Below are 56115 nucleotides of genomic sequence, written 5' to 3'. Positions count from 1 at the left end.
ACGGCGCGCACCGTGACCCGCCGCCGGGCCCCGCCGTCCGGCGCGGCGGGAGTTGGCTCTGGCAGCGCTCGGACCTGTCGATCGGCGGCAGTCGGTACCAGCACGGCCTGAGCGTCTACGCCCCGTCCGCGGTGACCGTCGACCTGAACCGGACCTGCACCACCTTCCGGGCGAAGGCCGGGGTGGACGACTTCGGGATCCGGGTCGGCACCGTCAGGTTCAGCGTCGAGGGCGGCGACGGCCGGGTGCTCTGGAGTTCGGACCGGGTCGGCCCCGGGGACGCCGCCGTCCCGGTCCGGGCCGACCTGACCGGCCAGCGCTCGATCCGACTGGTCGTCACCTCGAGCGCCGACGGCTGGGGCCTGATCAACCTGGCCGACTGGGCGGACGCCCGGCTCAGCTGCCTCTGACGTGACGGTGCCCCGGGCCGCTGGGCGGTCCGGGGCACCGTGACGGTCGGTCAGACGGCGCAGGCGCCGTCCGCGCAGCTGTCCCCGTGCGGGGCGTCGGGCTCGGCCGCGGTCTCGGCCGCCACCTGCTCCAGCACCCGGAGGAAGGTGTCCGCCTCCTGGCCGCCCTGGACCGCCCACTTGCCCTCGAAGACGAAGGTGGGGACGGCGGTGATGCCGATCTCCCGGCCCTCGGCGAGCTGCGCCCGGACGGCGTCCGCACCCTCGTCACCGGCCAGGTAGCCGGTCACCCGGTCCCGGTCCAGCCCGGCGGCCACCGCGATCTCGGTGAGCTGCCCACGGTCGCCGACGTCCACACCCCGGCTGAAGTGCGCGGTCAGCAGCGCCTCCTTGAGCACGCCCTGGACTGCCGCGCCGTACTCGCTCTCGGCCAGGTGCAGCAGCCGGTGGCCGAGGAAGGTGTTGGCGTGCAGCGCGGTGTCGAAGTCGAAGTCGATGCCCTCGCCCTTGCCGAGCTCGGTCACCCGGGCGTCCATCGCCACCGACTGCGGTCCGTACCGGTCGGCCAGCCAGGCCCGGTGCGGGGTGGCGGTCTCGGGCGCGTCCGGCACCAGCTGGTAGGGGCGGTAGACCACCTCGACACCGTCCTTGCCGGCGAACCGGTCGAGGGCCTGCTCGAAGCGGCGCTTGCCGACGAAGCACCAGGGGCATGCGACGTCCGACCAGATCTCGACCTTCATGACGGTGACTCTCCTGCTCTCGGGATGACTGCCCCTGAGAACCCCGCATCCCCGGACCTGATTCCCGGCCGTCGGCGGCTGTGACCGCGAACACCCAGGTCAGTGCGCCGGCGGGGCCGGCACGACCAGGACCGGGCAGGCCGCGTGGTGCACGGCAGCGGTGCTGACCGAGCCGAGCAGCAGGCGGCTGAAGCCGCCGTTGCCCCGGGTGCCGACCACCAGGGTGTGCTGGCCCCGGGTGCAGCGCAGCAGGACCTCGATCACGTTGCCGAGCACCACGTGCAGCGCCAGTTCGCCCTGGTACGGGCGGCCCCTGGCCTGCTGGACGGTGGCCACCGCCCGGCGCAGCCCGTCCGCCATGCTGGCCGACAGGCGTTCGATGCTCTCCTGGACCAGCTCGATCATCCCCGGCGGGTAGCCGGTCGGGGACGGGTTGACCACCGCGAGGACGTACAGCGGCAGGCCGAACAGCTCGGCCTCGGCCATCGCCCGGTCGAGCGCCCAGAGCGACCCGTCCGAACCGTCGCAGGCCGCCAGCACTCCCGGCGGATCGGCGCTCGGCGACTCCCCGAGCACCGGCAGCACCTCGGGCACCGGCGTCTCCGGCCCGGCGACCTTCTCTGAGCTCGACACCCTGCCATGATGGCCCGTCAGCCGCCGGTGGCCGGTGCAGGCGCGCGCGGCGGCCGCCCCGCTCAGGCCGGACGGGCCAGGGCCGGCCGCTCCGGGGCGGGCAGCCCGGTCCAGCAGGAGCCGTGCCGACGGGCCAGGATGCGGCGGAGCCAGAGCTCGGTGGAGACCAGCTCGGCCAGGCCGGCCAGGGTGCCGGGCGGGGGCGCGGCAGCCGGGTCGGTGGCCTCGGCCAGGGCGGCCCGGACGGCGGGCAGGTCGATCAGCCCGGCCTCGGCCAGCAGGGGCGCGCGGAACAGCTCGGCCAGGCCGTCGGCGGCGAGCCGCAGCCCGTCCCGGTCCGGGCCCTGACGGTCCGGCCGGGCCGCCCGGCCCCAGTCCGGCGGCAGGTCGGTGCGGGCGGCGCCGGTCAGCACGGCCCGCAGCAGCGCGTGCCGGGCGCCGGGCTGGAGCCGGGTCTCGATCGGGAGCATCCGGGCGGCGCGCACCACCTGGTTGTCCAGGAACGGCGCGTGCAGCCGCTGCCCGCGCTGCTCGGCGGCGTGCAGCAGGGTGCGGTACTCGGCCGCGTGCCGGTGCAGCGCGCACCTGGCCCGGCGGGCACCGGGCGGTTCGGCCGGCACCGGGCCGCGGGCCGCCAGCCGGAGCCGGAGCGCGACGGCGGACAGCGCGTCGTCGGACAGCCAGCGGGCGGCGGGGCCCGGCACGCACCAGGCGAGCTCGGCCGCCGAGACCTCGCCGAGGCTGCGCCCGGCCGGGGTGTGCCGGACCGTCAGCCGGACGGCCGCGTCGTCCAGGGCCTCCGCGTACCGGGCGCGGGCCAGCCGGTGGGCGGCGCGCCAGACCGTCAGGGGCGTGCGCAGGGTGTCCAGTACGCCGGTGGCCGCCGCCCGTTCGGCCCCGGTCAGCGCGGCCACCGGAGCGGCCAGCCGCCGGGCCCGGCCGGCCCGGACCAGATCGGCCAGCCGGGCCGGGTGGCCGTCCAGCACCTGACGGGCGCCGTAGCCGGTGAGGTGGTCCGCACCGCCCGCGCTCAGCCGGCTGCCGATCCGGGCCGCCGCCACCAGCGCCGTCCCCGGCTCGTCGGTGAGCGGGCCGGCCGGCAGCCCCGCGCCGGGGTCGGCCAGCTCGGCGTACGGAAGGGTGGACGGCAGCACCAGGTGCCGCAGCCTGGGCAGTTCGGCCACGGTGCCGGCCGGGCTCTCCGCCGCGTCCCGGAGGGTCACGGCGGTCAGCGCCTCGGGCCCGGCGGGGGCCGGTCCGGCCGGACGGGCCCAGGAGCCCTTGACCGCACCGGTCCGGGGAGCCGACGGGTGGTCAGCCGATGGACCGCCAGCCGATGTGTGGTCGACGCTCGGTGCGGCCGGGGCGATCGGTACGGCGGCGGCGAGCAGCGCGACGGTGGCGGAGGCCGTTCCGTACGAGAGGTCGACGCCGAGCCGGGGCCGGTCGGTGCCGCCGCCGGAGGCGCGCACCCGGCAGCGGACCGACTCCAGCAGCGCGCGGGTCAGCTCGCGCACCGCGGGCGCCTCCTCGCGCTCGAAGGGTGCGCCGCCGCGCTCCGGCTCGTAGGCGGAGACGTGGGCGCGCCCGTTCCGCAGCCCGAGCAGATGTCCGGGGGCCACCCGCTGCACCCCCAGGTACGGCGAGCCCGAACCGACCGCCTCGGGCGACTCCGGGCAGGCCAGCCGGGCGGCCAGGTGCCCGGTGTCCAGCGGGGCCCCGACCAGGTCGGCGAGCGGGAGGGCGGCGGTCGCGTACGCCGTGCCGCCCGCCCACGGCGTGTGGAAGACCGGCAGCACCCCGGCCAGGTCGGTGAGCAGCACCGTGCTGCGAGGTCCCGTGCGGAGCACCACCGTGTAGCTGCCGGGCCAGGTGGTGAGGTGGCGCACCGCACCGCCCCTGGCGGTGGCCAGGCCGGCCGCGAGCTCCGGGTCCGACGCCCCGCAGCGGCCGAGCACGGCCAGTCGTACGGTGCCCGGCTGATCCGACGCCTCGTCGGCCACGTCCGACGGTGGCCCGGTGGTCACCTCGGCCGGCGCTCCGGGGCGCAGCGTCACCAGCCGGATCTCGTCCGGCCGCCAGTCCCCCACCGCCCACAGCGGGCTCGGCCCCGGCCACAGCGTCATGGCGGCCAGTGGGCGGACCGCCCCGACACCCGGCAGGGGTGCACCTGGGCACCAGCCCGTGAGCCACCGCATCGTGCCTCCGCTCCACCGCGACACCTGCCGTACGGAGGCCATCGTGCCACCGAACACCGGCAGTTGGGCAGAACCTCCGGAAGCCAGGGGCTCCGCTCCGGGCACATGGTCCGGGAGACAGGGGCTCGGGGCTGTGCCGATGTGCGGCTCCGCCGCAGGGGCGACGCCGCCGGCACACGGTCCGGAAGACAGGGGCTCGGGGCTGTGCTGATGTGCGGCTCCGCCGCAGGGGCGACGCCGGTGGCACACGGTCCGGAAGACAGGGGCTCGGGGCTGTGCCGATGTGCGGCTCCGCCGCAGGGGCGACGCCGATCACGGGGCGGGTTCAAGGTGCGGGTGTGGTCAACCCCGGGCGTGGCTGAGGGCAGCGGTACGTGCCGGTCCAAGCGAAAGTGCCTGGCCCTTCACGCGGCGATCACGCACCAGAGGCCCGCGTCGCAGTTCCCCGAGCCCCTGGCTGCCGAACCATGTGCCGAGCGGGGCCGGCGGGCCGGGCCTCCCCCTCCGTGGCCCGGGCCGCCGTGGGGGGAATGGGGTTCGGTCGGCATGGACATCGCCGGATGGCCGAAACTCATCGCACAGCCCGGGAGGGCATCCGCATGCCCTCCCGGACCCCACCACCGCCCGCGGGGATGTAGGCAGCGGTGTCCCCCGGCCCGCCGGGTCCTCGACGACGGGCCGACCCACAGCCTCCAGCGAATCGCCGACCTGCCGATCGGGCCAGGGAGCACAGCCGGGCGCACATCTGCACCGGACCGGAGCACACCGGTCCGCCGCGCTCCCGGTGGCCCGGACCCGCCCGCGCGCCACCCCGCGCGGGATTCGTTGAGCGGCACGCGATCCCGCCATCCGGAATCCGGACTCTTAACCCTCGGAACCCGGACGACTACGCTAGGTGCAGCAGTGGCGAACGCCGGGGCCCGGTAGCGGGCCCGCCACCCCGTCCGCCACCGCGGTCGGCCGCCGTACCGATCACGATCAAGCCAACTGCCCGGACGCACCGGCCACGGGCCGGACCGACCCGCCCACGCCCGAGAACCGCCGGACATCGCCAGGGGGTGCCGCAGCAACCATGACCGTCAGCTCACGAGGGCCGAACGAACGGCTCGGCACGCTTCTCGGCCTGGCCCAGATCAGCAACGCGGGCCTGGCCAGGCGGGTCAACGACCTGGGCGCCCAACGCGGCCTGACGCTGCGTTACGACAAGACCTCGGTGGCCCGCTGGGTCGGCAAGGGCATGATCCCGCAGGGCCCGGTACCGCACCTGATCGCGACCGCGATCGGCAGCAAGCTGGGCCGCCCCGTGCCGCTGGACGAGATCGGGCTCGGCGACACCGACCCGGCGCCCGAACTCGGTCTGGCCTTCCCCCGGGAGGTGCCGGCCGCGGTCCGGTCGGCCACCGACCTCTGGCGGGTCGACCTGGAGCTGCGCCGGGGCCCCGGCGGCGGTCGGTGGAGCGACAGTCTGGCGGGCACCTTCTCGGTCGCCGCGTACGCGACGCCGGTCTCCCGTTGGCTGATCACCCCGGCCGACGGCTCGGTGGCCCGGGGCGAGCCCGCACCCGACCTGAGCGGCTACCGGGTCGGCCACTCGGACGCCGCCAAACTCCGCGAGGCGGCCCAGGAGGCCCGCCGCTGGGACTCCAAGTACGGCGGCGGGGACTGGCGTTCGTCGATGGTGCCGGAGTGCCTCCGGGTCGAGGCGGCCCCGCTGCTGCTCGGCTCGTACAGCGACGCGGTGGGCCGGGCGCTGTTCGGCGCGACGGCCGAACTCACGCGGCTGGCCGGGTGGATGGCCTTCGACACCGGCCAGCACGAGGCGGCCCAGCGCTACTACATCCAGGCCCTCCGGCTGGCCCGGGCGGCGGCCGACGTGCCGCTCGGCGGCTACGTGCTCGCCTCGATGAGCCTGCAGGCCTGCTACCGGGGCTTCGCCGAGGAGGCGGTCGACCTCGCCCAGGCCGCGCTGGAGCGGAACCGGGGCCTGGCGACCACCCGGACGATGAGCTTCTTCCACCTGGTCGAGGCCCGGGCCCACGCCAGGAACGGCAACGCCCCGGCCTGCGCGACCGCGCTCTCCGCCGCGGAGAGCGCGTTGGAGCGGGCCCGCGCCGGTGACTCCGACCCGCCCTGGATCGACTTCTACGCCTACGACCGGCTGGCCGCCGACGCCGCCGAGTGCTTCCGCGACCTCGGCGAGCCCAGCAAGGTCCGGCAGTTCACCCGCGAGGCGCTGGCCCGCCCGACCGAGGGCTACGTGCGTTCGCACGGCTTACGGCTGTTCGTCTCCGCGATGGCCGAGGCCGAGGCCGGCGACCTGGACGCCGCCGTCGCGGCCGGCGAACGCGCGGTCGAGGTGGCCGGCCGGATCTCCTCCCAGCGCAGCCGGGAGTACGTCCGCGAGCTGCTCCGCCGGCTGGAGCCGTTCCAGGAGGAGCGCCGGGTCCGCGAGTTGACCGAACGCGCCCGACTGGTGCTGGTCGCCCCGGTTTAATTCGGATGCCCGGTCGGGAGCGACCGGCTACTGTCTCGACTTGCGTCCCCGATGCGCTCGGCCTCCGGTTACTTCACCTGAGAATGCATCACCCCCAACACACCGGTCGGCCACTTCCGATCTCGGGGACGCTCCGACAGCCTGCCCGATGCGCGGCCTCGGCTCCTGCGGTGAAGTGCCCTCGTGGCGCGCCCCCCTGCGGCCACCGCTCCGGGCTGCCCTCTCCACCGTCCAGCCCAGCAGGGGGACATCTGCCTTGCGGTTCAACCGCCAACAGGCCAAGACCGACATCAGGACCGAGATCCGCACCGACCTCCCGGACCGGTTCCGACTCGAACTCCGCGCGGCGGACCCGTCCCACCCGGGTTGGCCGAAGGCCCTCCCTTCGCCACCCGTCGTCACCCGGCCCGTCGTCCACCGGCCGGGCACCCCACTGCCCACCCACGAGGGTGGCACCGGGTACGTCCGGGAGCCGAAGACCGAGCTGTTCCTGCTGGCCGCGGCCAACTTCGTCGCACAGCGCTCGTTCTACGAGAGCGCCGAGGCGCGCGACGACCGGTTCTCCGCGCTGGTCCGCCGACTCGCCGTCAGCGACCCCGAGTGGACGCTCGGCCTGCTCCGCTGGCTGCGCCGGGACGCCCAGCTGCGCACCGCCTCACTCGTGGGCGCCGCCGAGTTCACCCGGGCCCGGCTGACGGCAGGTGCCTCGGGCCACTCCCGGCAGGCGATCGACGCCGTCCTGCAACGCCCGGACGAGCCTGGCGAGTTGCTCGCCTACTGGACCACCAGGTACGGCCGTGCCCTGCCGGCCCCGGTCAAGCGGGGGATCGCCGACGCCGTCCGCCGGCTCTACACCGGGCGGGCCCTGCTCAAGTACGACACCACGTCGAAGGACTACCGCTTCGGCGACGTCCTGGAGCTCACTCACCCGGCGCCGCACCCCGCGAAGCCCTGGCAGCCCGGGCTGTTCCGGTACGCCCTCGACCGCCGACGCCGGGCGGACCGCGCCACTCCACCACTGGACGACCAAATGCTGTGCGCCCGGCACGAGTTGGCTGCCGTGCCGGTCGCCGACCGGCACGTGCTGGTCACCGGCCCCGGCGGGGCGGAGCGGCTGGCGACGGCCGGGATGACCTGGGAGGCGCTGGCGGGCTGGCTGCAAGGGCCGCTGGACGCCGCCGTCTGGGCCGCCGTCATCCCGTCAATGGGCCCGATGGCCCTGGTCCGCAACCTGCGCAACTTCGACCGCGCGGGCCTCGGCGACGAGGCGGCCGCCGAGGTCGCCCGGCGGATCAGCGACCCGGCCGAGGTGGCCCGGTCCCGGCAGTTCCCCTTCCGCTACCTTTCCGCGTACCGCAATGCGCCGTCGAACCGGTGGAAGCCGGCCCTGGAGCTGGCGCTCCGCCACTCGCTCGCCAACGTGCCCGAACTCCCCGGCCGGACCTTGGTCCTGGTGGACCGCTCGGGCTCGATGTTCGACCAGCCGAGCGGACGGACCCAGCTCAACCGGGCCGACTCGGCGGCCATCTTCGGGACGGCGCTCAAGGTCCGGGCCGCCGACGCCGACCTGGTCCAGTTCGGCTCCGGCAGCCGTGTGGTGAGCGTCCAGGAGGGCGAACCGGTACTCCGGGCGGTCGGGCGGTTCGGCTGCCTCGGCGGCACCGACACCGCCGGCGCGGTGCGGCGGCACTACCGGGACCACGACCGCGTCGTGGTGATCACCGACGAACAGGCCCAGTCGGGGCGCCCGGTCTTCGGCCCCGTTCCGGAAGAGGTCCCCGTCTACACCTGGAACCTGGCGGGCTATCAGCTCGGCCACGCCACCGGGGGACCGAACCGGTACACCTTCGGCGGCCTGAGCGACGCCGCGTTCCGGCTGATCCCGCTGCTGGAGGCGGGCACGGAGGCGGCCTGGCCCTGGGAAGTCCCCACCCCGGCCGACCCGGCGCCCTAGCATCGGCCCTGGGCTGTCTGGATCGGCGAAGGAGCGGGCATGGCCGAGGAGTTCGACGTCGTGGTGGTCGGCGGGGGGATCGTCGGGCTGTCCACGGCGTACGCGTTGACGGTGGCCCGGCCCGGGGTGCGGGTGGCGGTGCTGGAGAAGGAGCCGGACTTCGCCGCCCACCAGACCGGCCGCAACAGCGGGGTCATCCACAGCGGGGTGTACTACCGGCCGGGGTCGCTCAAGGCGCAGTACGCCACGTCGGGCGCTGCCGAGATGGTGGAGTTCTGCCGCGAGCAGGGCGTCCCGTACGAGGTCACCGGCAAGCTCATCGTGGCCACCGGGGAGGGCGAACTCCCGCGCCTGCGCGCCCTGGCGGAGCGCGGCCGGGAGAACGGGATCCCGGTCACCGAGCTCGGGCCGGCCGGGATCGCCGAGTACGAGCCCGAGGTGACCGGGCTGGCCGGGCTGCACATCGGCACCACCGGGATCTGCGACTACCCCGCCGTGGCCCGCCGGTACGCCGCGCTCGCCACCGAGGCCGGGGCGGTGCTGCGCACCGGCACCGCACTGCGGGCCGTGCACCGCCGCCCGGACGGGCTGACCCTGCACGCCGGGAACCGCGAACTGCACACCGGCGTGCTGGTGAACTGCGCGGGCCTGCACAGCGACCGGATCGCCCGGCTGGCCGGCGACGACCCGGGGGTGCGGATCGTGCCTTTCCGCGGCGAGTACTACGAACTCACCAAGGAGCGCCGGGAGTTGGTGCGCGGACTGGTCTACCCGGTGCCCGATCCGGCCTTCCCCTTCCTCGGCGTGCACCTCACCCGGGGCATCCACGGCGACGTGCACGTCGGGCCGAACGCCGTCCCCGCGCTGGCCCGCGAGGGCTACGACTGGCGCACCGTCCGGCTCGGCGACCTGGCCGAGACGGTCCGGTTCCCCGGCACCTGGCGGATTGCCCGGCGGCACTGGCGGTACGAGCTGGGCGAGTTGCACCGTTCGCTGTCCAAGCGGGCCTTCACCACCGCGGTCCGGCGCCTGCTGCCCGCGGTGACCGCCGCCGACCTGGTCCCGGCCACCGCCGGGGTCCGGGCGCAGGCGGTGGCGGCGGACGGGACACTGCTGGACGACTTCGCCTTCGCGGGCTTCGACCCGGCCGACCCGGGGTCGGCCCGGCGGATGGTGCACGTGCTGAACGCCCCCTCCCCGGCGGCCACCGCCTCGCTCGCGATCGGCCGCGAGGTGGCCCGGCGGGGGCTGGCCGCCCTGGCCGCGGGCGGCTGAGGCGGACGGCCCCCGGCCCCGGACCGGCCTCCCGTAGACTTGGCCGATTGTGACTGCCACCGCCCCCAGCCCCCAGCCGTCCCCATCCGCGCGCCTGTCCGCCGCACCCGCCGGGTACCCCGCGCCGATGTACCCGCACCGGGCCACCGAGGCCCAGCACCGCGAGCACCGGATCCGCAGCTTCCAGCCCCGCCGGGGCCGGATGACCCCCGCCCAGGCGGGCGCGCTGGACCGGGGGTGGGAGCGGTACGGCCTGGCGATCGACGGCAGCCCGCTGGACCTGGCGGAGCTGTTCGGCGGCCTGCCGGTGACCCTGGAGATCGGCTTCGGGATGGGCGAGACCACGGCCGCGATGGCGGCGGCCGACCCGGCGATGGGCATCCTGGCCGCCGACGTGCACACCCCGGGCCACGGCAACCTGCTCCAGCTGCTGGAGCGCACCGACTCGGTCAACGTCCGCCCGGCCGCCGGGGACGCGGTGATCCTGCTCCGCGACATGCTGCCGGACGCCTCGCTGGCCGGACTCCGGGTCTACTTCGCCGACCCGTGGCCGAAGCCGAAGCACCACAAGCGCCGGCTGGTCCAGGAGTCCTTCCTCGACCTGGTGCTGCCCCGGCTGGCGCCCGGCGCGCTGGTGCACTGCGCCACCGACTGGGAGCCGTACGCCGAGCAGATGCTGGCCGTGCTCTCCGCCTCGCCCGAGCTGACGAACCTGCACCCCGAGGGTGACGGCACCGGCTGGCTGGAGCCCGCCGAGCACCCGGCCGGCAGCGTCCCCGGCTACGCGCCGCGCCCGGACTGGCGGCCGGTCACCAAGTTCGAGCGGGCCGGGATCGCCAAGGGCCACATCGTGCACGACCTGCTGTTCCGCCGCCGCTGACCGCACCGTGGCCGGCCCGGCCGGCGCCCTAGCACACCGGGTGATCCGTTCGGTCCGGATCGCCCCGACACCTCCCGTCGGCACCGGGGGTTCCCCTACCCTGTGCCCGTGAGCAGTCCGTCCAGCGGCGGCCCGTACCCCCACACCCCGGCCCCGGCCGGGGAACGCGCCGTCACCGTCGACCCGCCCACCCGCACCACCGCCGGCACCCGGACCATCCCGGGGCCCCGGGTGCGGCGGGCGGGCCCGTTGCTGTCCTGGCACCCGTACGTCCGCGCCGAGGACCTGCTCCGGCGTGCCCGGTCGCTGCGCTACCCGGCGCTCTCCTCCGCGCTGGCCGCCCTCGCCCTGGCGGGCTGCGGCGTGCTGATCCTCCAACTGGTGCACCGGCAGACCGGGACCACCGGGCTGCTGGTCGGGCTCGGGCTGGCGCTGCTGCCGCTCCCGTTCGTGCTGGGCGCGCTCGCCTGGCTGAACCAGACCGCCCGGGTGCCGCTCCGACACACCCTGTTCTGCCTGGCCTGGGGCGCCTGCGCGGCGACCACGGTGGCGATCCTGGCCAACGGCTGGGCCGGTGACTTCCTGATCGCCCGTCAGGGCAGCGACCGGGGCGAGACGCTGCTCGCCGACTTCGCCACCCCGCTGATCGAGGAGAGCGCGAAGGGCGCGGCGCTGCTGATGCTGCTGCTGCCGGTCCGCCGCCGGCTCCGCTGTCACGTGCAGCGGATCTGCGCGGTCCCGCTCCGGCACCGGCCGCCCACCGGGCGGCCGACGGCCCGCAGCGGCACACCGCACCGGCGGACGGCGGGCCGGCCCCGGCTGCGCCGGCTCCCGTACTTCCGGCGCCCGGCCCGGGCCCGTACGCACACCCGGGCCAGGTCCAGCCCCCGCACCCTGTCCGCCGGGGTGGTGCTGGGCGGGGTGACGGCCTGCGGCTTCGCCTTCACCGAGAACGCGCTCTACCTCGGGCGGGCCTTCACCGACGACCAGCAGAGCCGGCTGGACAGCATCGGCCTGGGCGGGGCGCCGAGCCTGCGCGACTTCGACTCCACCGTGCACACCTTCGTGCTGCGCGGCCTGCTCTCGCCGTTCGCGCACCCGCTGTTCACCGCCCTGGCCGGCCTCGGCATCGCGATCAGCCTGACCACCGGACGGCACTGGCTGGCCCGGCTGGCCGCCCCGGTCGGGCTGCTGCTGGCGATGACGGTGCACGGCGGCTGGAACGCCGCCGCCGGGCTGGGCACCAACGGGTTCCTGCTGTTCTACGCCGCGCTGATGGTGCCCTGCTTCGCCGCCCTGGTCTGCTTCGCGTTCTGGGCCAGGACCCGGGGCAGAGCGGGCCGACACCGCCCTGCCCCGGCCTGAACCGAAACGGATTTCCCTTTCGTGCGGCACTCACGTAGTGTCGTGTTTACCGACGCGGGGTGGAGCAGCTCGGTAGCTCGCTGGGCTCATAACCCAGAGGTCGCAGGTTCAAATCCTGTCCCCGCTACTCAGTAGCACAGAAGGCCCGGCAGACATCGTCTGCCGGGCCTTCTGCCGTCCCCGGACGACCCACCACCACCCGTACCGAAACCGATTTCCCTTTCGCCCGGCTCTCACGTAGTGTCGTGTTTACCGACGCGGGGTGGAGCAGCTCGGTAGCTCGCTGGGCTCATAACCCAGAGGTCGCAGGTTCAAATCCTGTCCCCGCTACTCAGTAGCACAGAAGGCCCGGCAGACATCGTCTGCCGGGCCTTCTGCCGTCCCCGGACGACCCACCACCACCCGTACCGAATAAATCCGTTGTGCCCTCCGGGAGGGCTGCCTACAGTTGGCAGCACACTGAAAGGAGGTGATCCTGAGTTGAGTTCCATCAGGATGTGTGAGGTGGCTGCTCGCTAGAGCCGCCCCTGCCTGTGCAGTAGTGAGGCCGGTACCAGCCTCCGGCGGCAGGCAATTCCCAGCAGTCACCCGGCCCGTGGGTTCACCGGAGACATCCCCGGTGCCTCGACGGCCGTCCCTCAGGGGGCGGACCGCGAGGAGCGAACCCACGGGCCGTCTGCATGCCCGGGGCCGGTAGGTCATGATGGTGCGCCGGGGGTGGGTGCGATGGCGGAACAGCGGGTGTCCCGGCAGGAGTTGATCCGGCGCAGGCGGCGGGGCGGGTTCGTCGGGCGGCGGGCCGAGCTGGCCGCGTTCCGGGAGAACCTGGACCGTGACCCGGCCGACGAGGCGTACCAGTTCCTGTTCCACGTCCGGGGCAACGCGGGCGTCGGCAAGACCTCGCTGCTGCGGCAGCTGGAGGCGGTCGCCCGGGAGCGCGACTCGGTCACCGCGTACCTGGACGACGACGTGCACAGCGCGGTCGAGGCGATGGCGGCGATCAGTGCCCAGTGCGAGCGGCAGGGGCGGCCGCTGAAGCGGTTCGACCGGCTGCTGGCCGGCTACCGGCAGCGGCGGCACGAGGCGGAGAGCGCCGAGCCGGGGCAGTCCGACGGGGAGCCCTCGGTGGCCGGCACCCTGGCGGCCCAGGTCGGCCTGGCCGGGCTCGGCGCGGTGCCGGTGGTGGGCGCGCTGGTCGGTGCGGTCGACCCGCAGCAGGTGGCGCTCGGCGCGGACCGGCTGCGCGGCCTGCTGAGTGCCCGGCTGCGCAGCCACGACGACGTGCAGCTGGTGCTCACTCCCGTCCCGCTGCTGACCCCGGTGTTCCTCGCCGACCTGGCCGACCTGGCCGGGCGGCTGCCCCGGGTGGCGCTGTTCTTCGACACCTACGAGCGGACCGCCCCGGTGCTGGACGGCTGGCTGCGGGAGCTGCTGGTGGGCGGCGGGTACGGCGACCTGCCGCTGAACGTGCTGGTGGTGCTGGCCGGGCAGCGCCGGCTGGACCCCCGGGTCTGGGCCGACTCGATGGACCTGGTCGCCGAGCTGCCGTTGGAGGTGTTCACCGAGACCGAGGCGCGGCAGTTGCTGACCGCCCGGGGGATCACCGACGAGCGGGTGACCGGGACGGTGCTCCGGCTGGCCGGTGGGCTGCCGGTGCTGCTGGACACCCTGGCGCAGACCCGGCCGGCCGGTCCCGAGGCGGTGCAGGACCCGTCCGGCACCGCCGTGGAGCGGTTCCTGCGCTGGGAGACCGACCCGGAGCGACGGGCCGCCGCGCTGGCCTGCGCGCTGCCGCTCCAGCTCGACCAGGACGTCTACGGGGTGCTGGCCGAGGGCGACCACTACGCCTGGCTGCGCGCCCTGCCGTTCGTCAACGACCAGGCGGGGCGGGTCCGTTACCACGACGTGGTGCGGACCCCGATGCTCCGCCTGCAGCGCACCGGGTCACCGCTCGGCTGGCGCGAGCAGCACACCGCGCTGGCCGAGGCGTTCGGACGCTGGCGGGCGGCGCTGGAGCAGGACCTGCCGCCGGACGTGCGCTGGGCGGACGGGACCTGGCTGGAGTACCGGCTGGGCGAGACCTACCACCGGCTCTGCGCCAACCCGCACCAGGCGCTGCCCGCCGCCCTGGTGGAGCTGGTCGCCGCCTGCGCGAGCGGCGACTCGGCCTGCCGACGGGCCGCCCAGGTGGTGGTGCAGGCCGCCCGGGACACCGAGGCGGAGCCGCTCGGCCGTTGGGGCGAGCTGCTCGGCGCCCTGGACGAGGACCCCGAACTCACGCTGCTCACCGTGCTGTTGACCGAGCCGGGGCTGCCCGCCGAGCACCGGGCGGACTGCTTCCTGGCCCGGGCCGGCCGGTACGGGGCCGCCGGCGACCACCCGGCGGCGGTGGCCGACTGCACGGCGGCGCTGGCACTCGACCCCGGCTCGTCCCGGGCGTACGCGGCCCGGGCGGTCGGCCTGCGGGCGCTGAAGCAGCTGCCGGAGGCGCTGGCCGACTACCAGCGGGCCGTCGAACTGGCGCCCGGGCAGCCCGCGTTGCTGGTCCAGCGGGGTCGGCTGCTGCGGACCCTGGGCCGCTTCGAGGAGGCCCTGCTCGACCTCGACCTGGCCGTCGGGCTCGATCCGGCGGACTGGCTGCACCGGGCCGAGCGCGGCGAGACCCACCGCCTGGCCGACCGCCCGGCCGAGGCGCTGGCCGAGCTCACCCGGGCCACCGAGCTGAACGGCGCGGCGGCCTGGCCGTGGGCCAGCCGGGGCTGGGTGCTGCACCAGCTGGGCCTGGGCGGCGAGGCGCTGGCCGACCTGGACCGCTCGCTGGAACTGGACCCGCGCCAGCCGTGGGCCCTCACCCGCCGGGCCGAACTGCACCGCAGGGCGGGCCGGTTCGAGGCGGCGCTGACCGATCTGGACCTGGCCGTCACGCTCTCCCCCGGCTGGCAGTGGGTGGTCGCCGAACGCGGCGAGACCCACCGGCTGGCGGGACGGCCCGGCCGGGCGCTGGCCGACTTCTCCCGGGCGATCGAGCTCAGCCCGACGTACGCCTGGGCCCTGGTCCGCCGGGGCCAGACCCACGAGCTGCTCGGAGCGCACCGGGAGGCGCTCGCCGACTGGGCGGCGGCGCGTCGGCTCGACCCGGATCTGACGGACCGGATGCTGGCCGGTGCGCAGCACCGACCCGGCACCTTCCGGGTCCGGTTGCCGGAGGGTGGCGCCGGGGGCCTGCCCGGGGCGTGACGGGTCCGCTACAGTCGCAGCGCGGTTCGGGGCAGCGGGAGGGGCGTGCGGTGGGACGGGAACGGGACGGGCGGTTGGCGCCGGCGGCGCGGGCCGGGCTGGGCGCCGTGGTCGGGGCCGGCCTGCTGGGGCTCGGCCTGTACGCCTCGGCCAGCGCGGACTGGGCGGCGGCCCTCGGCGGCGGCCTGGTGGTGTCGGCCAGTTCGATGATGGTCGGCGGTGGGGTCGGGTTCCTGTTCGGCATCCCCCGGCTGCTGACCAGCGGAGCGGCGGCCCAACCCGCCGACCTGAGCACCACGTCCACCGCGAGCTACGCGCCGAACACCAACCTGGAGCAGGTCTCCGACTGGCTGACCAAGATCCTGCTGGGCGCCGGGCTGACCCAGATCGGCACCCTGCCGCGCCGGCTGGCGCAGCTCGGTGACGCACTGGCCCCGGTGGTCGGCGGCGGCAGCGGCGCCTCGGCCTTCGCGGCCTCGCTCGCGGTGTACTTCACCGTGGTCGGCTTCCTCTCCGGCTGGCTGCTCACCCGCCTGCGGCTGGCCCGCGCGCTGTCCACCGCCGACCGGCAGACGCTGGCCGACTCGGTCGGCCAGACCGTGCGCCGGGCCCGGGAGCTGAACTTCAGCCCGGCCGAGGTCAGGAAGCTGTTCGAGGCCGAGACCGAGGGTCTGCGGGTGCAGGCGCTGGCCCTGTTCCAGGGGCGGCCGGACCACGAGAACCTGCCGCTGGTGATCGGCGCGATCCGCAGCGACCTGTCCGCCTTCGAGCTGCTGCAGGCGATGCTGGCCGCCCGGGAGGCGGTGCTCCAGCTCCCGCTGACCCCGGAGGAGAAGCGCAGCCTGCGCTTCGCGGTGGAGGACAAGCTGCGCAACTACCGGACCGCGCCGCAGGACTCCCGCCGCCGGGTGGTCGGCGAGGAGATCCTCAAGAAGCTCCCCGCCGCCGTCCCGAGCCCCACCGCTGCGCCTTCCTGAGCACCAGCACCCGGCGGGTCCGGCCGTCGCCCGGGCGGGCGAACCTGACGATCTCGCTGGCCACCCGGTGCTCCCCCAGTGCGGAGCGCAGCTGCGGCAGGTGCGGGCACGGGCGGCCGGCGCCGTCGTGCAGCGGGTGGACCCGGACCTCGCCGTCCGGGGCGGTGACCCGGACCAGCTCCAGCAGCCCGGCGAGCTGCCGCTCGGGCGGGAACAGCTCGGGGTAGGCGAACAGCAGGTAGGCGCTCAGGGTGAGCGCGAACGAGCCGTCGGCGAACGGGAGTCCGGGCAGCGCGGCGGCCACGTAGCGCTCCGGCCGGGCGGCGCTGTCGGCCGCGAACAGCCGGCGGGCCCGGTCCCAGCTGCGCAGGTAGCGCTCGGGGCGCAGCCGCCCGGCGGGCAGGTGCCGCTCCGGGGCCACCGCCAGGCAGGCGGCCATCCGGTCCCGGCCGGCCACCGCCAGCGCGGTGAGCTCGGGCCGCGGGACCGCGTACGCCGGATCGGTGGCGATCACCGTGACGCCGAGCTCGCGGGCCTCGGCGGTCAGCCCGGCCGCGCCGCCGGGGCAGTCCAGCACCGGCCCGGGCAGCGCGGCCAGCGCGGCCCTGGTCAGGCCGAACAGGCCGCAGTACTCGTCCAGCGGACGTGAGGTGATCAGCGTGCCGGGGGTGTGCACCGGGCCTCCCGGGGATGCGTCAGGCCCGGTACCGGGGAGCGGTACCGGGCCTGTTCATCGGAGCACGGGAGCGGCTGGGCCGCATCCGGTCAGCGGCTGCCGCACAGCCCCTTGACCGCCGCGCGGGAGAGGTTGGTCAGGCCGCGGATCAGCGCCGGGGTCAGGAGGACCAGCACCAGGCCGAGCAGCGAGACGCCCGCGATGTCCCCGGCCGAGGTGAGGTAGTACTCGTGGTGCGCCCCGGCGTCGGTGGTGAAGTCGTAGACCCGGTAGCCCGGCCAGTCGGTGTAGCGGGCGAACACCCAGTGGTAGGCCGGGTAGAGCGCGAGCACCCAGCCGGTCACCAGGAAGGTCACCGTCAGGGTGAAGCTCAGGATGCTCCAGGGCAGCATCAGCACCTGGTACAGCGCCGCCTTCCAGCCCGCCTTGTCGGCCATCCGGGCGGTGACGGAGCCCCAGAAGCCGGGCCGGGACTGCGCCACCGGGGCGGGGGCGGCGACCTCGGTGCCGAGCAGGGTGGCGGCCCGGTGCCGCTCCAGCGCGGCGAAGCCCCGCGAGCCTGAGGTGAACAGGGCGAACACCGGGAACCCGAGCGCGGTCACCAGCAGGCCGACCCCGAGCGAGAAGAAGGTGACCGCGAAGGTGAAGCCCAGGATCGCGATCGGCAGCGAGCCGAGCACGAAGCCGACCTCCCGGTAGGTGGCGGCGGCGAACGGCGCCCGCCAGAACCCCGGCCGCACCCGATCGCTGCTGGTGCCGACACTGCTGCTGCGCTCGGCGTACGGAAAGGTCTGACTGGTCATCACCGGCTCCTCGGTCTGGTTGCCCTGCTCGCTGCCCACCCCTCAAAGGTGCCCGATCGGAGCCGTCCGCGACATGAGGTCCCCCGGCGGACCGGGGGTGGGGATTACCCCACCCCCGTCCGGGACGGACGGCTCCCGGCCCGGGCAGCGGCTACCGTACGAGGGTGAACGACGACGACCTCCGGCTCAGCCCGCGCACCCGTGCCGACGACCTGCTCGCCTGGGCGGCCGACCAGGGGCTCGAACCCGTCCCGGTGGAGGCGGTCCGGACGGTGCTGGCCCTGCTGGAGCTGGGGGACGGCCGGATGCACGACGGCTACCCCGAGCTGAGCTCGCCGGTGGTCGAGCAGCTGCTGTACGAGCGGATCTACCTGTACGTCCAGCCGGCGGCCGACCCCGGCGCGTACGGGCGGGCGGTGGGGCTGCTGATCGACCGTCAGCGGGCGGCCCGGCGGCTGAACGCCAAGCGGCAGGAGCGGCTGCACGCCGAGGTGGACTGGCAGGGCGAGCTGCTCTGCGGGCTGCTCCGGCAGCCGCACCTGGTCACCTGGCCCCGGCTCTACACGCTGCTGCTCCGGGCGGCCGGGGTGGACACCACCGACGAGGCGGCGGTCCGGGCCTGGCTGGACGGCTTCCGGGACCTGACGCCGGAGCAGCGGGCCGAGGCGTACGGCGCGCTCACCGAGCTGGACGAGATCGACGCCGACGGCGGCTGGGGGCGGACCAGGCTGATCTCGATCGGGATGGCCACCGACGGCGCCCGGCTGCTGCTGGAGAACCGGCTGATGCAGCGCAGCTACCGCAACCTGGCGGGGCTGAACGCGCTCGGTCTGCCGATGCCGGACGAGCTCTCCGGCGACTTCGACGGCTTCGAGGCGGCGGTGGCCGAGGAGGCGCTCCGGCTGATCGGCGAGTGGACCGTCCCCGGACTCCCCGCCCTGCTGGTGCACGAGTACCCGGACCTGGCCCCGGAGCCGGGCACCGAGGAGATCGAGGCGTACCTCGCCGAGCAGGCGGAGCGGACCGCGGCGGAGGAGTGAGGGAGCCGGGCCCGCCGAGACGGCGGGCCCGGCTCCGACGGTGCGTCAGGGGTTGATGCCGCGCTCGCGCAGCCAGTCCAGCGGGTCGATCGGGGCGGCACCGTCCGGCCGGACCTCCAGGTGCAGGTGCGGTCCGGTGACGTTGCCGGTGGCCCCGACCTTGCCGAGCACGGTGCCGGGGGCGACCTCGCCGGAGGCGGTGACGATCGAGGAGAGGTGGCAGTACCAGATCTCGGTGCCGTCGCCCAGGGTCTCGATCACCCGGTAGCCGTACGCGCCCGACCAGCCGGCCGAGGTGACGGTGCCCGCGCCGACCGCGGTGACCGGGGTGCCGGTGGGCGCCGCGAAGTCCAGGCCGGTGTGCAGGTGCGACCAGTACGAGCCGGACTGGCCGTAGTGCGCGGTCAGCTCGTAGTTGGTGGTCGGCGCCGCGAACCCGCCGTGCTGCTCGGCGCGCTTCGCCTCGGCCGCCTGGGCGGCCCGCTTGGCCTCCGCCTCCTGGGCCGCGGCCAGCCGGGCGGACTCGTCGGCGGCGGTGCGCTGCCCGTCCGCCTGGAGCTGGATCCGGGCGGCGAGGGCCAGCCCGGGGTCGGCCGAGAGCAGCGGCTGCGGCCCGTCCTGGTCGGCGGAGTCGGCGGCCGCGACGGCGGGCGGCTGCGGGGCCGCACCGGCCGGGGCGGCGGCGGCGAAGGCCGTCGCGCCGAGGGCTGCGGTCATCGCGGTGACGCCGATCAGCGGACCGCCGGAGCGGGGCTGACGGGGCATCCGGTGCCTGGCTGCGTCCGGGTGGTCCAGCAGCAGCTGGTTGCCGGAGTCGGTGCGGGGGTGTGCCGGGGAGTGCGTCGACGCCACGGAGGCGCGCTCCTTTCCTTCCTTCGCGCCTACCGGGTTAGCTGACGGGTTCGGAGCAGGAAGGTCTCCTACGACCGGGTGCGGGACTCGGTCGATTCACCCCAAGGAACGGTGGTTCCCCGGCTCCCGGACCCACCGGCGAGGCGGGTCCTGAGGATTAGGCGACGGCGCACGGTGCCGTTCTGGGTACGGCGTTGCCGACCGCGCTGCGTTATCAAACGTTAATCCTAGGAGCCCATGATTCCAAGCGGCTAGCGAGGTGCAGTCCATCTCTTCTGACGACCCGTGACCGGAATGCGGCTTTTGCTCGACTACTCGGTGACGGTGCGCGACGGCCGGTTGAGTATCCGTACTCAGGCGCCCGGCAAGGGAGTTGGAGACCCTCGGGACATGAGCACTCCGATGCAGCCCCGGACCACCAACGCCTACTACCTGCAGGCTGTCCTGTCCTTCGCCCTGGCCTCCGCCGCCCTGGTGATCGGGATCGCCTACCTGCCGGTCGACCCCTGGATGCGCGGCTTCCTGGCGGTCGGCCTGCTCTACGAGATCACCGCGGCGTTCACCCTCGCCAAGGTGATCCGCGACCGCCAGGACGCCGGCCAGATCTCCTCCCGGGTCGACCAGGCCCGGCTCGACAAGCTGCTCGCCGAGCACGACCCGTTCCGGGTCGAGGGGATCTGAGCGGCGGTCAGCCCGCGGCCCGCTTGGCGGCGTAGGTCTCCCCGCCCGCCGCCCAGTTCTCCAGCGGGATCTCCTCGATCACCACGGTCACCGCCTCCGGGCTCACCCCGGTGATCCGGACGTAGGTCTCGGTGAGCTCGCGGGCGATCTCGGCCCGCTGCTCCACGGTCCGACCGGCCAGCTGCTTGACGTTGATGAACGGCATGACGACCCCTCAGGTTCGGTGCGGTGCGATCGCCCCGCACGCTATCCCACCGGCTTCCCGCCCCGGCGGGCGCTTGACGACTAAGGCTATTAGCCTTAGCTTCATGGCTATGACGCAGACCTTCACCACCCAGTACCTGGACGTCCCCGGCGGCCGGCTGGCCTACGACGACACCGCCACCGAGACCGGCCTGCCGGTCGTCCTGCTCCCCGGCATGCTGGACTCCCGCACGGTGTACCGGCACCTGCGCCCGCTGCTCACCGCGGCCGGCCACCGGGTGATCACCCTGGACCTGCGCGGCTTCGGCGAGTCCTCGATCGCCTGGAGCGACTACTCCCCCGCCGCGATCGCCGAGGACACCCTGGCCCTGCTGGACCACCTGGGCATCGGGCGGGCCGCCCTGGTCGGCAACTCCTACACCGGCGCCACCGTGCTGCGGGCGGCCGGCCTGGCCCCCGAGCGGGTGGCCGGCATCGCCCTGGTCGACGCCTTCGTGGAGAACCTGCCGCCGACCGCCGTCCAGCGCGCCCTGCTCAAGGTGCTCGGCCTCGCCCTGGTGCACGTCCCCGCCGTCTGGGGCGGCTACCTCGGCAAGGCGTACCCGACCGCGAAGCCCGCCGACTTCGCCGAGTACCGCAGCGCCGCCGTGGCCGCCCTGCGTACCCCCGGCCGCAAGCAGGCCACCAGGGGATACGTGGCCGGGGACTCGGCGCCGACCGGCTGGGCGGCCGGGCTGCGCTGCCCCGCGCTGGTCCTGATGGGCAGCCAGGACCCGGACTTCCCGGACCCGGCCGCGGTGGCCGAGCGCCAGGCGGTCGCGCTGAAGGCCCGTAAGGTGATGATCGACGGTGCCGGGCACTACCCGATGGCGGAGTTCCCGCAGGCCACCGCCGACGCCCTGCTCCCCTTCCTGGACGAGGTCGCCTGATGCCGAGGGCCGGACTCTCCCCCGCCGCCGTGGTCGACCACGCCCTGGAGCTGATCGACGCCCAGGGCTCCGACGGCCTCACCCTGGCCGCCGTGGCCGCCCGGGCGGGGGTCGCCACCCCCTCGCTCTACAAGCACGTCACCGGCGGTCTGACCGAGCTGCGCCGGCTGATCGCCGTCCGGGTCACCGAGGAGCTGGCCGAGCGGCTGGCCGACGCGGCGGTCGGCCGCAGCCGGGACGAGGCGATGACCGCCCTGCTGAACGCCTACCTGGACTACGCCGAGCAGCACCCCCGCCGGTACGCCGCCCTGCCGCAGGCCCCCGACCCGGACCCGGACCTGACCCGGGCCGCCGCCCGGCTGGTCGGGGTGATCCTCACGGTCCTGGACGGCTACGGCCTGACCGGCGACGAGTCGGTGCACGCCGCCCGGGCGGTCCGTTCGACGGCGCACGGCTTCGCCTCGCTCGCCGCGGGCGGCGCGTTCCGGATGGCGGCGGACCTGACGGTGACTCGGCAGCGGCTGATCCGGGTCGTGGTGGAGGGCTTGCGGGTATGGCCCGCAGCGGGATAAACCTCAGTTCGGCGGAACGGTATCCGTTCGGGTGGTTTTCGAGACCGTTCCGTCGCCAAGACCAGCCGACACTGGCAGGGTTCAGGCATCCCCGCCTGTCACCAGCACGAAGGATGTGGGCAGATGACGCAGACCGCACGGACGGCCCGTCCCGCCACCACCCGCATCCCCGGCCAGCGCGCGGCCCTGGCCGCCCCGGCCGCCGTCGACGTGCCCGGGCCGAGTGCCGCCCGGCGGTTCCTGGAGGTCCTCCTCGGCGCCCGCTCGCTGCGCCCGGTCACCGCCGGAGCCCGGCAGTCGTACGGCGAGTGCGACGGTCAGTGAGGCCGTCCGGCCGCCGACAGTGGGATGAAACGGACATCTGACGCTAGATTGAGCTGACGGACGGTCAGCCCAGGCGGAGGTCAGGTGCCCGCAGTCACCAGGAGGGCCCGGCAGCTCACCGGGCGGCTGCGGCGTGGCCCGGCGGGCCGCTGGGCCGGTCAGCTGCTGGACGGCGATCCGACCGCCGAGAAGGCCGCGCTCGGGCTGCTCCTGCTCCTGGTCGGACTGCTCTCGCTGCTGGCCATCGCCGCCCCCACCGGCTGTCCACCCTCCGCGCTGGCGCTGCCGCTGATCCTCGGCGGCTTCCTGCTGCACACCCGCCGGCAGTGCGGCCTGCTGCTCGGGGTCGCGGTCGGCCTGGCCGCCTGCTGGTGGCTGCGCGAACCGCTCGGCGTGACCCCCGGCTCGGCCTGGGTGGTCGGCGCGGCGGCCCTGGTGGTGCTGCTGACCTCCCGCCACCGCAGCCGGCTCGGCCTGCGCGGCACCCGGGGCGACGCGATGCTGCTGGAACTCTCCGAACGCACCACCGCACTCGGCCGGCTGCCCGACCACCTGCTGGACTGGCGGTTCCACCAGGCGCTCGCCCCGGTCAGCGGCACCTTCTTCTCCGGCGACTTCGTGCTCTCCGCGCACCGCCCCGACCGGGACCTGCTCGAGGTCCTGCTGGTGGACGTCTCCGGCAAGGGCAGCCGGGCGGCGGCCCGGTCGATGCACCTGTCCGGCGCCTTCGCCATGCTGCTCGGCTCGGTACCGCCCGAGTCCTGCCTGCCCACGGCCAACGACTTCCTGGCCCGGCTCGGCTGGGACGAGGGGTTCGCCACCGCCGTCCACCTCGCCCTGCACCCCTCGCACGGCGGCTACCGGATCTTCACGGCGGGCCACCCACCGGCCGCCCAGTACCGCCGGGAGTCGGGCGGCAGCTGGCTGCTGCTCGACGGTGGCGGCGGCCCGGCGCTCGGCATCCTGCCCGGCGCCCGCTACCCGCCCACCGAGGGACGGCTCGACCCGGGCGACTCGCTGCTGCTCTACAGCGACGGCCTGGTCGAGGTCCCCGGCGAGGACATCGACGACGGGATCGCCCGGCTGCTGCGGGCCGCGACGCCGCTGCTCCGCTACGGCGGCGGCGACCCGGCGGCGGAACTGATCGGCACGGTGGCCCGCAACGTCGCCGACGACCGCACCCTCGTCGTGCTCCGCCGCCTCGGCGCAGGCGGGTGACCCTCCGCAGCAACACCGAGGTCTCCCGATCCACAGGCCCGGGGCCACACTCTGGGCAGGCGTTCAGCCGTCGACTACCCAGGGGCTCGGGGAACTGCGAGGAGATCTGGCGCTCGGGTCACTGCGAAAGTGCCTGACCACCTACGCAGCGATCACCTTGCAAGGGCCGGCGTCGCAGTTCCCCGAGCCCCTGACTCTTCCGAGCCACCTGCCGAACAACAACAGCGGCCCGAGCAGCTCGTTGTGGCTAAACCGCCAAATAGGGGGTGAGCAAATAGGATGTTCAGCATTACTTTGGGCAGATGAGCGAGCGGAAGGGCGGGGCTTCCGATGGACCTGACCTCGCCATGGCTGCCGCCGGAGGACGAGACCCGGGTGCAGGGGCCGCGGACGTCGATGCGGTGCGTCCGGCTGCTGCTGCGCAGCGGGAGTGCCACCGAGCTGCTCGGCACGATCCTGGCGGAGGGCCCGGCCTGGATCACCGGTGAGGGTTCGGCGCTGTACCTGACCGATCCCGAGGGGATGCTCCGGCTCGCGGCCTCGCACGGCCTGCCGGAGTGGGCGCACGAGCACTACAGCACCGTCGACCCCACGTCCGACCTCCCCGCCGCGCTCGCGTTGCGGCGTCGCGAGACGGTGCTGCTCAGCCCGGAGCAGACCAGTGCCGACTACCCGAAGACGCTGGCCGGCCGGGGCACCGGGCTGGTCGCGCTGGCCGTCATGCCGCTGGTGGTGGACGGGGTGGCGATCGGGGCGCTGGCGCTCGCGCTGGCCCACCGGGGCACCGTGCCGCGCCGGGACATCGACGTGCTGGAGACCCTGGCGGAGGCCGTCGCGCACCGGATCTCGCACCTGATCGACCACGTCCAGGCGGTCGACCCGCACCTGCCGCCCGGGGTCCGGGCCGGCGGGGCGCCGTCCGGGCAGCCGGTGCTGGCGCTGGCGGCGCTGGCCGCCGGGGCGGGGGCGTTCGACCGGGACCTGGTCACCGGGGAGACCGCCTGGGACGCCCGGGCGTACCGGCTGTTCGGGCTGCCCGCCCCGCCGGCCGCGGAGACCGCACCGGCCCCGGACCTGGCCAAGCTGGTGCACCCCGAGGACCTGCCGGACCTCCAGGCGGGCATGGCCGAGGCGCTCGCCTCCGGCGGTCCGTACCGGCTGCGCTACCGGGTCCGGCGGGACGACGGGAGCTCGGTGCTGGTGCAGGAGGACGGCGAGGTGATGCTCGACACCCACGGCCGCCCGGTCCGGGTGGCCGGCCTGCTGACCGACCGTCAGCGCACCGGCGAGGCGGCCGACCCCGGCACCCGGCCGCTCGACGGGCCGGTCGCGGGCGCCAGGTCGGCGCTGCTGCTGGCGCTGACCAGGACGCTGTCCCGGGCGGTCAGCGTCCGGGACGTCACCACCGCGATGACCGACATAGCCAGACCCGCGCTGGGTGCGGCCAGCCTGGTGCTCGACCTGGTGGACGAGGGCCGGCTGCTGCCGGTCTCGCACACCGTCTTCGGCGGCCCGTACCGGACCGAGCTGAGCCGGCTGCACGACCTCTCGGCCGGGGTGATGCAGTCCGCGCTGGCCCGGGCCGTCCCGCTGTTCAGCGAGCCGGGGCAGCGGGCCACCGGCAATCCGCTGGCCCCGGCGGCCTGGGCGGTGCTGCCGCTGGTGGCGTCCGGGCGGCAGGTCGGCTCCTGCCTGATCACCTTCGCCACCGAGCGGGCCTTCAGCCGGGAGGACCGCACCATGTACTCGGCCTTCGCGGGCATCCTGGCCCAGTCGCTGGAACGGGCCAGGCTGTACGACATCCACCACCACCGGGCCACCGAGCTGCAGCGGGCGATGCTGCCGCGCAGCCTGCCGGAGCTGCCCGGGGTGTCGGCCGCCGCGCGCTACCTGCCGAGCACCGAGGGGATGCAGATCGGCGGCGACTGGTACGACCTGATCGCGCTGCCGGCGGGCCGGGTCGGGCTGGTGATCGGCGACGTGCAGGGGCACAACGCGGAGGCCAGCGCGGTGATGGGCCAGCTCCGCAGCGGGCTGCGGGCGTACGCCACCGACGGGCACGACCCGGCGGCCACCCTGGCCAGGACCAGCCGGCTGCTGGCCGAGCTGGACACCGACCTGTTCGCCACCTGCCTCTACCTGACGCTGGATCCGGTCACCGGCCGGCTCGACGGCGCCCGCGCCGGACACCCGCCGCCGGTCCGGATCACCGGGCACCGGGCGGTCGAGCTGGACCTGCCGGGCGGCCCGCCGCTGGGAGTGGACCCGCACGGGGGCTACCCGCTGACGGTGGGTCGGCTGGCTCCGGGCGAGACCCTGCTGGTGTACACGGACGGCCTGGTCGAGGACCGGGGCGAGGACTACGACGACTCGGTGCAGCGGATGATCGGCGGGCTCGGGCTGTGGAGCCGCCGGAGCGGCGAGGCGGGCCGGGCCGGGGCGGACGGCGCGCTGGAGCGGCTGGCCGACCTGCTCACCCTGAACGTGACCGAGCGGCACTCCCGCCCGGACGACGTCGCCTTGCTGCTGCTGCACCGGACCCGGCCGACCGACTGAAACTACTTACCGGTAGCCAGACTTGACGGTACACGGCCGCCCACCTGCGGTTCTGAGCGGGCGTCAGGACGTTCGTCCCACATTTTGACCGGATCAGATCACCGAACGTCAGATCCGTTCATACTTCCGTAGGAACACCACCCTAGAATTCGCCGCGTGACGATGACTCAGTGGTTCGGTGCGGCGCTCGCAGGCATTGCCGTTCTCGCTCTCCTGACCGCCGCCCGGTACCACGCGGTCAGCCGCACGCTGCGGGCCGGGCTGGCCGAGCAGGAGCGGGCGAACGCCGAACTCCGGGAGCAGGTCAGGGCCGAGGCCGCGCGCCGGAGCACCGAGAGCGCAGCCGTGCAGCAGGAGCAGGAGCTGAACGCCTCCACCCAGCGGGCCTTCCTCAGCGTGGCCCGCCGGATCCTGGTGATGGCGCACGACCAGCAGGCCGGGCTGGACGAGATGGAGCGCACCCACGACGACCCGGAGTTGCTGGAGGGTCTGCTCCGGGCCGACCACGCGGCCGCCCAACAGGCCAGGCTGGCACAGACCCTGGCCGTGCTCTGCGGCGCCCGGGCCGGCCGGCACTGGCCCGAGCCGGTCGCGCTGGAGGACGTGGTGCGCGGGGCGCAGTCCCGCATCCTGCCGTTCCAGCGGGTGGTGGTCAGCAGCCGGGTCGAGACCGCCGTGGTCGGCGCGGCCGCCGAGGCGCTGATCCACGCGGTGGCCGAACTGCTGGACAACGCCACCCGCTACTCCCCGCCCAGCACCCAGGTGTTCGTCACCCTGATGCCGGTGCACAACGGCGTCGTGATCGAGATCGACGACGGCGGCGTCGGGATGCCCGAGCACGCGATCGAGAAGGCCGCCGCCGCCCTGGCCGGCGGCTCCGGCCTGGAGGTCTCCCGGCTCGGCGAGGTCCCGCAGCTGGGCCTGGCGGCGGTCGGCCGGCTGGCCGAGCAGTACGGCTTCCGGGTCACCCTGAGCTCGGCGCCTTCCCCGTACGGCGGGGTCCGGGTGGTGGTGCTGCTGCCGACCGCGCTGCTCACCGAGCCGCTGCCGACCCCGGCCGCCCCCTCCGCCGAGCGCCGGGGCGCACTGCCCGACCGCCCGACCGCCGCCCGGCCGGGTCAGGGCGGGCTGCCCCGCCGGGCCAACCGGCGTGGTGGCGCCGAGCCGACCACCTCCACCTTCGGCGGTACCCCCGTGCCGCCGCGCTCGGCCCGGGAGGCGCAGACCTTCATGTCGCTCTTCCAGGCGGGCACCGCCAGCGGCCGGTCGGCCGCCAGGCACCAGCAGGACCCGCTCCCCGACTCCCCCCAACCCCAGCGCTCCGGAGACTCCCATGACCCCGAATCCTGACCTCGGCTGGCTGCTCGCCGACATCGTCACCGTTCCCGAGGTCCAGCACGCCATCGTGGTGTCCAACGACGGGCTCGAGATCGGTCGCAGCGAGCGGATCGCCCGGGACGACGCCGAGCGCCTGGCCGCCGCCTGCTCCGGCCTGCAGTCGCTGGCCCGGGGCGTGGCGCACGGCTTCGGCGGCCCGCAGAGCAGCACCCGGCAGATCATCGTCGAGTACGGCGGCGGCTACCTGTTCGTGGTGGCGGCCGGCGCCGGGGCGCACCTCGCGGTGGTGACCGGCGAGGCGGTGGACGCGGGCCTGGTGGCGTACCAGATGCAGGTGCTGGTCGAGCGGATCGGCAGCCACCTGACCAGTCCGCCCAGGGCGGAGCACGCGACCGGGAGCGCCAGGTGAGCCGGCGCAGCGAGCGAGCCGTCGGCAGCTGCGCGTGCCGCGAGGAGGAGGTCGCATGAGCGGCCCGGTCCGGCCGTACGTGATCACCGGCGGGCGGAGTCGCCCGAGCCGGAACGTGCTGGCCCTGGAGAGCCTGGTCTCCACCGTGCCCGGCAGCACCCCGGAGCCGGTCGGTCTGAACCGGGAGCAGCAGCGGATCCTGACGATCTGCCAGGAGCTGCTCTCGGTCGCCGAGATCGCCGCCCACCTGCGGCTGTCGCTCGGTGTGGTGAAGGTGCTGATCGGCGATCTCTGGGACCTCGGCGCCGTCCTGGTCCGTCCCCCCGTGGCGCAGGCCGAACGCCTGCCGGCCACCCTCCTGGAGGAGGTGCTCCTTGGTCTCCGCCAGCTCCGCTGAGCCCCGGCCCGCCTATCTGCCGGACACCGTGCAGAGCGCCGTGAAGATCCTGGTCACCGGCCCGTTCGGGGTCGGCAAGACCACCCTGGTCGGCTCGCTCAGCGAGATCGCCCCGCTGCGCACCGAGGAGACCATGACGGTCGCCGGTACGGACGTGGACGACCTGACCGGACGGCCCGACAAGACCACCACCACGGTGGCGCTCGACTTCGGCCGGATCACCCTGAACGCCCGGCTCGCGCTCTACCTCTTCGGCACCCCGGGCCAGCAGCGGTTCTGGCCGCTCTGGGAGGACCTCTCGCGCGGGGCGCTGGGGGCCATCGCGCTGGTGGACTCGCGGCGGATCGAGGAGAGCTTCGACGTGCTGGGGCAGTTGGAGGAGCAGCGGATCCCGTTCGCGGTGGCCGTCAACACCTTCCCGGACACCCCGGACCACCCCGAGGACGAGCTCAGGGCGGCGCTCGACCTGCTGCCCGAGGTGCCGATCCTCCGCTGCGACGCCCGGGACCGCCGGGCCTCGTACGACGTCCTGATCGACTTCGTCGACCACCTGCACTCGACCGCGGTACTGGAGCTCCAGCGATGACGACTCCCCCACCGGAGACGGCCGCCGCCGTCCCGCCGCCCGGCTGTCCGGCCCACCGGCCGCCCGGACCGGCCGGCACCCCGCTGTACGGCGCCGCGGTGGCCGACGACCCGCACGGCCTGTACGCCCGGCTGCGCGAGCAGCACGGCCCGGTGGCGCCGATCGAACTGGAGCCCGGGGTGGAGGCCTGGCTCGTGCTCGGCTACCCGGAGCTGCTCGAACTCACCCGGAACGAGCAGCTGTTCTCCAAGGACTCGCGGCGCTGGCGGGTGCCGGCCGAGGGCCGGCTGAAGCCGGACTCCCGGCTGCTGCCGATGACCTCCTGGCGGCCGACCCTGCTCAACCTGGACGGTGCCGAGCACCAGCGGCTGCGGGCGGCGGTCTCCGAGACGCTGGCCCGGATCGACCACCGGCAGCTCCGGCAGGCCACCGAGGCCGCGGCGGACACCCTGATCGACAGCTGGGGCCCGGACGGCACCGCCGACCTGATCGCCCAGTACGCCCGCCGGCTCCCGCTGATGGTGTTCACCCAGCTGATCGGCCTGCCGGCCGCGGCCGGGCCGCACATCGTCGAGCTGATCAGCCACTTCGTGGACAGCAGCGACAAGTCGGTGCGGGCCAACGCCGAGTTCCAGGCGATCCTGCTGGACCTGGTCCGGCAGCGCCGCGAACGGCCCGCCGCCGACCTGACCTCCTGGCTGCTGGCCCACCAGGCCGGGCTGTCCGACGAGGAGGCGGTGCACCACCTGGTGGTGATCATGGTGGCGGGCAACGAGACCACCATCAACTGGACCGGCAACACGCTCCGGCTGCTGCTCACCGACCGCCGGTTCCGGGCCACCCTGACGGGTGGTCGGCTGACCGTCTCGGACGCCCTCGACGAGGTGCTCTGGCGGGACCCGCCGACCCAGAACTTCCCCGGCCGCTGGGCCACCGGCGACACCGTGCTCGGCGGCCAGTACATCAGCGCCGGCGACATGCTGGTGCTCGGCCTGGCCGCCGCCAACGCCGACCCGTCGGTGCTCACCTCGGACGGCGTCGGCGGCAACCGGGCCCACCTGGCCTGGGGCGCGGGCAAGCACGTCTGCCCGGCCCAGCACCCGGCCCGGCTGATCGTGGAGACCGCGGTGGAGACCCTGCTGCACCGGCTCCCCGACCTCCAACTCGCTGTCCCCGGCCATGAACTGGCCTGGCGTCCGTCCCCGTGGTCGCGAGCCCTGGTCTCCCTGCCGGTGCTCTACAGCGCCTTCACCCCGCCACGCACTCCCCCCTCCGAAAGGCCCGCATGGACACCTCCGTCAGCCCCGTCGAGCTCGACCCCTTCGGAGGCGACCAGCACGCCGAGAACGCCCTCCTCCGGGCGGCCGGGCCCGCGGTCCTGGTGGAGCTCCCTGGCGGGGTGGTGGTCTGGGCGATAACGCAGCACGACACCCTCCAGGCGCTGCTGAACGACCCCCGGGTGGGCAAGAACGCCCAGCTCTGGACCACCTTCCGGGAGAGGCGCCTGCCGGAGGGCTGGCCGCTGCTCAACTTCGTCACGGTGCCCGGCATGGTGACCGCCGACGGCGAGGACCACCGGCGGCTGCGCGGGCTGGTCACCCAGGCGTTCACCCCGCGCCGGATCGCCGAGCTGGCCCCCGCGATCCGGGCCAGGGCGGTCCGGCTGCTGGACGAAGTGGCCCTGCTGGAAGGCGACTTCGACCTGCGGCAGCACTTCGCCTACCCGCTCCCGATGCAGGTGATCGGCGAGCTCCTCGGTCTGCCGCCCCGGCAGCAGGACGAGCTGCACGAGCTCTCCAACACCCTGGTCTCCAGCTCGGCCACGCCCGCCGCGGCGGTCGCCGCGCAGCAGGGCCTGTTCGCACTGCTCGCCTCGGTGGTGGCGGCCAAGCGGGCCGAGCCCGGTGACGACCTGACCACCGACCTGATCGCCGCCCGGGCCGACGACGACCGGCTCACCGAGCAGGAGCTGGTCGGCACCCTGCTGCTGATGCTGGTCGCCGGGCACGAGACCACGCTCAACCTGATCACCAACGCGGTCCGGGCGCTGCTCGCCCACCCGGAGCAGCTGGCGGGCGTGCTGGACGGGACGTACACCTGGGCCGCGGTGGTCGAGGAGACGCTGCGGTACGACTCGCCGGTCGGGCAGTTCCCGCTCCGGTACGCGGCCGAGGACATCGCGGTCGGGGAGGTGGTGATCCGTCAGGGTGACGCCTTGATCGCCTCGTACGCGTCGGCCGGCCGCGACGAGCGGCACTTCGCGGACGCCGACCGGTTCGACCTCGGCCGCGCCCCCGCGAAGCACCTCTCGCTCGGGCACGGCCCGCACTTCTGCCTCGGCGCCGGGCTCGCCCGGCTGGAGGCGGAGACGGCGCTGCGGGAGCTGTTCGGGCGCTTCCCCGCACTCCGCCTCGCGGACGGGGCGGCACCGGAGCCGATCGCGTCGTTCGTCAGCAACAGCGTGCGGACGCTCACGGTCCGAACCAGCTGAACTGTTTCCTTGCGGCGCCTGGTTGGCACCCGCCAGGGGCTCGGGGCCGCGCTGTAGGCAGGCGCTCCAGGTCTACGGTCCGGGGGCTCGGGGAACTGCGAGGAGATCTGGCGTGCGGGTCACTGCGAAAGTGCCTGACCATTTACGGACGGATCACCTTGCAAGGGCCGGCGTCGCAGTTCCCCGAGCCCCTGGTGGCCGAGCCTGGAGCGCAATGACCGAGCCCCTGGCGGCTGAACGTGTGCCGGGAGGTAACTGTTCGGCGGGGCGGTCGTTGGACCGGCCATGCGTAAGATCACGGCGCTTGCCGTCCTCACCGTGGCCGGGCTGGCCCTTGCTGTGCCGGCTGCTCAGGCGGACAACAACATGGGCGGGAAGCTCAGTACGGATCATCCGGTGGGTGCGGCGGGCACCTGCGTCGAGCAGATCGGCTCGATCCCGTTGCTGGGGAAGCAGGCGTCCGCCGCGACGCCGGTGTGCGGGGCGTATGCGGTGGTTCCCCGGGGTTAGTCGAAGAGGGCGTTCAGTTCGCCGTACTCCAGACCGCCCGTCAGGGCCTGGTAGCTGCCGGAGCCGTAGACCTCCTCGGCCGCGCGGCGGACCGCCGCGTACGCGACCTTGGCGAGGCCGGGGCCGAGGCTGATCCGGGCGACGCCGAGCCGGGCGAGTTCGGCGACGGTGGGTGCGCCGGGGCCGCCGCCGACGTTCAGCCGGACGCCCGGCAGTGCGGCCAGCAGTTCGGCGATCACGGCCGGGTCGGCCAGGGCCGGGACGAAGATGCCGTCGGCGCCCGCCGCCAGGTAGGCCCGGGCCCGCTCCACCGTCTCCTCGACGCCGCCGGCGCCGAAGATGAAGACGTCCGTGCGGGCGTTCAGGTAGAGCCGGACGCCCGCCGCGTCGGCGGCCTTCCGGGCCGCCGCGACCCGCTCGGCCGCCTCGGCGACCGGGCGCAGCCCGGCCGCCCCGCTGTCCTCCAGGTTCATGCCGACCGCGCCGAGCCCGAGCAGCTCGGTGACGGTCCGGCCGACCCCGGCGGCGTCCTCGGCCAGGCCGTCCTCCAGGTCGGCCGTCACCGGGACGTCCACCGACCTGACCACCAGCTCGGTCTGGGCCAGCGCCCCGGCCAGGTCGAGGCCGCCGCCGTCCCGGACGCCCCTGGTCCAGGAGACGCTGGCGCTGGCGGTGGCCACGGCGGGGGCGCCGGTGGCTTCCACCAGCCGGGCGGTCGCCGCGTCCCAGACGTTGGCCAGCACCAGCGGGGTGCCGGGGACGTGCAGTGCGTGCAGAAGGTCGGCCTTGGCCTGCTGAGTCGTCGTCATGACCCCTACCCTGTCAGTCCGGCCCGGAGCCGGCCCGGCGATTTTCGGACCTGAACGGATCAGTTCTGCTTGGGGGCCGGGCTGAGGCGGCAGGTGACGCCGATCCGGTTCCAGGAGTTGATCGAGATGATCACCGCGAGCAGCTGGGCGAGCTCGTTCGGCGAGAACTGCTTGGCCGCCTCCTCGTAGACGTCGTCCGGGACGTGACCCTCGCTCAGCCGGGTGACCGACTCGGTCAGCGCCAGGGCCGCGCGCTCCTTCGCCGTGAAGTACGGCGTCTCCCGCCAGGCCGGCAGCGCGTACAGCCGGTGCTCCTGCTCGCCGGCCTTCCGGGCGTCCGCGGTGTGCATGTCCAGGCAGTAGGCACAGCCGTTGATGGACGAGGCCAGCGTCCGCACCAGTTCCCCGATCACCGGGTCCACCAGCGGGCGGGAGGCGGCGTCCAGGGCGATCATCGCCCGGTACCACTCGGGGGAGAGCTCGGGCATCGAGAAGCGCTGCTCGGGGGCGGCCACGTAGTCCTTCGGTTCGTCCGTCATGATCCTCAGCCTAGGTGCGCGGCGGCCCGCCCATATGGTTCATTGGGGCGATGGAATCCTGGGCCACTTTCGGTGGCGACCTGCATCTGGACCTCTCCGCCGGACGCGCCCGGGGGCTCGGGCTGCGGGCCGCGCTGGAGGACGCACTGCGGGCCGCGGCCCGGGACGGGCGGCTCGCGGCGGGGACCAGGCTGCCGTCCTCGCGGGTGCTGGCGGCGGATCTGGGGATCGCCCGGAACACCGTGGCGGAGGCGTACGCGCTGCTGACCGCGGAGGGCTGGCTGACCGCGCGTCAGGGGTCGGGGACGGTGGTGGCGGAGCGCGGGACGGCCTCGGTGGCCACGGCGCCGCGGACGCCGCAGCGGACGCCGGCCGTACGGTTCGACCTGATGCCGGGTCGGCCGGATCTGGCCCTCTTCCCCCGGACCGCCTGGCTGGCCGCCGCCCGTCGGGCGCTCTCGGTGGCACCGCACGAGGCGCTCGGGTACTCGGACCCGCGCGGGCGGATCGAACTGCGCCGGGCGCTCGCCGACTACCTCGCGCGGGTGCGCGGGGTGCGTACCGACCCGGAACGGATCCTGGTCTGCGCCGGGTACACCCAGGGGCTCGCGCTGCTCTGCGCCGCACTGCGCGAGCGCGGGGTGGGCGCGGTCGCGGTGGAGGAGTACGGGCTGCCGCCGCAGCAGGCCGTGATCACCGCCGCCGGACTGGCCACCGTGCCGCTGCCGCTGGACGGCGGCGGTGCCAGGACCGAGCTGCTCGGCGGGCTGGACGCCGGGGCGGTGGTGCTGACCTCCGCGCACCAGTTCCCGACCGGGGTGCCGCTGCGGGCCAACCGCCGTGCGGCGGCGGTGAGCTGGGCCCGGGAGACCGGCGGGATCGTGATCGAGGACGACTACGACGGCGAGTTCAGGTACGACCGGCAGCCGATCGGCGCGATGCAGGCGCTGGACCCGGAGCGGGTGGTCTACGCGGGCACCGCCAGCAAGAGCCTGGCCCCCGGGCTGCGGCTCGGCTGGCTCGTGCTGCCCGCCGCACTGGTCGAACCGGTGATGCGGCAGAAGGAGTTGGCCGACGGGCAGTCCGGGGTGATGGACCAGCTGACGCTGGCCGAGCTGATCACCTCGGGCGGCTTCGACCGGCACGTCCGGCGCTGCCGCCTGCACTACCGGCGCCGCCGGGACCAGCTGATCACCGCCCTGGCCGAACGGGCGCCCGAGGTCCGGGTGACCGGGATCGCGGCCGGGCTGCACGCGGTCCTGGAGTTGCCCGCCGGTTCGCTCAGCGACGCCGAACTACTGCGCCACGCAGGCTGGTTGGGCCTCGCACTGAACACCATGTCGGGCTGCCGGGCGGACGCCGCAGGACCCGCCCCCGACGCCCCGTCCGCCCTGGTGATCGGCTACGGCACCCCGCCCGAACGGGCCTGGCCCGGGGCGCTGGAGGCGCTCTGCACGCTGGCCACCCTCTGACCCGGCGTCAGCCGGGTCAGGCCCGCCCGCCGATCTCGAAGAGCAGCGCCATGAACCCCAGGAAGACGTGGGTGGCGACCATGTAGATCAGGACCCGCTTGAGCACCCGGCGGTCCGTGCGGCGGCCGGCGTCGTTGGTGGTGGTGAGCTTGGCCATGACGGGTGTCCCTTCTCAGTGCGGGTTGCCGAGGCAGAGGTTGCTGCCGGGGCTCTGGAGCAGGGTGTGCAGGAACAGCAGCTCGACGCCGTCGGGCGACTCGGCCGCGATGCAGTGCGGGGTGAGCGAGTCGAAGTGGGCCGAGTCGCCCGGGTCCAGCAGGTGGGTCTGCTCCCCGAGGGTGAGCCGCAGGCGGCCCCGGGTGACGTACAGCCACTCCTCCCCCGGGTGCACCCGCACCACGGCGTCCTGCAGGCCGGGCGGCACCTGGACGTGCAGCGCCTGGAGCGCGCGCCCCGGCGCGCCCGCCCGGCGGTAGCCCCAGCCGCCCGCGCGGTCCGGCTCGATCGCGCCGCCCCGGATCACCGGCTCCGGCTCGCCCGGCTGCTCGCCGAGCAGGTCGGAGACGGTGGTGCCGTAGGCCCGGGCCAGGCCGAGCAGGACCGGCAGCGAGGGCTGCCGCAGACCGGTCTCCAGGCGGGAGAGATAGGCTGGGGAGAGCCCGACCCGACCGGCCGCCGCCTCCAGGGTGAGCCGGCTGGCCGAGCGGTGTTCACGGAGTCGGGCGCCGAGGCCCTCGACCTCCTGGTCCACGTTCATGGGCCCAGTTCACACCCGCCGTGCCTCAGCGGCAAGCAGTTTGCCTCTGGGGCAAAAGCTACGGCCGGGGGATGTTCCGCAGGTTGCTCCGGGCCAGGTCGATCATCCGGCCCACCCCGCCGGAGAGCACCGTCCGCCCGGCCGCCAGCGCGAAGCCCTTCAGCTGGGCGGCGGTGATGTGCGGCGGGATGGAGAGCGCGTTCGGGTCGGTGACCACGTCCACCAGCACCGGCCCCGGCCGCTCCAGCGCACCGGCCAGCACCTCCCGCACCCTCGCCGGGTCGGTGACCCGCTCGGCCGGCAGCCCGACCGCCCGGGCCAGCGCCGCGTAGTCCACGTCGCCGTTGTCGATCTCGGCCTCGGGATAGCCGCTGACCAGCATCTCCAGCTTGATCATGCCGAGCGCCCCGTTGTTGAACACCACGATCTTGACCGGCAGCCGGTACTTGGCCACGGTCAGCAGCTCGCCCAGCAGCATGCCGATCCCGCCGTCCCCCGACATCGAGATCACCTGCCGCCCCGGGACGGCCAGTTGGGCCCCGATCGCGTGCGGCAGCGCGTTCGCCATCGACCCGTGCAGGAACGAACCGATCACCCGCCGCCGCCCGTTCGGCGTCAGGTAGCGGGCTGCCCAGACGTTGTTCATCCCGGTGTCCACGGTGAACACCGCGTCCTCGGCCGCGAGTTCGTCCAGCACCGAGGCGACGTACTCCGGGTGGATCGGGACGTGCTTCTCGATCTTCTTGGTGTAGGCCCCGACCACCTCCTCGAGTGCCTTGCAGTGCTTGGTCAGCAGTCCGTCCAGGAAGGACCGGTCGGTCTTCTGCTCCAGCAGCGGCAGCACCGCCCGCAGGGTGGCCGCGACGTCGCCGTGCACCGCCAGCTCCAGCGGCGTCCGGCGGCCCAGCCGGGTCGCGTCGTGGTCGACCTGGACGGTGTTGGCACCCGGCAGGAACGAGTCGTACGGGAAGTCGGTGCCCAGCAGCACCACCAGGTCGGCCTCGTGCAGTGCCTCGTGGCAGGCGCCGTAGCCGAGCAGGCCGCTCATCCCGACGTCGTACGGGTTGTCGTACTGGATCCACTCCTTGCCGCGCAGCGAGTGCCCGATCGGGGCCAGCACCCGCCCGGCCAGCTCCATCACCTCGCCGTGCGCCGCGCGCACCCCCGCACCGCAGAACAGCGCGACCCGCTCGGCCGCGTTCAGCCGTTCGGCCAGCGCCTGCACCTGGGACCACGGCGGGGCGGCCACCGCCTGCTCGGTCAGGAAGCTGCCGGTCCCGGTCGGGTTCGCGGCGGGCAGCGCGGCCACGTCGCCGGGGAAGACCAGGGTCGAGACGCCCCGGGCGCCGAGCGCGTGCTGCACCGCGACCCGGAGCAGGCGCGGCAGCTGGGCGGGGCTGGAGACCATCTCGCACCAACTGCTGCAGTCCACGAACACCCGCTCCGGGTGGGTCTCCTGGAAGAAGCCGGTGCCGATCTGGGCACTCGGGATGTGCGAGGCCAGCGCGAGCACCGGGAGGCCGCTGCGCTGGGCGTCGTACAGTCCCTGGACCAGGTGGGTGTTGCCGGGGCCGCAGGAGCCCGCACAGACCGCAAGACGGCCCGTCAGTTCGGCGTCGGCGGCCGCCGCGAAGGCGCCCGCCTCCTCGTTCCTGACGTGCACCCACTCGATCCCGTCCGTCCGCCGGATGGCGTCCACCACGGGGTTGAGGCTGTCCCCCACCACCCCGTAGACCCGCTCCACCCCGGCCTGCCGGAGTACCTCGACCATCTGCTCGGCCACGCTGACCACGGTTCCACCTCTCACTCTTGGCATTCGGACGACACGGGCTCAACTGCTGGCAGACGCTGCGGCGTCTAGGGCTCTGCTGACGTGCGGCTCCGCCGACCTTTCGGCACGAGGTGCACCACCAGGGGCTCGGGGAACTGCGACGCCGGCCCTTGCAAGGTGATCGTCGCGTAGCTGGTCAGGCACTTTCGCAGTGACCCGCACGCCAGACCTCCTCGCAGTTCCCCGAGCCCCTGGACCGTAGACCTGGAGCGCCTGCCCAGAGCGCAGCCCCGAGCCCTGGACCGTAGATGCTCGGGCGCCTGCCCAGGGCGCAGCTCCGAGCCCGTGGGCCGTAGACCCGGAGCGCCTGCCCGGAGCTCGACCCCAGGCCGGGGTCGGCCTATTCGGCGGCCAGGTGCGGCGGTTCCGCTCCGCTGCCGACGGAGGGGCCCGGCTGTTGCTGGCGGCGGGCCGGCTCGCGGCCGGGCGGCTGGAGGCAGCGCTCGGGCGTCTCCGGGACCGCCATCGGGCGGGAGGCCGGGCGGCCGGGTTCGACCCGGAGTGGTTCGCCCTCGTGCAGGACGGTGATCGAGGTGCCCCGGCGGAGGGTGTAGGTGGTCCGGGCGTGGGTGATCTCCACGTGCAGCAGGTTGCCCCGGGTCTTCATCGCGAAGGCGAGCCGCCGCAGCCCGGCGGGCAGCCGGGGCCGGAACGACAGGTGCTCGGTGTTGTCCCGCAGGCCGCCGAAGCCCGCCACCAGGGCCAGGCAGGCCCCGGCCAGCGAGGCCATGTGCAGGCCGTCCCTGGTGTTGCCGCCGAGGTCGTGCAGGTCCATCAGGGCGGCTTCGGCGGTGTAGTCGTAGGCCAGGTCGAGCTGGCCCACCTCGGCCGCGATCACCGCCTGGGTGCAGGCGGAGAGCGAGGAGTCCCGGACCGTCAGGCGCTCGTAGTAGGCGAAGTTGCGGGCCTTCTGCTCGTCGGTGAAGGCGTCGCCGCGCACCTGCATGGCCAGCACCAGGTCGGCCTGCTTGACCACCTGCTTCCGGTACAGGTCGAAGTAGGGGTAGTGCAGCAGCAGCGGGTACTTCTCCGGCGGGGTGGCCTCGAAGTCCCAGAACTGGTGGTCGGTGAAGCCGTCGGCCTGCGGGTGCACCCCGAGCTTCTCGTCGTACGGGACGTACATCGCCCGGGCGGCGTCCCGCCAGGCCGCGGTCTCCTCGGTGTCGACGCCGAGCGCGGCGGCGGCCACCTGGTGCCGGGCGGCGGCCTCGGCGGCGGCCCGCAGGTTGGTCTGCGCCATCAGGTTGGTGAAGACGTTGTTGTCGGCCACCGCGCTGTACTCGTCCGGCCCGGTGACGCCCTCGATCCGGAACCGGCCGGCCGCGTCGTGGTGGCCGAGCGAGCGCCACATCCGGGCGGTCTCCACCAGCAGTTCGAGACCGTACTCCCGCTCGAACTCCGCGTCGCCGGTGGCCCGGACGTACCGGGCCGCCGCCACCGCGATGTCGGCGCCGATGTGGAACGCGGCCGTCCCGGCCGGCCAGTAGCCCGAGCACTCCTCGCCCCGGATCGTCCGCCAGGGGAACACCGCACCGGCCAGGCCGAGTTGGGCCGCCCGTTCGCGGGCCAGCGGGAGGGTGGTGTGCCGCCAGCGGAGGGCCTGCTTGACCGCGTCCGGCAGGCAGTAGGTGAGCACCGGGAGCACGAAGGTCTCGGTGTCCCAGAAGCTGTGGCCGTCGTAGCCGGGGCCGGTCAACCCCTTGGCGGGGATCGCCCGTTCCTCGCTCCGGGCGCCGGCCTGGAGCACGTGGAAGAGCGCGAACCTGACCGCCTGCTGGAGCTCCACGTCGCCGTCGATCTGGACGTCGCTGGTCTCCCAGAACTCCTTGAGGAACTCCCGCTGTTCGGCCACCAGGCCGTTCCAGCCGGTGTACCGGGCGGCGGTCAGCGCGGCCTCCACCTGGTCCCGGACGGCGGGCAGCGAGCGGGTGGCCGACCAGCCGTACGCGGTGAACTTGGTGAGCCGCAGCTCCTCGCCGGGGTGCAGCACCGTGGTGACGCTGATCCGGCCCTGGTCCTCGGCGCACTCGGCGGTGACGTGGAAGCCGTCCGGGCCCTCGATCAGGTGGTCCATCCCGACCGCCACCCGCTGGCCGCTGTACCTGGTCCGGTGCACCAGCACCGCCTTGGTGCCGGCAGCCAGCCCGGCCTCGGCCACCAGCGGGGCCTCCAGCACGGCGGCGGCCCGGGGGTCCGCCTCGCCCCCGCCCGGCAGCTGCTCGTTGGCCACCAGTTCGGACTGCAGCACCACCCGGATCGGGCCGTCCACGGCGGTGACCCGGTAGTCCACCGCCGCGATCGCCCGCTGGGTGAGCGAGACCAGCCGGGTGGAGGACACCTTGACCGTCCGGCCGGCCGGCGAGGTCCACTCCGCGTCCCGCCGGAGCAGGCCCTCCCGGAAGTCCAACTTCCGCTGGTGGTGCAGGAGTTCGCCGTACCTGAGATCGAAGGGCTCGTCGTCCACCAGCAGTCGGATGATCTTGCCGTTGGTGACGTTGATGACGCTCTGGCCGGACTCCGGGTAGCCGTAGCCGCCCTCCGCGTAGGGCAGCGGGCGGAGCTCGAAGACGCCGTTCAGGTAGGTGCCGGGCAGGCCGTGCGGCTCGCCCTCGTCCAGGTTGGCGCGCAGGCCGATGTGACCGTTCGAGAGCGCGAAGACCGACTCGGCCCTGGCCAGGCCGGTCAGGTCGAGGCCGTGCTCGGTGATGCCCCAGGGGTCGACGCTGAAGGTGGGCTGCGGGCTCATCGGGTCTCCTCCGGCCGGCCGTCGATCAGTTCGGCGAGATCGTCCACCACCAGGTCGGCACCGTGCTCCCGGAGCGCCTCGGCCTGCCCGGTCCGGTTCACCCCGACCACCGTGCCGAAGCCGCCGGCCCGGCCGGAGGCGACGCCCGCCAGGGCGTCCTCGAACACGGCGGCGTGCGCGGGCTCGACGCCGAGCGCCCGGGCGGCGGCCAGGTAGGTGTCCGGGGCGGGCTTACCGGGCAGCTTCTCCCGGCTCGCCACCAGCCCGTCGATCACCACGTCGAACAGGTCGTCGATCCCGGCCGCACGCAGCACGTCCCGGCAGTTGGCGCTGGAGGAGACCACCGCACGAGGCAGGCCGAGCTCCCGCAGCCGGTGCAGATAGGCCACCGAACCGGGGTACGGCTGGACGCCCTGCTCCCGGATCATCCGCAGCACGGTGTCGTTCTTGGCGTTGCTCAGCCCCTGCACCGTCCTGGTCCCCGGCGGGTCGTCAGGGGTGCCCTCGGGCAGCGTGATGCCCCGCGCGGCCAGGAAGGTCCGGGTGCCGTCCAGCCGTGGCCTGCCGTCCACGTACTCGTCGTAGTCGGCCGGCTCGAACGGGGCGAACCCGGAGCCGGTCTCCGCTCTGAGGAAGGTGTCGAACATGTCCTTCCAGGCGGCCGCGTGCACCTTGGCGGTCTGCGTCAGTACGCCGTCGAGGTCGAACAGGAACGCTTCGATATGGTCCGGGAGCCCCAGCATGACTATCAGTCTGGTCCTCCGGAGCGCCGAAACCGCCCATTCGCAGCGTGTCTGGCGCGTCGCGAACGGGCGGTCCCGGTACAGCCGCTGCCCTCACATCGGGACGGGCGTGATCAACGAGAAGACCGCACCGTCCAGGTCCTGGACCAGGGCGACCCGGCCCCAGGGCTGATCGGTCGGCGGGTCCAGCAGGTTCCCGCCCGCCCGGACCAGCGCGTCCACCGTGCTGTCCACGTCGTCCACGGCGAAGTAGGTGCGCCAGTGCGGCGGCGTGCCGGGCGGGTCGTTCGCCAGGTCGAGCACCCCGGCGACACCCCGGCCGGCCACGTTGTACGAGAGGTACTCGGGCATCTGCTCCATCGGGGCGATCCTGGCCCCGAACACGGCGTCGTAGAACGCGCCGACCTCGCCGGGGGCGCTGGTGTGCAGCTCGTTCCAGACCACCGCGCCGGCCTCGTTCACCAGCTGGGCGCCGAAGAAGTCCAGCGGTTGCCAGACCCCGAACACCGCGCCGCTCGGGTCGGCCGCCACCAGCATCTTCCCGGTGCTGCCGACGGTCATCACGGGCAGCAGTACGGTGCCCCCGTTGTCGCCGATCGCGGTCAGCGTGGCGTCCGCGTCGTCGGTGCTCAGGTAGGTGGTCCAGTTGGACGGCACCTGCGGCTGCCCCGGCTCCACGTCCACCGGGCCCATGATCCCGGCCACCGGCTTGTCGTTCTTCGCGCAGATCGCGTACCCGCCGAACTCCTGCGGTCCGATCTCGCCCTGCCAGCCGAACAGGTCCTTGTAGAAGTCCAGTGCGGCCTGCTGGTCGCGCGCGTTCAGATCCACCCAGCACGGCGTGCCCACCGCATAGGGTTCGGTCACCTCGACCATGCGTCATCTCCCATCGAACCGGCCCCCGCCGCCCACCCTCACCGGCCGGGCGGCATCCCGCCACCGGAGCGGCGCCCGGGCCGGTCCCGGCTCAGCCGGGCTCGGGTGCGGTGATCCGGACCTCGTGGCGGGCGGCCTTCGGGGCCAGGAAACGGCTCAGCAGCTCGCCCTCGGTCACCAGACCGTCCCGCTCCCCCGGGGTGAGCCGCCGGAACGGGCGGACCGTCAGCACCGCCTCGCCCTTGGGCGCCGCGTGGCGCCAGGTGGCGGCGACGAAGCCGTCCAGCAGGACCGAGCGCGGCATCTCGTTGACGCCGGCGAAGCCCTGGTCGGCGAAGTCGACGGTGAGCACCCGGCTGCGGTCGGCGTGCGAGAGCAGCAGGTTGTCGAAGTCGTACAGGTAGCGCACCGGGGCCGGGGTGTCGGCGGGCGGGCGGGGCGCGTCGGGCAGGTCGAACAGCTCCCGGCCCTGCTCGTCCCGGAACACCACCAGCTGCGGGCGGAGCCGGTCCAGCACCTCGGTCAGCCGGGTCAGGCCGCTCCACTGCTGGATGTCCCGCACCGTGCACGGGCCGAAGCCGGCCAGCTGCCGGAGCACCAACTGCTCGACGTCGGGCGCCGGTTCGAGCGCCCGGCCGGGCCACTGCTCGACCGGGAGGTGCGCCACCGGGCCGCTGCGGCCCCACAGCCCCCGGGGCGGCACCTGCACCAGCGGCACCACGGCCCGGACCGTCTGGGCCATCGCCGCCCCGTCGTACGCCGGGAAGTGCTCGGTCAGCAGCTTGCCCAACTCGGCGTAGGTCAGCGCCCGTTCGGCGAACGCGGCGCGGCCGACGGCGGCCAGCTCGGCCAGGTCCAGGCCCACCAGCTTCCGGCCGAACGCGCCACGGGTGCCCCGCTCGATCACCGGCTCCACCAGCGGGCGCAGCCAGAGCGCGTCCTCCACGGTGACCAGGTGGATGGTGCCGCGCATCAGCGCGATCCGCAGCAGCCCGCCCTCGGCCAGCAGCCCGGAGGTCTCCTCGGGGGTGTACCCCGCCAGGCTGGTCCACAGCCCGACGTACCAGGTCTGCGGGGTCTGCGCCTGCAGTCCGAGCAGCCGCTCCAGCGCCTGGGGCACCGTCAGTTCCGAGCGCTCCAGCAGCAGCTGGCGGGCCAGCGTGGCCCGGTTGAGTTCCCTGCTGTCCAGCGTGACGGTCATCGCTCCCCCTCGGTCCGGCCTTGCAGCGACCGTAGCGGCAGTGCTCAGGCGGCGCCGACCCGGCGGTCCGGCAGCGGTACCAGCGCGGCGAACTCCAGCGGCGCGGACGGGTCGACCGACAGCTCCGGCGGCGCCGGTCCGGCACCGGCCCGGACCAGCAGGTCGCCGATCGCGGCGATCATCGCGCCGTTGTCGGTGCACAGGCCCGGCGGCGGCACCCGCAGGGTGATCCCGGCCGAGGCGCAGCGCCGCTCGGCCAGCTCGCGGACCCGGGAGTTGGCCGCCACCCCGCCGACCACGACCAGGGTGGTGATGCCGTGGTCGGTGCAGGCCCGGACGGCCTTGCGGGTCAGCACGTCGGCCACCGCCTCCTGGAGTGCGGCGGCGGCGTCCGGTACGTGCGGGGTCTGCTGCGCCTCCACCCAGCGGGCGGCGGCGGTCTTCAGGCCGGAGAACGAGAACGCGTACCGGGCGTCCTGAGCACCCGTCAGCGGTCGCGGGAAGCGCACCGCCTTCCGGTCGCCGGTCCGGGCCGCGCGGTCGATCGCCGGGCCGCCCGGGTAGGGCAGGCCGAGGATCCGGGCCACCTTGTCGAAGCACTCGCCCGCCGCGTCGTCCAGGGTGTCGCCGAGGTGCACGATCGGGTCCCGCGCCAGGTCGCGGACCAGCAGCAGCGAGGTGTGGCCGCCGGAGACGATCAGCACCACGCAGGGGTTCGGCAGCGGGCCGCCGGCCAGCCCGGCGGCGGCCACGTGCCCGGCCAGGTGGTGCACCCCGTGCAGCGGCACCCCGAGTGCGAACGCGTAGCCCTTCGCGGCGGCCACCCCGACCTGGAGCGCCCCGGACAGACCGGGCCCGGTGGTCACGGCCACCGCCCCGACGTCGGCCAGGGTCAGCCCGGCCCGCCACAACGCCTCGGTAACCACCGGGGCGACGGCGTGCACGTGCGCCCGCGCGGCGATCTCCGGCACCACGCCGCCGAACCTGGCGTGCTCGTCCATGCTGGACGCCACGGCCTGCCCGAGCAGCACGCCGTCGCGCACCAGACCGGCGCCGGTCTCGTCGCAGGACGACTCGATGCCCAGCACCACCGGGGACTCCGGCATGACCCAACCTCACTGCCTGTTGCTCGGGAAAAGTACCTGCACACAGTGTGCAACAAGCCGCGCATCCGCCGGGCCGGGGCCCGACCCGCCGAACTCCTGCCGGGCCCACCCTCCCGACGGTAGGTTGAACGGGTGGGTGAGCGGTGGGGTGAGTGGGTGCGGGTCCCGGTCGGGGACGAGGCCGCACGGTGGGCGACCCGGGGCGGCAGTACCAAGGTCCTGCTGGTCGTGCACAACGTCACGTCCGCGACCAGGCTGCTGGACGTGGTGCCGCTGTTCCGGGACGACCTGCGGGTGCAGCTGCTGGCCACCTGCACCGGCTCCTCGCCGTTCCAGGCCGGCCTGACGGAGCTGTTCGACGCGGTCGGCGTGCCGCTGCTGCCCTGGGAGCAGGCGGTCGGCACTCCGGTGGCGCTGGCGATCTCGGCCAGTCTCGGCGGTCAACTCGACCGCATTCAGGGCAAGTTGATCGTTCTCTCGCACGGCGTCGGGTACAATAAGATACTTGCGCCAGCCAGCCAGCCAGCCAGCCAGCCAGCCAGCCAGCCAGCCAGCCAGCCAGCCAGCCAGCCAGCCAGCCAGCCAGCCAGCCAGCCGTTCGTGTTCGGCTTCGATCCGGCGCTGCTGCTGGACCAGGCCGGCGTCCCGTTCGTGGACGCGATGGTGCTCTCCCACCCCGAGCAGGTCGAACGCCTCGCGGCCGCCTGCCCGCCGGCCGCCGCGACGGCGGTCCTCGCCGGTGACCCCTGCTACGACCGGCTGCTGAGCGAGCGTCCGCTCCGCGAGCGCTTCCGCCGCACCCTCGGCGTCCACCCCGGACAGCAGCTGCTGCTGCTCAACTCCACCTGGAACCCCACCGCGCTGTTCGGCGACGGCGGCCCGGTGGACCTGCTCCCGCTGCTGCTGCCCCGGCTGCGCGCCGAACTCCCGGCCGACGAGTACCGGGTGGCCGCCGTGCTGCACCCGAACATCTGGCACGGCCACGGCCCCGGGCAGATCCGGCTCTGGCTGGACGCCGCGCAGCGGGCCGGGCTGACCCTGATCGACCCGGTGCACGACTGGCGGCAGGCCCTGCTCGCCGCCGACGCGGTGCTCGGCGACTTCGGCTCGGTCAGCTACTACGCCGCCGCGCTCGGCACCCCCGTCCTGCTCGGCGCGGCGTCGCTCGACACCCTCGGCCCGGACAGTCCGGTGGCCGACTTCGCGCGCAAGGCACCGCAGTTGGACCCGTACGCCGACCTGCTGCCGCAGCTGGACCGGCTCCGGGCCGAGCACCGGCCGTTCCCCGGCCCGGCCGCGCTGACCAGCTCCGACCCCGGCCGGGCGGCCGGACTGCTCCGGGCGCTCTGCTACCGCCTGATCGGGCTGCCCGAGCCCGGGACGCCCGCCGTCCTGGACCGGCTGCCGCTGCCGCCGTACCAACCGCCCGTGCGCACCGCGCCGTTGCGGGTCTGCACCCGGGTGCTCCGGCACGGCGCGGTCGAGCTGCACCGGACGGTCTCCCCCGAGTACGAACCGGACGGCCCGGGCGAGGGCCACCTCGCGGTGCACGAGGACACCCTGGACCGGGAGGTGCTCGACCTGGCCGACCTGATCTACCGGTACGGCGCCCCGGACGACCCCCGGTTCGGGACGCCCGCCGACTGGACCGCCGAGGTGCTCGACCGCTTCCCCGGCTGCTCGCTGGCCGCCTACGTGACCGGCCCGCACCGCTGCGTGGCCCGGCACCGCAACGGCCTGCTGGTCGAGTTGACCACCACCGACGGCGGCGCCGACCCAGCCGCCTGGGCCTCCGCCCTGCTGGCCCGGCCCGCCACCGGCCCGTTGGGCGTCCGCACCGGCAGCACTACGCACGCCGTACAGGTCACCGACCTCAGGCGTTAGCCCGCTCGCGCAGCGCGTGCAGGAACGGCAGGTGCAGCGCGGCGTTCTCCCGCCCGAGCAACACCAACGCCTCCTCGATCGCCACCGCCGCCTCCGCCGGACGCCCCTGGGCCAACCGGGCCTCGGCCAGGTTGGTCAGCGTCCGGGCGGTGTTGTAGTCGTCGCCGTGCTCCCGGAACCAGCTCAGCGCGAGCTCCAACTGCTCGACCGCCCGGGCCGGTTCACTCGCGAGCGAACGCCCCCGGTGCCGCCGCAGCAGCGCCCGGGCCCGAGGCACGTCGGCCCGGCCGCGGTCACCCTCGGCGATCCCGCCGAGCAGCCGGTCGGCCTCCTCGAAGCAGTCGTACGCCTCGGTGAACCGCCACTGCCGCAGCCGCAGCAGCCCGAGCGACTCGACCGCGGTGGCCTGCCCGCGCAGGTGCCCGGCCGCCCGGTCCGCCTCGGCGGCGGCCATCAGCTCGGTCTCGGCCTCGTCGTACTTCTTCGACTCGACCAGCGCGAAGGAGAGTTGGGTGTGCATCCGGCCGGCCAGGTCGGTCCCGGGGGCGTACGCCTCGGCCGACCGGACGCCCGCCCGGAGCGCGGGCAGCAGCAGGTCGTGGCCGGCCGCCTTGAGCTGGAGCGCCCACAGCGCCTCGACCAGCTGGCAGACCAGGTCGTGCCAGCCGAACTCCCCGGCGGCCCGGACCGCCTCCAGCAGGTTGCCCAGCTCCCCGCTCAGGGCGGCCACCGCGGCTCCCGGGCCCTCGTACTCGCCGCGCCCCAACTCCCGGTACAGCGGGCCGAGGTGCCACCGCTGCGGCAGCGCCGCGTGGTCCGCCCGGACCGCGAAGTGCAGCAGCGACTCCACCGCCCGGCGGACCGCCGCCGCCCCGGCCGCCAGGCCGTCCTGCCGGACGGCGGCCTGCTCGGCGTGTGCCCGCACCATCGGGCGGTACCGGTAGCGTCCGTCCCGCTGCGGTTCCAGCAGCCGCTGCTCGGCCAGCTCGGCAAGCAGCTGCCCGGGGTCGGCGAACCCTCCGACGGCGTCCGCGAGTTCGGGGCCGATCGCGGCCCACGGGCGGAGCCCGCCGAGCCGGTACAGCCTGGCCGCCTCCGGGGACAGCCGCCCGTACGCGTCCTCCACCGCCACCTGGGCGGCGTCCGCCTCGCCGACCCGGGGCGCGGGCACCGTGGCCAGGTACGGCGCGGCGGCCCGCAGCGCGAACGGCGAACCGGCGCAGCGCGCCAGCAGCGCGGGCAGGGTGGCCTTCGCCGCCCCGACCGCCTGACGGCCCGCCAGTTCGGTGAGCAGCCGGGTGGCGTCCTTCCCGCTCAGCGGACCGACCGGCACAGCGACCGCGTCCAGCCCGGTGAGCGGACGACGGGCCACCACGACGGTGCACACGCCGGGCGCCGAGGTCACCAGCGGCAGCACCTGGGCCGCCGACTGGGCGTGGTCGAGCACCAGCAGCAGGCGCCGGTCGGCCAGCGCCGTCCGGTAGGCGGTCAGCCGGTCGTCCAGACCGAGCGGGACGGTGTCGGCGGGCATCCCCAGGTCCAGCAGCAGCCGGCGGAGCAGCGCGGTCGGGGTCGGGCTGGTGCCCAACGCGCCGCCGCGCAGGTCGAGATAGAGCTGCCCGTCGGGGAAGCGCAGGATCTCCCGGGCGCCCCAGTGCACCGCGAGGGTGCTGGTGCCGATGCCTTCGGGGCCGTGCAGCACGGCGACCCGGGGACGCCCGTCCGGCTTCCGGTCGGCCTCCTGGTCGAGCTGCTTGAGCGCCTCCCTGCGGTCGGTGAAGAACCGCACCGAGGCGGGCAGCGCCCGGGGTACCGCAGGACGGTACGCACCGGCCCCGGCGTTGCCGTTCAGCCAGGCCGACAGCTCCAGCGCGAAGGCCGGATCGGCCTCGGCCCGCGCCACCAGGCGCCCGGCCAGCTGCTCGCGCTCGGCCGCCCCGGTCGGGGCCGGCACCTCCCGCCCGAACGCCCGCCTGGTCAGACCGCCGACGGACTCCCAGGCCCACCTGCCCGCCTCGTTGGCCATCGAAGCACCGACGGCGCCCAGCACCGCGGTGACCGCCGAAATCGACAGCGGATCGAGCACGCCACTCCCCCAGGTCCGACCGGCTCTTCGGCCCCACCGTAGCCTGCCGCCGTCGCCGGGCGGGCTCCGTTGCCCGATCCGGCGGCCCGGTGCGCCCGACCACGAACCCCGGGTATACACCCTGGGTAGAGTGCCGTCCATGTCACTCGGTCAGATCCTCCTCGGCCTCCTGGAGTCCCAGCCGCGCCACGGCTACGACCTGAAGCGCGCCTACGACGAGCAGTTCGGCCGCACCCGGTCGCTGCACTACGGGCAGGTGTACTCGACGCTGTCCCGGCTGCTGAAGAGCGGGCTGGTCGAGGTGGAGGGCGTCGAGCCGGGGGACGGCCCCGAGCGGAAGCGGTACGCGATCACCGAGGCCGGGGTGACCGACGTCGGCGAGTGGCTGGCCCGGGCCGAGAGCCCGGAGCCGTACCTGCAGAACACCCTGTACGCCAAGGTGGTGCTCGCGCTGCTGACCGGACGCCCGGCGGCGGAGGTGCTCGACCTGCAACGGACCGAGCACCTGCGGCAGATGCGGGTGCTGACCCGGCGCAAGGACTCCGGCGACCTGGCCGACCAGCTGATCTGCGACCACGCCCTGTTCCACCTGGAGGCGGACCTGCGCTGGCTGGAGCTGACGGCCGCCCGGCTGGACGAACTGCGCGGGCAGGTCGGCCGATGACCGCCCCGGCCGAGGCCCGTACCGGACAGCGGTCCGCACCGGCGACGGCGCTGCTCAGCGGGACCGGCCTGGCGAAGGCGTTCGGCGCCACCACCGCGCTGCACGACGCCTCGCTGAGCGTCGCCGCGGGCGAACTGGTCGCGGTGATGGGCGCCTCCGGCTCCGGCAAGTCCACCCTGCTGCACTGCCTGGCCGGGATCGTCCGGCCGGACGCGGGTGAGGTGACCTACCGGGGCACCTCGCTGGCCGAGCTCACCGACGCCGGGCGCAGCGCGCTGCGCCGCAGCGACTTCGGCTTCCTGTTCCAGTTCGGCCAGCTGGTCCCGGAGTTGACCTGCCTGGAGAACGTCGCGCTGCCGCTCCGGCTGAACGGGCTGCGCCGCCGCCCGGCCGAGCGGCTGGCCCGGGAGTGGCTGGAGCGGCTGGAGGTCACCGGCACGGCCGCCCAGCGCCCGTCCGACGTCTCCGGCGGCGAGGGCCAGCGGGTGGCGCTGGCCCGGGCCCTGGTGACCGGCCCGCAGGTGGTCTTCGCCGACGAGCCGACCGGTGCGCTGGACTCGCTGAACGGCGAACGGGTGCTCCGCCTGCTCCGGGCCGCCGCCCGGGAGTCCGGCGCCGCGGTGGTGCTGGTCACCCACGAGGCCCGGGTCGCGGCGTACGCCGACCGCGAGGTCGTGGTCCGGGACGGGCGCACCGTGACCCGCTAGGGCCGGTCCGGGGTCGCCGGGTGTCAACGGGGCGTCAGGATCGCGGCCGGCGCCGCCAGGAGGGCGTCAGGGAACGGTCGGGCGCGAACCGCCCCGCCTAGAGTCGGAGCTGTCGACGGCGCCCGCACCGCTCCGTGGGGGAAGCCGCGTGCGGGCCGACAACGGAACGAGCCGCAGACCCCCGGGGTCTGCGGCTCGTTCCGTGACGCTGCGGATCAGATGGACTGCCAGGCCGGCTTCGCCGCGTAGGTGGCGCGGAAGTAGCCGGCCAGCTTCAGGCCGGACGCGGCCGCCTCGTCCACCACCACGGTGGCGTGCGGGTGCAGCTGCAGGGCCGAGGCCGGGACCAGCGCGGAGAGCGGGCCCTCGACGGTGGCGGCGACGGCGTCGGCCTTGGCCTCACCGGTGGCCAGCAGCACCAGGTGGCGGGCCTCCAGGATGGTGCCGATGCCCTGGGTGATGACGTGGTGCGGGACCTGGTCGAGGCTGTCGAAGAACCGTGCGTTGTCGACCCGGGTCTGCTCGGTCAGCGTCTTGATCCGGGTGCGCGAGGCGAGCGAGGAGCACGGCTCGTTGAAGCCGATGTGCCCGTCGGTGCCGATGCCGAGCAGCTGGAGGTCCACGCCGCCGGCCGCGGCCAGCGCGTGGTCGTACGCGATCGCCTCGGCGGCGACGTCCTCGGCCGCACCGTCCGGGCCGAAGAAGGACGCCTCGGTCAGCCCGAGCGGCTCGATCACCTCACGGAGCACCACCGAGCGGTACGACTCCGGGTGGCCGGTCGGCAGGCCGACGTACTCGTCCAGCTGGCAGACCCGGGCCCGCGAGACGTCGAGCGCGCCGCTGCGGACCTTGGCGGCCAGTGCCTGGTAGATCGGCAGCGGTGTGGAGCCGGTTGCCACCCCGAGCAGCGCATCGGGCTTCCGCGTCACCAGTTCGGCCATCGCCGAGGCGATGAGCTCGCCGCCGGCTGCGGCATCGGGGACGATGACGATTTCCATGGCTCCACCGTTCTGAGTCGCACTGTGGTCTAGACCAGACGGAACCAAGCCTATCGCGCCGACCGCCACCGGGGCAGACCCGCCGCCCGATTGCGCCCACTCGTTCCAGCCCTTGAGACCAATGCGACAGGCAGTCGCCCGGGACAGCAACCCCGGTCCGGCCATCAGGGGAGCCGGACCCGGGGGCAGCGCACTCCGCCGGTCCCGGCTCGGGTGGCCGGGGTCACGCCGCCGACGGGCACCCGGTAGAACAGTCGGGGGGCGGCGGGGGTCCGCCACCGGAGGGGAAGTGACGCGGTGGACGACGGCACGGAGCTGGCCCGACGTTTCGAGGAGCACCGGCCGCACCTGCGCGCGGTGGCCTACCGGATGCTCGGCTCGATCGCCGAGGCCGACGACGCGGTGCAGGAGGGCTGGCTGCGCCTCGACCGTTCCGACGCCGACGAGATCGAGAACCTCGGCGGCTGGCTGACCACGGTGGTGGCCCGGGTCTGTCTGAACCTGCTGCGCTCCCGTGAGCAACGCCGGGAGGACCCAATGGAGTTGCGGATCCCCGACCCGGTGGTCAGTCACCGGGTCGGCGTCGACCCGGAGCAGCAGGTGCTGCTCGCCGACTCGGTCGGGCTCGCCCTACTGGTGGTGCTGGAGTCGCTCGGACCGGACGAGCGGATCGCCTTCGTGCTGCACGACATGTTCGCCGTGCCGTTCGCCGAGATCGCCCCGATGCTCGACAAGTCAGCTTCGGCGGTACGGCAGTTGGCCAGCCGCGCCCGTCGCAAGGTGCAGGGCCGGGCACCGGCCCCCGATCCCGACCTGAGCCGTCAGCGCCTGGTGGTGGACGCGTTCTTCGCTGCCACCCGCGACGGGCGGTTCGACGACCTGGTCGCCGTCCTGCACCCCGACGTGGTGCTCCGCTCCGACGGCGGCCCGACCCGGCCCCGCCAGACCGTGGTCCTGGAGGGTGCGCGGACGGTCGCCTCGCAGGCCGTCACCTTCGGCAAGCTGGCCCCGTTCGCCCGGCCCGCCCTGATCAACGGTGCCGCCGGGGTGGCCGTCGTGGTCAACGGCAAGCTGGTCTCGGTGATGGCCTTCACGGTGGCCGACGGCCTGGCCGTCGCGATCGACGTGCTCGTCGACCCCGAACGCCTCGGCCGCGTCGACCTCACCGCGCTCGACCTCTGAACGGGCGGGGCGGTGGGCTGCTCCCATCGCTCCGGTCGGACGGTAACTCCGGTCAGGTTATCGGGAGTTACCGTCCGACCGGCAGGCCGGCGGCGGCGTCCGACCCGATGAGCACCTTCTCCAGGTTCGCCGGCACCCCGGTCGCCAGCAGCATCGCCGCGCCACTCTGCTGCAACCACCGCAGGTGCGGGTCCCGCAGGCTCTCCGCGCGCTCCGAGGCGAGCATCTCCGCCAGCTCGGCGGGCAGTCCCGTCGCCAGGAGCATTGCCGCGCCACCCTGCTGCATCCACTGAGTGTTCTGGTTCGTCGTCATGCAGAGAACGGTACGGAGCACCGGAGTTCGCCGACATCCGATGCTCCCCCGGCCGTCGAGGGGGGTTTTCCCCCGTACCGGGGGGAGGACATCCCAAGCCCCCGACGGCGCGGATCGGTCGGTCACCGACCACGGTTGCATGCCTGTGACAGGAGGCGGACCCTTCCCGGACCCCCGGTCCGCCAGACTTCTCCTGTCGCACAGAGCAGCGAGCTACCGAACAGGCGGACACGCCACGGGGGGAAGCAGGGCTCGGGCGAAACCCACACTCACCCCACCGTTGCCCGAGGAAACCGCCATGTCCGCTCGCGCCCCCGCCGCCACACCGCCATCAGCCTCGCCATCGCCGTGACCACCGGTACCACTCTGCTGCTGACCTCGTGCAGCGCCTCGACCACCGCCAACTCGGCAGCGTCGGCCACCGGTTCGCCCGCCGCTCCGTCCGTCACGCCGTCGGCCTCCTCCACCGCTTCGCCCACCGCCGCACCCACCGCTTCGCCGAGCGCCGACCCGAGCGCCCCGCCCGTCGTCCTCGCCGCGGTCACCACCGCGGTCACCACCGCACCGCCGGCACCGCTGAACGGCACCGCGCACAACGGACTGACCATCAGCAACGGCACCCGGTACGTCGTGATGAACGGCACCACGGTCGACTTCGGCACCGAGGTCCGCGACCTGGTCTGGTCCCCGAACGGCCGCAAGGCCGCGTTCGTCGACGGTGCCGGTGACCTGGTCGTCGCCGACCCGGACGGCAGCGCGGGTCACCGTCGCCCGGCACCCGGCCGGTGAGACCTGGTCGCACCCGGCCTGGCAGGTCGCGGTGGCCTCGCCGTACGGCTACTACCCGGCCAAGAACAACCTGTTCTTCACCGCCGCGAAGGGCGGGGTCTCCCGGCTGAAGACCGTGCCCGCCAGCACCGTCGGCGGCACGCCGCAGCAGCTGGGGTTCGGCAACTACTCGGACGAGGGCATCGAGCCGAACCCGGTGGCCGGCAACCTGTGGGCGGCCGGCGGCAACGCCGACGGCAGCACCGCCTACGCGAACAGCGACAGCGGCGAGGTCTTCATCCGCGACGACTCCCTGCGCCAGCAGGGCGGCCCGGTGGCGAAGGGCTCGGAGCCCACGCTGTCGCCCGACGGCCACGACATCGTCTTCGTCCGCGCGGTGGACGGTCACGACCACCTGTTCCGGAGCAACGGCCACGACAAGGCCGTCGCCGCCAAGGACCTCACCCCGCACGCCACCACCGACTACACCGAGCCGGCCTGGTCCCCCGACGGCCGCACCATCGCCGCCCGGACCCCGGCGGGCATCGTGACCCTCCCCGCGAACGGCTCCGCCGCCCCGACCCTGGTCTCCGGACACCAGGGCCTGCCGGCCTACCGCCACCTCGGCTGAGCCCTTCGACCCAACTCCCTGCCCCAGCGGGCCCGTTCAGCCGGTCGGCTGGGCGGGCCCACGGCTGGTTCCGGCGAGTTCGGCCCGCAGCTCCCCGAGGTGCGCCTCCGCGTTGTCGTGCGGCAGGTACTCGATCACGTCGAAGAACCGGAACAGCACCTGCGCCCCGGTCGCCGCGAACTCGTAGTCCGCATAACCCACCACCGCGCCGAGCTCACCCCGGACCGCACCCCGGACGACATGCGCCGTCAGCTCGTCCGGCTGCTCCGCCGTGAGCCCGCGCCGGGCGTTGGGCCTGGCCAGGTACGAGCACACCATCGAGGCGTACAGCATGCAGGCCCGGTGCCCCGGACCCTCCAGCGTCGGGGCCAGGTTCCGGTACGGCCGGCCGCCCGCCAGCGCGGCACCGATCGCGGCGCTCTCGGCGGCCCCGACCACCCGCCACACCGGCCCGCGCGGCATCAGCACGTTGCACACCGAACACAGCCTCTGCTGCGCGCAGTCGGCACTGCGGCCGTAGTCGGTCAACGCGAACTGCGGCTGCCCGTCCTGCCACGGCGTGATGGCGGGCACCGGGTAGCCCCGGCCGTCCCGAGGTCGGTCCCGGACGGCGGACGGCATGGGCACGAGGTCGAAGCGCACGCCCCATACCTACCAGCCCTCGGCGGAGCGCTCCCGACCGGGTCGCGGACGCCGCGACACTCGCCGCCCCCACCGACGTCCTGGAGACGGAGGGCCTGCAACTGCCCGGCTTCGCCGCCGAACCGTCGCAGAATCCCAGCCTCGTCCTCAAGCAACTGACAGGGCGCGGAAGGGGTAGGTGGTCGAAAATTAACCCGGGAAACACAAAAGGCCCGGCTCGGGGATCATGTCCCTGAGCTGGGCCTTTACTGCTGGAGCGGGCGACGAGAATCGAACTCGCGCTATAAGCTTGGGAATCTCTTCCGCGAAAATCAACATAACCGCAGGTCAGGGGCCATATAGGCCCCATCCCTGGAGGCCCGAAATCGTGAAATCCTTTACCGCCATTTACCGTGGCTTACCGCCGTTACCCGCGCGGTAGTCGCGCACGACGCGATTCCGCCGTTTCGATCCGGCAGCCGGGCTGCCATCGGCGGGATTTCCGTCGAGGCTGGGCAGAGATCGTCGGCACAGGAGGCGGCGGCATAGCGCCATGCGCGGACCGATGTAGGCCGGCCACTGCGGGGGCCGGGGAAGGGCCTGAGGGTCACCCCGCCCCTGGGCGGTTGTTCAGGCATCACCATGCAGCGGACGAGCACGGGCATGCTTTGCGGTCATACTTCAGGCCGGCCCGCCGGGCGGCGGGCCACCGGCCGGGCCCGGATCCGTGGTGGATCCTGACCCGGCCGTCGTGCCGGGGCGGAGCGGGCGAGCTGAGGGCTTGCCTTGGCTCGATGGCTTCGCTACCGGTGGTCTGCCTGTCGTCAGCGGCTGCCGAGCAGGGCGATGAAGGGGGCGATCCGCGGGACATCGGTGTTCATGCTCCCCATCGCGACCTGCGTCGCGGACGCGTAGGTGCGGCCGTCGATGGTGACGGAGGAGGAGGCACCGTTCAAGCTGCGGTGGGTCAGCCGTGACAGGTCCGACCAGTGCAGTTCGAGCTGCAGGCCGAAGTTGGGGCCTCCCCCCGTGTGGTGGACACGCTGATACTGGATCGTGCTTGATCCGGAGGAAGCGAGACACCGCCGATGGCGTTGAAGGACTACTCGGACGAGTTCAGGGCCGATGCCGTGGCCTTGTACGAGTCCGCACCGGGGGCGACGTACAAGGGCATCGCCGCCGACCTGGGCGTGTCCCGGGGCAGCCTGCGCGAGTGGGTGCTGCGAGCCCGCAAGCGCGACGGCGTGCCCGCCGCACCCGCCCGGCGCGGGCCGCGCGGGCCGCTGCCGACCGGGGCCGATGCCGCGTCGGCCGCGCGGATCCGCGAGCTGGAGGACCGGGTCCGCGCCCTGGAGGCATCCGAGCGGAAGCTGGCCACCGAACGCGACATCCTGCGCAAGGCGGCCAAGTATTTCGCCGGAGAAACGAACTGGTGAGCCGTTTCCAGTACGTCCGCGACCACAAGGACGCCTACGGCGTGAAGCGGCTGTGTCAGGTCCTGGAGGTCAACCGCTCCAGCTACTACAAGTGGGAAGCCGGGAAGCAGGTCCGCGTCCGCCGGGAGGAAGCAGACCGCGCCCTGGCCGCCGAGATCCGGACGGCGCACGCGGACTCCGACGGCGCCTACGGCTCCCCGCGCGTGACCGCCCAGTTGCGCGCCGAGGGCCGGCGCGTCAACGAGAAGAGGGTCGCCCGTGTGATGCGCAAGTACGGCATCGAGGGGATACGCCTGCGCCGGCGCGTGCGCACCACCGTCCCCGAGCCGTCGGCGGTCCCGGTCCCGGACCTGTTCCACCGCGACTTCACCGCCCCCGCCCCGGGGCTGAAGTACATGGGTGACATCACCTACCTCCCCACCGGCGACGGGGAGTTCCTCTACCTCGCCACCGTCCTGGACTGCTTCAGCCCGAGCCCCCTGGCGCCGTCACGCGGACGCGATCGTCACCGCCTACCAGAAGCGCTGGACCATCCACCGGATCCAGGCCGAGTACGGCCCGCGGGACTCCGACCTCTACCGGCTCCTCAAAGAGCGCGGCATCCCCACCCGCAAGGCACGGCGCGACAGCCACCGCCCTCGCCCGCCTCCACGGTGTCAGCCGCGCCACGATCGGCAACCGCCTGCGCGAGAGCGGCATCACGATCCGCAGCTCGGCCGAGACAGCCCGGCTACGACTGAGCGCCGACACCGAGCACCTTCTCCCCGAAATCCTCGCGGCCCTTCGGGCCGGGCAGCCCGCCGCACGAATATCCGCGACCTACCCGGTCTCCCAGAGCCAACTACGGCGACTGCGCGCAGACCACGGCCTCGACCGGACGCCCGCCCAAAAGAAAAGAACCTGAGTGGCTGTTGTCGTTCCGTTCTTGAGGGGTGCTGGTCGAACGGGGGTCTCGATCGGGTGAGCGCTGCGGTCGTCGCGCATGAAAGCAGGGCC

General features: G+C 74.2%; 52 protein-coding genes, 2 tRNA genes and 1 riboswitch (1 of these 55 only partly in view). Of the genes, 32 read left to right on the top strand and 22 right to left on the bottom strand.

The annotated features are described in order from the left end of the window. A protein-coding gene (locus ACIRPK_RS32480) for a sigma-70 family RNA polymerase sigma factor (RefSeq protein ID WP_403045314.1) crosses the window boundary here: on the top strand, positions 1-410 show its end. The gene continues 1579 nt to the left of window position 1, outside the view; the window shows 410 of its 1989 coding nt (coding positions 1580-1989); its start codon lies off the left edge, out of view; its stop codon occupies positions 408-410. A gap of 50 nt (positions 411-460) precedes the next feature. Here ACIRPK_RS32480 and ACIRPK_RS32475 read toward each other — a convergent pair whose 3' ends face one another. From ACIRPK_RS32475 to ACIRPK_RS32465, 3 genes are all read right to left on the bottom strand, one after another. Then, positions 461-1150: a DsbA family oxidoreductase gene (locus tag ACIRPK_RS32475; protein WP_403045312.1), complete on the bottom strand. Its 690-nt coding sequence runs from the start codon at positions 1148-1150 to the stop codon at positions 461-463. Between the two features lie 99 nt (positions 1151-1249). Beyond that, on the bottom strand, positions 1250-1783 hold the full coding sequence (locus tag ACIRPK_RS32470) for a universal stress protein (protein WP_403045311.1): 534 nt from the start codon (positions 1781-1783) through the stop codon (positions 1250-1252). A 62-nt stretch (positions 1784-1845) separates the two neighbouring features. Beyond that, on the bottom strand, positions 1846-3909 hold the full coding sequence (locus tag ACIRPK_RS32465) for an asparagine synthase-related protein (RefSeq protein ID WP_403045309.1): 2064 nt from the start codon (positions 3907-3909) through the stop codon (positions 1846-1848). A 1144-nt stretch (positions 3910-5053) separates the two neighbouring features. On the opposite strand from ACIRPK_RS32465, the gene ACIRPK_RS32460 reads away from it, so the two are divergent. From ACIRPK_RS32460 to ACIRPK_RS32420, 9 genes are all read left to right on the top strand, one after another. Further along, positions 5054-6475, top strand: a complete 1422-nt coding sequence (locus tag ACIRPK_RS32460) for an MFS transporter (RefSeq protein ID WP_403045307.1) — start codon at positions 5054-5056, stop codon at positions 6473-6475. A 433-nt stretch (positions 6476-6908) separates the two neighbouring features. Beyond that, positions 6909-8429: a TROVE domain-containing protein gene (locus ACIRPK_RS32455; RefSeq protein WP_403045325.1), complete on the top strand. Its 1521-nt coding sequence runs from the start codon at positions 6909-6911 to the stop codon at positions 8427-8429. A gap of 39 nt (positions 8430-8468) precedes the next feature. Then, positions 8469-9704: an L-2-hydroxyglutarate oxidase gene (gene lhgO, locus ACIRPK_RS32450; protein WP_403045304.1), complete on the top strand. Its 1236-nt coding sequence runs from the start codon at positions 8469-8471 to the stop codon at positions 9702-9704. Between the two features lie 49 nt (positions 9705-9753). Next, positions 9754-10584, top strand: a complete 831-nt coding sequence (gene trmB / locus ACIRPK_RS32445) for a tRNA (guanosine(46)-N7)-methyltransferase TrmB (RefSeq protein WP_403045303.1) — start codon at positions 9754-9756, stop codon at positions 10582-10584. Between the two features lie 108 nt (positions 10585-10692). After that, on the top strand, positions 10693-11949 hold the full coding sequence (locus tag ACIRPK_RS32440; protein ID WP_403045300.1) for a PrsW family intramembrane metalloprotease: 1257 nt from the start codon (positions 10693-10695) through the stop codon (positions 11947-11949). 53 nt (positions 11950-12002) lie between these two features. Further along, positions 12003-12076: transfer RNA gene (locus ACIRPK_RS32435), tRNA-Met, on the top strand. A gap of 129 nt (positions 12077-12205) precedes the next feature. After that, positions 12206-12279: transfer RNA gene (locus ACIRPK_RS32430), tRNA-Met, on the top strand. A gap of 396 nt (positions 12280-12675) precedes the next feature. Beyond that, positions 12676-15186, top strand: a complete 2511-nt coding sequence (locus tag ACIRPK_RS32425; RefSeq protein ID WP_403045298.1) for a hypothetical protein — start codon at positions 12676-12678, stop codon at positions 15184-15186. Positions 15187-15236: 50 nt separating this feature from the next. Beyond that, positions 15237-16163, top strand: coding sequence for a hypothetical protein (locus tag ACIRPK_RS32420; protein WP_403045295.1), 927 nt, complete (start codon positions 15237-15239; stop codon positions 16161-16163). Here the strand turns inward: ACIRPK_RS32420 and ACIRPK_RS32415 are convergent. Together ACIRPK_RS32415 and ACIRPK_RS32410 are read right to left on the bottom strand one after the other, a co-directional pair. After that, positions 16114-16839, bottom strand: a complete 726-nt coding sequence (locus ACIRPK_RS32415) for a class I SAM-dependent methyltransferase (protein ID WP_403045293.1) — start codon at positions 16837-16839, stop codon at positions 16114-16116. The two genes, ACIRPK_RS32420 and ACIRPK_RS32415, sit on opposite strands and share 50 nt — an antisense overlap. A gap of 89 nt (positions 16840-16928) precedes the next feature. Beyond that, positions 16929-17681, bottom strand: coding sequence for a sensor domain-containing protein (locus ACIRPK_RS32410; RefSeq protein ID WP_403045290.1), 753 nt, complete (start codon positions 17679-17681; stop codon positions 16929-16931). A 125-nt stretch (positions 17682-17806) separates the two neighbouring features. Between ACIRPK_RS32410 and ACIRPK_RS32405 the strand changes: the two genes are divergently transcribed. Further along, positions 17807-18682, top strand: a complete 876-nt coding sequence (locus tag ACIRPK_RS32405; RefSeq protein WP_403045287.1) for a hypothetical protein — start codon at positions 17807-17809, stop codon at positions 18680-18682. Between the two features lie 45 nt (positions 18683-18727). Here the strand turns inward: ACIRPK_RS32405 and ACIRPK_RS32400 are convergent, their stop codons facing one another. Further along, positions 18728-19534, bottom strand: coding sequence for a M23 family metallopeptidase (locus ACIRPK_RS32400; RefSeq protein ID WP_403045284.1), 807 nt, complete (start codon positions 19532-19534; stop codon positions 18728-18730). A gap of 12 nt (positions 19535-19546) precedes the next feature. After that, a riboswitch (cyclic di-AMP (ydaO/yuaA leader) is annotated at positions 19547-19708 on the bottom strand. A 216-nt stretch (positions 19709-19924) separates the two neighbouring features. Between ACIRPK_RS32400 and ACIRPK_RS32395 the strand changes: the two genes are divergently transcribed. Continuing rightward, positions 19925-20215 carry a YiaA/YiaB family inner membrane protein gene (locus tag ACIRPK_RS32395; RefSeq protein WP_403045281.1) on the top strand — a complete coding sequence of 97 codons (291 nt, stop codon included), beginning with the start codon at positions 19925-19927 and terminating at the stop codon, positions 20213-20215. Positions 20216-20222: 7 nt separating this feature from the next. On the opposite strand, the gene ACIRPK_RS32390 is transcribed toward ACIRPK_RS32395, so the two are convergent. Continuing rightward, positions 20223-20420: a 4-oxalocrotonate tautomerase family protein gene (locus tag ACIRPK_RS32390; protein ID WP_403045279.1), complete on the bottom strand. Its 198-nt coding sequence runs from the start codon at positions 20418-20420 to the stop codon at positions 20223-20225. 103 nt (positions 20421-20523) lie between these two features. Between ACIRPK_RS32390 and ACIRPK_RS32385 the strand changes: the two genes are divergently transcribed. The 11 genes from ACIRPK_RS32385 to ACIRPK_RS32335 all read left to right on the top strand — a co-directional run bounded on the left by ACIRPK_RS32385 (position 20524) and on the right by ACIRPK_RS32335 (position 31749). After that, positions 20524-21348 carry an alpha/beta fold hydrolase gene (locus ACIRPK_RS32385; protein ID WP_403045276.1) on the top strand — a complete coding sequence of 275 codons (825 nt, stop codon included), beginning with the start codon at positions 20524-20526 and terminating at the stop codon, positions 21346-21348. Then, on the top strand, positions 21348-21920 hold the full coding sequence (locus ACIRPK_RS32380; RefSeq protein ID WP_403045273.1) for a TetR/AcrR family transcriptional regulator: 573 nt from the start codon (positions 21348-21350) through the stop codon (positions 21918-21920). Before ACIRPK_RS32385 ends, ACIRPK_RS32380 begins: the two co-directional genes overlap by 1 nt. Before the next feature lie 123 nt (positions 21921-22043). Beyond that, positions 22044-22244 (top strand): hypothetical protein, encoded by a 201-nt coding sequence (locus tag ACIRPK_RS32375; RefSeq protein ID WP_403045271.1) that lies wholly within the window; start codon positions 22044-22046, stop codon positions 22242-22244. A gap of 84 nt (positions 22245-22328) precedes the next feature. Then, positions 22329-23462: a PP2C family protein-serine/threonine phosphatase gene (locus ACIRPK_RS32370; protein WP_403045269.1), complete on the top strand. Its 1134-nt coding sequence runs from the start codon at positions 22329-22331 to the stop codon at positions 23460-23462. A 330-nt stretch (positions 23463-23792) separates the two neighbouring features. Beyond that, complete coding sequence (locus ACIRPK_RS32365; RefSeq protein ID WP_403045267.1) at positions 23793-26018, top strand: SpoIIE family protein phosphatase; 2226 nt, start codon at positions 23793-23795, stop codon at positions 26016-26018. Positions 26019-26180: 162 nt separating this feature from the next. Next, complete coding sequence (locus ACIRPK_RS32360; protein WP_403045322.1) at positions 26181-27368, top strand: ATP-binding protein; 1188 nt, start codon at positions 26181-26183, stop codon at positions 27366-27368. After that, positions 27352-27765, top strand: a complete 414-nt coding sequence (locus ACIRPK_RS32355; RefSeq protein WP_403045264.1) for a roadblock/LC7 domain-containing protein — start codon at positions 27352-27354, stop codon at positions 27763-27765. The genes ACIRPK_RS32360 and ACIRPK_RS32355 overlap by 17 nt, the downstream gene beginning before the upstream one ends. A gap of 55 nt (positions 27766-27820) precedes the next feature. After that, positions 27821-28162, top strand: coding sequence for a DUF742 domain-containing protein (locus ACIRPK_RS32350; protein ID WP_403045261.1), 342 nt, complete (start codon positions 27821-27823; stop codon positions 28160-28162). Next, a complete protein-coding gene (locus tag ACIRPK_RS32345) occupies positions 28140-28748 on the top strand; it encodes a GTP-binding protein (RefSeq protein WP_403045259.1) in 609 nt (202 codons plus the stop codon). Before ACIRPK_RS32350 ends, ACIRPK_RS32345 begins: the two co-directional genes overlap by 23 nt. Before the next feature lie 1285 nt (positions 28749-30033). Then, entirely contained in the window at positions 30034-31239 is a 1206-nt protein-coding gene (locus ACIRPK_RS32340) for a cytochrome P450 (protein WP_403045256.1), read from the top strand. Between the two features lie 285 nt (positions 31240-31524). Further along, positions 31525-31749 (top strand): hypothetical protein, encoded by a 225-nt coding sequence (locus tag ACIRPK_RS32335; RefSeq protein WP_403045253.1) that lies wholly within the window; start codon positions 31525-31527, stop codon positions 31747-31749. Here the strand turns inward: ACIRPK_RS32335 and ACIRPK_RS32330 are convergent. Together ACIRPK_RS32330 and ACIRPK_RS32325 are read right to left on the bottom strand one after the other, a co-directional pair. After that, the gene (locus ACIRPK_RS32330; protein ID WP_403045251.1) at positions 31746-32558 is read right to left on the bottom strand and encodes an isocitrate lyase/phosphoenolpyruvate mutase family protein; all 813 of its coding nucleotides are present in this window, start codon (positions 32556-32558) and stop codon (positions 31746-31748) included. The two genes, ACIRPK_RS32335 and ACIRPK_RS32330, sit on opposite strands and share 4 nt — an antisense overlap. 59 nt (positions 32559-32617) lie before the next feature. Further along, positions 32618-33097, bottom strand: coding sequence for a carboxymuconolactone decarboxylase family protein (locus ACIRPK_RS32325; RefSeq protein ID WP_403045249.1), 480 nt, complete (start codon positions 33095-33097; stop codon positions 32618-32620). Between the two features lie 50 nt (positions 33098-33147). Between ACIRPK_RS32325 and ACIRPK_RS32320 the strand changes: the two genes are divergently transcribed. Next, positions 33148-34569, top strand: coding sequence for a PLP-dependent aminotransferase family protein (locus tag ACIRPK_RS32320; protein WP_403045247.1), 1422 nt, complete (start codon positions 33148-33150; stop codon positions 34567-34569). 16 nt (positions 34570-34585) lie between these two features. Here the strand turns inward: ACIRPK_RS32320 and ACIRPK_RS32315 are convergent, their stop codons facing one another. From ACIRPK_RS32315 to tsaD, 8 genes are all read right to left on the bottom strand, one after another. After that, positions 34586-34726, bottom strand: a complete 141-nt coding sequence (locus tag ACIRPK_RS32315) for a DUF6126 family protein (protein WP_403045245.1) — start codon at positions 34724-34726, stop codon at positions 34586-34588. Between the two features lie 15 nt (positions 34727-34741). Next, positions 34742-35326 (bottom strand): helix-turn-helix domain-containing protein, encoded by a 585-nt coding sequence (locus tag ACIRPK_RS32310; protein WP_403045242.1) that lies wholly within the window; start codon positions 35324-35326, stop codon positions 34742-34744. A gap of 58 nt (positions 35327-35384) precedes the next feature. Then, positions 35385-37142 carry a pyruvate dehydrogenase gene (locus tag ACIRPK_RS32305; protein ID WP_403045239.1) on the bottom strand — a complete coding sequence of 586 codons (1758 nt, stop codon included), beginning with the start codon at positions 37140-37142 and terminating at the stop codon, positions 35385-35387. A gap of 355 nt (positions 37143-37497) precedes the next feature. Further along, positions 37498-39903: a glycoside hydrolase family 65 protein gene (locus tag ACIRPK_RS32300; protein ID WP_403045237.1), complete on the bottom strand. Its 2406-nt coding sequence runs from the start codon at positions 39901-39903 to the stop codon at positions 37498-37500. Next, positions 39900-40646 (bottom strand): HAD family hydrolase, encoded by a 747-nt coding sequence (locus tag ACIRPK_RS32295; RefSeq protein ID WP_403045235.1) that lies wholly within the window; start codon positions 40644-40646, stop codon positions 39900-39902. The genes ACIRPK_RS32300 and ACIRPK_RS32295 overlap by 4 nt, the downstream gene beginning before the upstream one ends. Positions 40647-40739: 93 nt before the next feature. Next, the gene (locus tag ACIRPK_RS32290) at positions 40740-41522 is read right to left on the bottom strand and encodes a VOC family protein (protein ID WP_403045233.1); all 783 of its coding nucleotides are present in this window, start codon (positions 41520-41522) and stop codon (positions 40740-40742) included. Positions 41523-41613: 91 nt separating this feature from the next. Then, on the bottom strand, positions 41614-42723 hold the full coding sequence (locus ACIRPK_RS32285) for a winged helix DNA-binding domain-containing protein (protein WP_403045230.1): 1110 nt from the start codon (positions 42721-42723) through the stop codon (positions 41614-41616). Positions 42724-42767: 44 nt separating this feature from the next. Beyond that, positions 42768-43829 carry a tRNA (adenosine(37)-N6)-threonylcarbamoyltransferase complex transferase subunit TsaD gene (gene tsaD / locus ACIRPK_RS32280; RefSeq protein ID WP_403045227.1) on the bottom strand — a complete coding sequence of 354 codons (1062 nt, stop codon included), beginning with the start codon at positions 43827-43829 and terminating at the stop codon, positions 42768-42770. Between the two features lie 132 nt (positions 43830-43961). On the opposite strand from tsaD, the gene ACIRPK_RS32275 reads away from it, so the two are divergent. Further along, positions 43962-45713, top strand: coding sequence for a PT domain-containing protein (locus tag ACIRPK_RS32275; RefSeq protein WP_403045224.1), 1752 nt, complete (start codon positions 43962-43964; stop codon positions 45711-45713). Here ACIRPK_RS32275 and ACIRPK_RS32270 read toward each other — a convergent pair. Further along, the gene (locus tag ACIRPK_RS32270) at positions 45703-47799 is read right to left on the bottom strand and encodes a tetratricopeptide repeat protein (protein WP_403045221.1); all 2097 of its coding nucleotides are present in this window, start codon (positions 47797-47799) and stop codon (positions 45703-45705) included. The two genes, ACIRPK_RS32275 and ACIRPK_RS32270, sit on opposite strands and share 11 nt — an antisense overlap. A gap of 139 nt (positions 47800-47938) precedes the next feature. On the opposite strand from ACIRPK_RS32270, the gene ACIRPK_RS32265 reads away from it, so the two are divergent. Then, on the top strand, positions 47939-48463 hold the full coding sequence (locus ACIRPK_RS32265) for a PadR family transcriptional regulator (protein ID WP_403045218.1): 525 nt from the start codon (positions 47939-47941) through the stop codon (positions 48461-48463). After that, entirely contained in the window at positions 48460-49170 is a 711-nt protein-coding gene (locus tag ACIRPK_RS32260; RefSeq protein WP_403045215.1) for an ABC transporter ATP-binding protein, read from the top strand. The genes ACIRPK_RS32265 and ACIRPK_RS32260 overlap by 4 nt, the downstream gene beginning before the upstream one ends. A 215-nt stretch (positions 49171-49385) precedes the next feature. Here ACIRPK_RS32260 and nagB read toward each other — a convergent pair whose 3' ends face one another. Then, positions 49386-50168 (bottom strand): glucosamine-6-phosphate deaminase, encoded by a 783-nt coding sequence (nagB, locus tag ACIRPK_RS32255; RefSeq protein ID WP_403045213.1) that lies wholly within the window; start codon positions 50166-50168, stop codon positions 49386-49388. Positions 50169-50465: 297 nt separating this feature from the next. Between nagB and ACIRPK_RS32250 the strand changes: the two genes are divergently transcribed. After that, complete coding sequence (locus ACIRPK_RS32250) at positions 50466-51350, top strand: sigma-70 family RNA polymerase sigma factor (protein ID WP_403045210.1); 885 nt, start codon at positions 50466-50468, stop codon at positions 51348-51350. A 67-nt stretch (positions 51351-51417) separates the two neighbouring features. Here the strand turns inward: ACIRPK_RS32250 and ACIRPK_RS32245 are convergent, their stop codons facing one another. Then, complete coding sequence (locus tag ACIRPK_RS32245; protein ID WP_403045207.1) at positions 51418-51663, bottom strand: hypothetical protein; 246 nt, start codon at positions 51661-51663, stop codon at positions 51418-51420. Positions 51664-52011: 348 nt separating this feature from the next. Between ACIRPK_RS32245 and ACIRPK_RS32240 the strand changes: the two genes are divergently transcribed. Both ACIRPK_RS32240 and ACIRPK_RS32235 read left to right on the top strand, forming a co-directional pair. Continuing rightward, entirely contained in the window at positions 52012-52452 is a 441-nt protein-coding gene (locus tag ACIRPK_RS32240; RefSeq protein ID WP_403045205.1) for a hypothetical protein, read from the top strand. After that, a complete protein-coding gene (locus ACIRPK_RS32235) occupies positions 52388-53062 on the top strand; it encodes a TolB family protein (protein ID WP_403045203.1) in 675 nt (224 codons plus the stop codon). Before ACIRPK_RS32240 ends, ACIRPK_RS32235 begins: the two co-directional genes overlap by 65 nt. A 36-nt stretch (positions 53063-53098) precedes the next feature. Here ACIRPK_RS32235 and ACIRPK_RS32230 read toward each other — a convergent pair whose 3' ends face one another. Beyond that, a complete protein-coding gene (locus ACIRPK_RS32230) occupies positions 53099-53704 on the bottom strand; it encodes a hypothetical protein (RefSeq protein WP_403045200.1) in 606 nt (201 codons plus the stop codon). 803 nt (positions 53705-54507) lie between these two features. Further along, positions 54508-54639, bottom strand: coding sequence for a hypothetical protein (locus ACIRPK_RS32225; RefSeq protein ID WP_403045197.1), 132 nt, complete (start codon positions 54637-54639; stop codon positions 54508-54510). Positions 54640-54771: 132 nt separating this feature from the next. Between ACIRPK_RS32225 and ACIRPK_RS32220 the strand changes: the two genes are divergently transcribed. Together ACIRPK_RS32220 and ACIRPK_RS32215 are read left to right on the top strand one after the other, a co-directional pair. Continuing rightward, positions 54772-55119 (top strand): transposase, encoded by a 348-nt coding sequence (locus ACIRPK_RS32220; RefSeq protein ID WP_403045195.1) that lies wholly within the window; start codon positions 54772-54774, stop codon positions 55117-55119. After that, positions 55116-55859 carry an IS3 family transposase gene (locus tag ACIRPK_RS32215; protein WP_403045193.1) on the top strand — a complete coding sequence of 248 codons (744 nt, stop codon included), beginning with the start codon at positions 55116-55118 and terminating at the stop codon, positions 55857-55859. The genes ACIRPK_RS32220 and ACIRPK_RS32215 overlap by 4 nt, the downstream gene beginning before the upstream one ends. Positions 55860-56115: the final 256 nt, after the last annotated feature.

The organism is Kitasatospora sp. NPDC101801 (assembly GCF_044766665.1).
Classification (GTDB): domain Bacteria; phylum Actinomycetota; class Actinomycetes; order Streptomycetales; family Streptomycetaceae; genus Kitasatospora.
This window is presented reverse-complemented; position numbering and strand designations above follow the sequence as displayed.

Excerpts from the sequence above, each read along its gene's own strand:
- ACIRPK_RS32475 (WP_403045312.1), bottom strand. The coding sequence starts at position 1,150 with ATGAAGGTCGAGATCTGGTCGGACGTCGCATGCCCCTGGTGCTTCGTC.
- ACIRPK_RS32465 (WP_403045309.1), bottom strand. The coding sequence starts at position 3,909 with ATGACGCTGTGGCCGGGGCCGAGCCCGCTGTGGGCGGTGGGGGACTGG.
- ACIRPK_RS32460 (WP_403045307.1), top strand. The coding sequence starts at position 5,054 with ATGACCGTCAGCTCACGAGGGCCGAACGAACGGCTCGGCACGCTTCTC.
- lhgO (WP_403045304.1), top strand. The coding sequence starts at position 8,469 with ATGGCCGAGGAGTTCGACGTCGTGGTGGTCGGCGGGGGGATCGTCGGG.
- ACIRPK_RS32425 (WP_403045298.1), top strand. The coding sequence starts at position 12,676 with ATGGCGGAACAGCGGGTGTCCCGGCAGGAGTTGATCCGGCGCAGGCGG.
- ACIRPK_RS32395 (WP_403045281.1), top strand. The coding sequence starts at position 19,925 with ATGAGCACTCCGATGCAGCCCCGGACCACCAACGCCTACTACCTGCAG.
- ACIRPK_RS32390 (WP_403045279.1), bottom strand. The coding sequence starts at position 20,420 with ATGCCGTTCATCAACGTCAAGCAGCTGGCCGGTCGGACCGTGGAGCAG.
- ACIRPK_RS32385 (WP_403045276.1), top strand. The coding sequence starts at position 20,524 with ATGGCTATGACGCAGACCTTCACCACCCAGTACCTGGACGTCCCCGGC.
- ACIRPK_RS32380 (WP_403045273.1), top strand. The coding sequence starts at position 21,348 with ATGCCGAGGGCCGGACTCTCCCCCGCCGCCGTGGTCGACCACGCCCTG.
- ACIRPK_RS32375 (WP_403045271.1), top strand. The coding sequence starts at position 22,044 with ATGACGCAGACCGCACGGACGGCCCGTCCCGCCACCACCCGCATCCCC.
- ACIRPK_RS32365 (WP_403045267.1), top strand. The coding sequence starts at position 23,793 with ATGGACCTGACCTCGCCATGGCTGCCGCCGGAGGACGAGACCCGGGTG.
- ACIRPK_RS32360 (WP_403045322.1), top strand. The coding sequence starts at position 26,181 with ATGACTCAGTGGTTCGGTGCGGCGCTCGCAGGCATTGCCGTTCTCGCT.
- ACIRPK_RS32355 (WP_403045264.1), top strand. The coding sequence starts at position 27,352 with ATGACCCCGAATCCTGACCTCGGCTGGCTGCTCGCCGACATCGTCACC.
- ACIRPK_RS32350 (WP_403045261.1), top strand. The coding sequence starts at position 27,821 with ATGAGCGGCCCGGTCCGGCCGTACGTGATCACCGGCGGGCGGAGTCGC.
- ACIRPK_RS32340 (WP_403045256.1), top strand. The coding sequence starts at position 30,034 with ATGGACACCTCCGTCAGCCCCGTCGAGCTCGACCCCTTCGGAGGCGAC.
- ACIRPK_RS32335 (WP_403045253.1), top strand. The coding sequence starts at position 31,525 with ATGCGTAAGATCACGGCGCTTGCCGTCCTCACCGTGGCCGGGCTGGCC.
- ACIRPK_RS32330 (WP_403045251.1), bottom strand. The coding sequence starts at position 32,558 with ATGACGACGACTCAGCAGGCCAAGGCCGACCTTCTGCACGCACTGCAC.
- ACIRPK_RS32325 (WP_403045249.1), bottom strand. The coding sequence starts at position 33,097 with ATGACGGACGAACCGAAGGACTACGTGGCCGCCCCCGAGCAGCGCTTC.
- ACIRPK_RS32320 (WP_403045247.1), top strand. The coding sequence starts at position 33,148 with ATGGAATCCTGGGCCACTTTCGGTGGCGACCTGCATCTGGACCTCTCC.
- ACIRPK_RS32315 (WP_403045245.1), bottom strand. The coding sequence starts at position 34,726 with ATGGCCAAGCTCACCACCACCAACGACGCCGGCCGCCGCACGGACCGC.
- ACIRPK_RS32310 (WP_403045242.1), bottom strand. The coding sequence starts at position 35,326 with ATGAACGTGGACCAGGAGGTCGAGGGCCTCGGCGCCCGACTCCGTGAA.
- ACIRPK_RS32305 (WP_403045239.1), bottom strand. The coding sequence starts at position 37,142 with ATGCCAAGAGTGAGAGGTGGAACCGTGGTCAGCGTGGCCGAGCAGATG.
- ACIRPK_RS32300 (WP_403045237.1), bottom strand. The coding sequence starts at position 39,903 with ATGAGCCCGCAGCCCACCTTCAGCGTCGACCCCTGGGGCATCACCGAG.
- ACIRPK_RS32295 (WP_403045235.1), bottom strand. The coding sequence starts at position 40,646 with ATGCTGGGGCTCCCGGACCATATCGAAGCGTTCCTGTTCGACCTCGAC.
- ACIRPK_RS32290 (WP_403045233.1), bottom strand. The coding sequence starts at position 41,522 with ATGGTCGAGGTGACCGAACCCTATGCGGTGGGCACGCCGTGCTGGGTG.
- ACIRPK_RS32285 (WP_403045230.1), bottom strand. The coding sequence starts at position 42,723 with ATGACCGTCACGCTGGACAGCAGGGAACTCAACCGGGCCACGCTGGCC.
- tsaD (WP_403045227.1), bottom strand. The coding sequence starts at position 43,829 with ATGCCGGAGTCCCCGGTGGTGCTGGGCATCGAGTCGTCCTGCGACGAG.
- ACIRPK_RS32265 (WP_403045218.1), top strand. The coding sequence starts at position 47,939 with ATGTCACTCGGTCAGATCCTCCTCGGCCTCCTGGAGTCCCAGCCGCGC.
- ACIRPK_RS32260 (WP_403045215.1), top strand. The coding sequence starts at position 48,460 with ATGACCGCCCCGGCCGAGGCCCGTACCGGACAGCGGTCCGCACCGGCG.
- nagB (WP_403045213.1), bottom strand. The coding sequence starts at position 50,168 with ATGGAAATCGTCATCGTCCCCGATGCCGCAGCCGGCGGCGAGCTCATC.
- ACIRPK_RS32245 (WP_403045207.1), bottom strand. The coding sequence starts at position 51,663 with ATGACGACGAACCAGAACACTCAGTGGATGCAGCAGGGTGGCGCGGCA.
- ACIRPK_RS32220 (WP_403045195.1), top strand. The coding sequence starts at position 54,772 with ATGGCGTTGAAGGACTACTCGGACGAGTTCAGGGCCGATGCCGTGGCC.